This is a genomic window from Paenibacillus sp. 1182 (genome assembly GCF_017833915.1).
GTDB classification, from domain to species: Bacteria; Bacillota; Bacilli; order Paenibacillales; family Paenibacillaceae; genus Paenibacillus; species Paenibacillus polymyxa_D.
The window spans coordinates 1-57,671 of record NZ_JAFICR010000008.1 but is presented as its reverse complement, the minus strand read 5'-3'; the positions used below and the strand labels follow the sequence as shown (position 1 = coordinate 57,671).

50 protein-coding genes, 15 tRNA genes, 1 rRNA gene and 3 pseudogenes are annotated in these 57,671 nt (G+C 42.7%); 10 read left to right on the top strand and 59 right to left on the bottom strand.

Features of this window, described 5'->3' with window-relative positions; genetic code table 11:
- Positions 1 to 4: 4 nt before the first annotated feature.
- From JOD82_RS16850 to JOD82_RS16775, 16 genes and pseudogenes are all read right to left on the bottom strand, one after another.
- Complete coding sequence (locus JOD82_RS16850; protein WP_209949700.1) at positions 5 to 1,495, bottom strand: alanine/glycine:cation symporter family protein; 1,491 nt, start codon at positions 1,493 to 1,495, stop codon at positions 5 to 7.
- 220 nt (positions 1,496 to 1,715) lie between these two features.
- Positions 1,716 to 3,605, bottom strand: coding sequence for a beta-glucoside-specific PTS transporter subunit IIABC (locus tag JOD82_RS16845; protein WP_209949699.1), 1,890 nt, complete (start codon positions 3,603 to 3,605; stop codon positions 1,716 to 1,718).
- A gap of 250 nt (positions 3,606 to 3,855) precedes the next feature.
- Positions 3,856 to 4,686 (bottom strand): BglG family transcription antiterminator LicT, encoded by an 831-nt coding sequence (gene licT / locus JOD82_RS16840; RefSeq protein ID WP_209949698.1) that lies wholly within the window; start codon positions 4,684 to 4,686, stop codon positions 3,856 to 3,858.
- Between the two features lie 277 nt (positions 4,687 to 4,963).
- Positions 4,964 to 6,403 (bottom strand): 6-phospho-beta-glucosidase, encoded by a 1,440-nt coding sequence (locus tag JOD82_RS16835; protein WP_209949697.1) that lies wholly within the window; start codon positions 6,401 to 6,403, stop codon positions 4,964 to 4,966.
- A gap of 839 nt (positions 6,404 to 7,242) precedes the next feature.
- The gene (locus JOD82_RS16830; RefSeq protein ID WP_103050178.1) at positions 7,243 to 7,362 is read right to left on the bottom strand and encodes a transposase; all 120 of its coding nucleotides are present in this window, start codon (positions 7,360 to 7,362) and stop codon (positions 7,243 to 7,245) included.
- A gap of 454 nt (positions 7,363 to 7,816) precedes the next feature.
- A complete protein-coding gene (locus tag JOD82_RS16825) occupies positions 7,817 to 8,365 on the bottom strand; it encodes a DUF1643 domain-containing protein (protein ID WP_209940408.1) in 549 nt (182 codons plus the stop codon).
- Positions 8,366 to 8,960: 595 nt separating this feature from the next.
- Complete coding sequence (locus JOD82_RS16820; protein ID WP_209940409.1) at positions 8,961 to 9,482, bottom strand: hypothetical protein; 522 nt, start codon at positions 9,480 to 9,482, stop codon at positions 8,961 to 8,963.
- Between the two features lie 20 nt (positions 9,483 to 9,502).
- Positions 9,503 to 12,472, bottom strand: coding sequence for a contractile injection system protein, VgrG/Pvc8 family (locus tag JOD82_RS16815; RefSeq protein WP_245249071.1), 2,970 nt, complete (start codon positions 12,470 to 12,472; stop codon positions 9,503 to 9,505).
- A 76-nt stretch (positions 12,473 to 12,548) separates the two neighbouring features.
- Positions 12,549 to 12,964, bottom strand: a pseudogene (locus JOD82_RS16810) (DUF4280 domain-containing protein).
- A gap of 15 nt (positions 12,965 to 12,979) precedes the next feature.
- Positions 12,980 to 13,486, bottom strand: coding sequence for a hypothetical protein (locus tag JOD82_RS16805; RefSeq protein ID WP_209943530.1), 507 nt, complete (start codon positions 13,484 to 13,486; stop codon positions 12,980 to 12,982).
- 14 nt (positions 13,487 to 13,500) lie between these two features.
- Positions 13,501 to 14,793 (bottom strand): pentapeptide repeat-containing protein, encoded by a 1,293-nt coding sequence (locus JOD82_RS16800; protein WP_209940410.1) that lies wholly within the window; start codon positions 14,791 to 14,793, stop codon positions 13,501 to 13,503.
- Positions 14,794 to 14,855: 62 nt separating this feature from the next.
- Positions 14,856 to 16,202 (bottom strand): annotated as a pseudogene (locus JOD82_RS16795) (phage baseplate assembly protein V).
- Positions 16,199 to 16,873 (bottom strand): hypothetical protein, encoded by a 675-nt coding sequence (locus tag JOD82_RS16790; RefSeq protein WP_209949696.1) that lies wholly within the window; start codon positions 16,871 to 16,873, stop codon positions 16,199 to 16,201. Before JOD82_RS16790 ends, JOD82_RS16795 begins: the two are co-directional and overlap by 4 nt.
- 2,044 nt (positions 16,874 to 18,917) lie before the next feature.
- A complete protein-coding gene (locus JOD82_RS16785; protein WP_209940412.1) occupies positions 18,918 to 20,171 on the bottom strand; it encodes an ATP-grasp domain-containing protein in 1,254 nt (417 codons plus the stop codon).
- 22 nt (positions 20,172 to 20,193) lie between these two features.
- Positions 20,194 to 21,405: an ATP-grasp domain-containing protein gene (locus JOD82_RS16780; RefSeq protein WP_209940413.1), complete on the bottom strand. Its 1,212-nt coding sequence runs from the start codon at positions 21,403 to 21,405 to the stop codon at positions 20,194 to 20,196.
- Positions 21,398 to 22,636, bottom strand: coding sequence for an MDR family MFS transporter (locus JOD82_RS16775; RefSeq protein ID WP_209949695.1), 1,239 nt, complete (start codon positions 22,634 to 22,636; stop codon positions 21,398 to 21,400). The genes JOD82_RS16780 and JOD82_RS16775 overlap by 8 nt, the downstream gene beginning before the upstream one ends.
- Positions 22,637 to 22,846: 210 nt before the next feature.
- On the opposite strand from JOD82_RS16775, the gene JOD82_RS16770 reads away from it, so the two are divergent.
- Entirely contained in the window at positions 22,847 to 23,113 is a 267-nt protein-coding gene (locus tag JOD82_RS16770) for a hypothetical protein (protein ID WP_209949694.1), read from the top strand.
- A 101-nt stretch (positions 23,114 to 23,214) separates the two neighbouring features.
- Here JOD82_RS16770 and JOD82_RS16765 read toward each other — a convergent pair whose 3' ends face one another.
- The 4 genes from JOD82_RS16765 to JOD82_RS16750 are packed head-to-tail and all read right to left on the bottom strand — an operon-like array spanning position 23,215 to position 26,412.
- Positions 23,215 to 24,318, bottom strand: a complete 1,104-nt coding sequence (locus JOD82_RS16765) for a threonine aldolase family protein (protein WP_209940416.1) — start codon at positions 24,316 to 24,318, stop codon at positions 23,215 to 23,217.
- Positions 24,319 to 24,361: 43 nt separating this feature from the next.
- Entirely contained in the window at positions 24,362 to 24,637 is a 276-nt protein-coding gene (locus JOD82_RS16760) for a MoaD/ThiS family protein (RefSeq protein ID WP_209940417.1), read from the bottom strand.
- A gap of 25 nt (positions 24,638 to 24,662) precedes the next feature.
- Positions 24,663 to 25,217 carry an MPN domain-containing protein gene (locus tag JOD82_RS16755; protein WP_209949693.1) on the bottom strand — a complete coding sequence of 185 codons (555 nt, stop codon included), beginning with the start codon at positions 25,215 to 25,217 and terminating at the stop codon, positions 24,663 to 24,665.
- Between the two features lie 37 nt (positions 25,218 to 25,254).
- Positions 25,255 to 26,412: an aminotransferase class V-fold PLP-dependent enzyme gene (locus tag JOD82_RS16750; RefSeq protein WP_209940419.1), complete on the bottom strand. Its 1,158-nt coding sequence runs from the start codon at positions 26,410 to 26,412 to the stop codon at positions 25,255 to 25,257.
- A 199-nt stretch (positions 26,413 to 26,611) separates the two neighbouring features.
- Between JOD82_RS16750 and JOD82_RS16745 the strand changes: the two genes are divergently transcribed.
- The 5 genes from JOD82_RS16745 to JOD82_RS16725 are packed head-to-tail and all read left to right on the top strand — an operon-like array spanning position 26,612 to position 31,289.
- Positions 26,612 to 27,631 (top strand): ThiF family adenylyltransferase, encoded by a 1,020-nt coding sequence (locus JOD82_RS16745; protein WP_209940420.1) that lies wholly within the window; start codon positions 26,612 to 26,614, stop codon positions 27,629 to 27,631.
- 52 nt (positions 27,632 to 27,683) lie between these two features.
- Complete coding sequence (locus JOD82_RS16740; protein ID WP_209940421.1) at positions 27,684 to 28,583, top strand: acetaldehyde dehydrogenase (acetylating); 900 nt, start codon at positions 27,684 to 27,686, stop codon at positions 28,581 to 28,583.
- Positions 28,580 to 29,608 (top strand): 4-hydroxy-2-oxovalerate aldolase, encoded by a 1,029-nt coding sequence (gene dmpG, locus JOD82_RS16735; protein ID WP_209940422.1) that lies wholly within the window; start codon positions 28,580 to 28,582, stop codon positions 29,606 to 29,608. The genes JOD82_RS16740 and dmpG overlap by 4 nt, the downstream gene beginning before the upstream one ends.
- Complete coding sequence (locus JOD82_RS16730; protein WP_209943531.1) at positions 29,608 to 30,795, top strand: aminotransferase class I/II-fold pyridoxal phosphate-dependent enzyme; 1,188 nt, start codon at positions 29,608 to 29,610, stop codon at positions 30,793 to 30,795. Before dmpG ends, JOD82_RS16730 begins: the two co-directional genes overlap by 1 nt.
- Before the next feature lie 44 nt (positions 30,796 to 30,839).
- Positions 30,840 to 31,289 carry a GNAT family N-acetyltransferase gene (locus JOD82_RS16725; RefSeq protein WP_209940423.1) on the top strand — a complete coding sequence of 150 codons (450 nt, stop codon included), beginning with the start codon at positions 30,840 to 30,842 and terminating at the stop codon, positions 31,287 to 31,289.
- Positions 31,290 to 31,985: 696 nt separating this feature from the next.
- Here JOD82_RS16725 and JOD82_RS16720 read toward each other — a convergent pair.
- The 6 genes and pseudogenes from JOD82_RS16720 to JOD82_RS16695 form a co-directional block, all read right to left on the bottom strand.
- A complete protein-coding gene (locus JOD82_RS16720) occupies positions 31,986 to 32,837 on the bottom strand; it encodes an SEC-C domain-containing protein (protein ID WP_209940428.1) in 852 nt (283 codons plus the stop codon).
- Positions 32,834 to 33,169 (bottom strand): hypothetical protein, encoded by a 336-nt coding sequence (locus JOD82_RS16715; RefSeq protein ID WP_209940429.1) that lies wholly within the window; start codon positions 33,167 to 33,169, stop codon positions 32,834 to 32,836. The genes JOD82_RS16720 and JOD82_RS16715 overlap by 4 nt, the downstream gene beginning before the upstream one ends.
- A 405-nt stretch (positions 33,170 to 33,574) precedes the next feature.
- Positions 33,575 to 33,910: a hypothetical protein gene (locus JOD82_RS16710; RefSeq protein ID WP_209940430.1), complete on the bottom strand. Its 336-nt coding sequence runs from the start codon at positions 33,908 to 33,910 to the stop codon at positions 33,575 to 33,577.
- A gap of 276 nt (positions 33,911 to 34,186) precedes the next feature.
- Positions 34,187 to 34,480: a hypothetical protein gene (locus JOD82_RS16705; protein ID WP_209940431.1), complete on the bottom strand. Its 294-nt coding sequence runs from the start codon at positions 34,478 to 34,480 to the stop codon at positions 34,187 to 34,189.
- 618 nt (positions 34,481 to 35,098) lie between these two features.
- Positions 35,099 to 35,905 carry a TrmH family RNA methyltransferase gene (locus tag JOD82_RS16700; protein WP_209949692.1) on the bottom strand — a complete coding sequence of 269 codons (807 nt, stop codon included), beginning with the start codon at positions 35,903 to 35,905 and terminating at the stop codon, positions 35,099 to 35,101.
- A gap of 82 nt (positions 35,906 to 35,987) precedes the next feature.
- A pseudogene (locus JOD82_RS16695) lies at positions 35,988 to 36,653 on the bottom strand (potassium channel family protein); the annotation flags it as partial.
- Between the two features lie 160 nt (positions 36,654 to 36,813).
- Between JOD82_RS16695 and JOD82_RS16690 the strand changes: the two are divergent.
- The gene (locus tag JOD82_RS16690) at positions 36,814 to 37,047 is read left to right on the top strand and encodes a small acid-soluble spore protein SspI (protein WP_016819939.1); all 234 of its coding nucleotides are present in this window, start codon (positions 36,814 to 36,816) and stop codon (positions 37,045 to 37,047) included.
- Between the two features lie 151 nt (positions 37,048 to 37,198).
- Here JOD82_RS16690 and JOD82_RS16685 read toward each other — a convergent pair whose 3' ends face one another.
- The 3 genes from JOD82_RS16685 to JOD82_RS16675 form a co-directional block, all read right to left on the bottom strand.
- Complete coding sequence (locus tag JOD82_RS16685; protein WP_209949691.1) at positions 37,199 to 38,779, bottom strand: peptide chain release factor 3; 1,581 nt, start codon at positions 38,777 to 38,779, stop codon at positions 37,199 to 37,201.
- 308 nt (positions 38,780 to 39,087) lie between these two features.
- Positions 39,088 to 40,644, bottom strand: coding sequence for a glucose-6-phosphate dehydrogenase (gene zwf, locus JOD82_RS16680; RefSeq protein WP_209949690.1), 1,557 nt, complete (start codon positions 40,642 to 40,644; stop codon positions 39,088 to 39,090).
- Between the two features lie 187 nt (positions 40,645 to 40,831).
- Entirely contained in the window at positions 40,832 to 41,596 is a 765-nt protein-coding gene (locus JOD82_RS16675; RefSeq protein WP_209949689.1) for a YwmB family TATA-box binding protein, read from the bottom strand.
- A gap of 247 nt (positions 41,597 to 41,843) precedes the next feature.
- On the opposite strand from JOD82_RS16675, the gene JOD82_RS16670 reads away from it, so the two are divergent.
- Positions 41,844 to 42,308: a hypothetical protein gene (locus JOD82_RS16670; RefSeq protein WP_209949688.1), complete on the top strand. Its 465-nt coding sequence runs from the start codon at positions 41,844 to 41,846 to the stop codon at positions 42,306 to 42,308.
- Between the two features lie 75 nt (positions 42,309 to 42,383).
- Here the strand turns inward: JOD82_RS16670 and JOD82_RS16665 are convergent, their stop codons facing one another.
- From JOD82_RS16665 to JOD82_RS16600, 14 genes are all read right to left on the bottom strand, one after another.
- The gene (locus JOD82_RS16665; protein ID WP_013372995.1) at positions 42,384 to 43,034 is read right to left on the bottom strand and encodes a response regulator; all 651 of its coding nucleotides are present in this window, start codon (positions 43,032 to 43,034) and stop codon (positions 42,384 to 42,386) included.
- On the bottom strand, positions 43,012 to 44,091 hold the full coding sequence (locus tag JOD82_RS16660) for a sensor histidine kinase (RefSeq protein ID WP_023990236.1): 1,080 nt from the start codon (positions 44,089 to 44,091) through the stop codon (positions 43,012 to 43,014). The genes JOD82_RS16665 and JOD82_RS16660 overlap by 23 nt, the downstream gene beginning before the upstream one ends.
- Before the next feature lie 16 nt (positions 44,092 to 44,107).
- On the bottom strand, positions 44,108 to 44,755 hold the full coding sequence (gene liaF / locus JOD82_RS16655; RefSeq protein ID WP_061829897.1) for a cell wall-active antibiotics response protein LiaF: 648 nt from the start codon (positions 44,753 to 44,755) through the stop codon (positions 44,108 to 44,110).
- Between the two features lie 149 nt (positions 44,756 to 44,904).
- Entirely contained in the window at positions 44,905 to 45,609 is a 705-nt protein-coding gene (locus tag JOD82_RS16650) for a PspA/IM30 family protein (RefSeq protein WP_061829898.1), read from the bottom strand.
- A complete protein-coding gene (locus JOD82_RS16645; protein ID WP_209949687.1) occupies positions 45,609 to 46,097 on the bottom strand; it encodes a PspC domain-containing protein in 489 nt (162 codons plus the stop codon). The genes JOD82_RS16650 and JOD82_RS16645 overlap by 1 nt, the downstream gene beginning before the upstream one ends.
- A gap of 7 nt (positions 46,098 to 46,104) precedes the next feature.
- Positions 46,105 to 46,776, bottom strand: a complete 672-nt coding sequence (locus JOD82_RS16640) for a PspA/IM30 family protein (RefSeq protein WP_013311897.1) — start codon at positions 46,774 to 46,776, stop codon at positions 46,105 to 46,107.
- A gap of 86 nt (positions 46,777 to 46,862) precedes the next feature.
- Positions 46,863 to 47,174, bottom strand: a complete 312-nt coding sequence (locus JOD82_RS16635) for a LiaF transmembrane domain-containing protein (RefSeq protein WP_134903078.1) — start codon at positions 47,172 to 47,174, stop codon at positions 46,863 to 46,865.
- 133 nt (positions 47,175 to 47,307) lie between these two features.
- Positions 47,308 to 48,528: an MFS transporter gene (locus JOD82_RS16630; protein WP_209949686.1), complete on the bottom strand. Its 1,221-nt coding sequence runs from the start codon at positions 48,526 to 48,528 to the stop codon at positions 47,308 to 47,310.
- Between the two features lie 153 nt (positions 48,529 to 48,681).
- Entirely contained in the window at positions 48,682 to 49,233 is a 552-nt protein-coding gene (locus JOD82_RS16625; RefSeq protein ID WP_029518165.1) for a TetR/AcrR family transcriptional regulator, read from the bottom strand.
- Between the two features lie 383 nt (positions 49,234 to 49,616).
- Positions 49,617 to 49,856, bottom strand: coding sequence for a NifU family protein (locus JOD82_RS16620; protein WP_013373004.1), 240 nt, complete (start codon positions 49,854 to 49,856; stop codon positions 49,617 to 49,619).
- Between the two features lie 314 nt (positions 49,857 to 50,170).
- Entirely contained in the window at positions 50,171 to 51,568 is a 1,398-nt protein-coding gene (sufB, locus tag JOD82_RS16615) for a Fe-S cluster assembly protein SufB (protein ID WP_069012588.1), read from the bottom strand.
- Positions 51,569 to 51,611: 43 nt separating this feature from the next.
- Positions 51,612 to 52,919: a Fe-S cluster assembly protein SufD gene (sufD, locus tag JOD82_RS16610; protein WP_370682683.1), complete on the bottom strand. Its 1,308-nt coding sequence runs from the start codon at positions 52,917 to 52,919 to the stop codon at positions 51,612 to 51,614.
- Positions 52,920 to 52,942: 23 nt separating this feature from the next.
- A complete protein-coding gene (gene sufC, locus JOD82_RS16605) occupies positions 52,943 to 53,719 on the bottom strand; it encodes a Fe-S cluster assembly ATPase SufC (protein WP_069012586.1) in 777 nt (258 codons plus the stop codon).
- Positions 53,700 to 54,221 carry a MarR family transcriptional regulator gene (locus JOD82_RS16600; RefSeq protein ID WP_069012661.1) on the bottom strand — a complete coding sequence of 174 codons (522 nt, stop codon included), beginning with the start codon at positions 54,219 to 54,221 and terminating at the stop codon, positions 53,700 to 53,702. Before JOD82_RS16600 ends, sufC begins: the two co-directional genes overlap by 20 nt.
- 218 nt (positions 54,222 to 54,439) lie before the next feature.
- On the opposite strand from JOD82_RS16600, the gene JOD82_RS16595 reads away from it, so the two are divergent.
- Positions 54,440 to 54,655, top strand: coding sequence for a hypothetical protein (locus JOD82_RS16595; RefSeq protein ID WP_141695532.1), 216 nt, complete (start codon positions 54,440 to 54,442; stop codon positions 54,653 to 54,655).
- Positions 54,656 to 55,342: 687 nt separating this feature from the next.
- Entirely contained in the window at positions 55,343 to 55,471 is a 129-nt protein-coding gene (locus JOD82_RS29525) for a hypothetical protein (protein ID WP_256026129.1), read from the top strand.
- Between the two features lie 45 nt (positions 55,472 to 55,516).
- On the opposite strand, the gene JOD82_RS16590 is transcribed toward JOD82_RS29525, so the two are convergent.
- From JOD82_RS16590 to JOD82_RS16515, 16 genes are all read right to left on the bottom strand, one after another.
- A tRNA-Leu gene (locus tag JOD82_RS16590) sits at positions 55,517 to 55,595 on the bottom strand.
- Positions 55,596 to 55,606: 11 nt separating this feature from the next.
- Positions 55,607 to 55,681, bottom strand: a tRNA-Cys gene (locus JOD82_RS16585).
- A 12-nt stretch (positions 55,682 to 55,693) separates the two neighbouring features.
- Positions 55,694 to 55,765 (bottom strand) — tRNA-Gly (locus JOD82_RS16580).
- A gap of 7 nt (positions 55,766 to 55,772) precedes the next feature.
- A tRNA-Gln gene (locus JOD82_RS16575) sits at positions 55,773 to 55,847 on the bottom strand.
- A 10-nt stretch (positions 55,848 to 55,857) separates the two neighbouring features.
- Positions 55,858 to 55,930 (bottom strand) — tRNA-His (locus JOD82_RS16570).
- 17 nt (positions 55,931 to 55,947) lie between these two features.
- Positions 55,948 to 56,021: transfer RNA gene (locus JOD82_RS16565), tRNA-Trp, on the bottom strand.
- Positions 56,022 to 56,028: 7 nt separating this feature from the next.
- Positions 56,029 to 56,114, bottom strand: a tRNA-Tyr gene (locus tag JOD82_RS16560).
- 5 nt (positions 56,115 to 56,119) lie between these two features.
- A tRNA-Thr gene (locus JOD82_RS16555) sits at positions 56,120 to 56,195 on the bottom strand.
- Positions 56,196 to 56,217: 22 nt separating this feature from the next.
- A tRNA-Phe gene (locus JOD82_RS16550) sits at positions 56,218 to 56,290 on the bottom strand.
- 37 nt (positions 56,291 to 56,327) lie between these two features.
- Positions 56,328 to 56,404, bottom strand: a tRNA-Asp gene (locus tag JOD82_RS16545).
- 15 nt (positions 56,405 to 56,419) lie between these two features.
- A tRNA-Met gene (locus JOD82_RS16540) sits at positions 56,420 to 56,496 on the bottom strand.
- A gap of 26 nt (positions 56,497 to 56,522) precedes the next feature.
- A tRNA-Val gene (locus JOD82_RS16535) sits at positions 56,523 to 56,598 on the bottom strand.
- 68 nt (positions 56,599 to 56,666) lie between these two features.
- Positions 56,667 to 56,738 (bottom strand) — tRNA-Glu (locus JOD82_RS16530).
- A 17-nt stretch (positions 56,739 to 56,755) separates the two neighbouring features.
- A tRNA-Ser gene (locus tag JOD82_RS16525) sits at positions 56,756 to 56,847 on the bottom strand.
- Positions 56,848 to 56,850: 3 nt separating this feature from the next.
- Positions 56,851 to 56,926, bottom strand: a tRNA-Asn gene (locus JOD82_RS16520).
- A gap of 67 nt (positions 56,927 to 56,993) precedes the next feature.
- A 23S ribosomal RNA gene (locus JOD82_RS16515) occupies positions 56,994 to 57,671 on the bottom strand; the annotation flags it as partial.

Genomic DNA, 57,671 nt, shown 5'->3' with positions numbered 1-57,671 from the left:
TTACTTAGGCTTGAAGTTTGCTCGGTTCAGCGGTGATCGTCAACTCATCTGCAGGAGGCTGATATTCCTTTGACCAATACTCCGCATTTGAAATACCTGCTTTCTCCGGGTCGAACACCGGATCTAGCCCTTGCTTTCGCTGCCGTTCGTAATCCTTAAGCACGCGGAAAGCAGGTTTGGCCAGCAGAATCATGGCGATTAGATTCACCCAGAGCATAATACCGACGCCCATATCCCCCAGTGTCCACGCCAGAGCCGATTCCTTGACCGCCGTTCCGTAGAACGTCGAACCCAGAATAACCAGCTTTAGGACGAACATGGGCCATTTTGCTTTATAATCTGCAACCAGATAGGCCATATTTGTTTCTGCGATGTAATAATAAGAGATAATGGTTGTAAACGCGAAAAAGAACAATGTAATTGCCAGCAGACTGGAGCCGAAGCCCGGAAATACTGACTCAATAGCAGCCTGTGTATACTGGGTCCCCTCTTCAACACCGGGAAGATTGTGCACAATAAAGTCGCCACCGGGTCCCTTCACGTTATACATACCTGTGAACAGAACCATAAAAGCCGTAGACGTACAGACCAAAAAGGTATCTACGTACACGGAAAATGCCTGGACCAGCCCCTGCTTCGCCGGATGAGATACTTCCGCAGCGGCTGCCGGATGCGCACCAGAGCCTTGTCCGGCTTCGTTGGAATAAATCCCCCGCTTTACACCCCAAGCAATCGCCGTCCCTGCCATACCGCCGAACACAGAATCCACGCCAAAGGCACTACGAAAGATTAGCGAAAATACATCGGGAAGTGCAGTAATGTTCGTCATCATAATGTAGAAAGAGACGAGGATGTAACCGAGTGCCATAAACGGAATGACAACCTGAGCCACATTGGCAATCCTTTTTACACCACCAAAAATGATAAGCGCCAGCAACACGACTACTAGAATCCCTGAAACCTTCATATCCATGCCAAACGAACTGTGAAAAGCTACAGCAATGGAGTTCGATTGAGTTCCCGGCATCAGTAAACACATCGCGACCAACGCAGCAACCGCAAAAATGACGGCAAACCATTTTAAGCCTGTCCCTTTTTCAATATAAAAGGCTGGACCGCCCCGGTACTGACCATCGCGCTTTACCTTATACACCTGAGCCAGTGTGGATTCTACAAAAGCTGTAGCCGATCCGATAAAGGCCATGACCCACATCCAAAATATCGCCCCAGGTCCACCCATACCAACCGCCAAAGCAATCCCAGCAATATTCCCCGTCCCTACACGCCCCGATAGTGCCATCGTAAAGGCCTGAAAGGAGGATACACCTGCCTCGGAACTTTTCCCTTTAAATACTAGGCGGATCATCTCTTTGAAATACCTGATTTGTAGGAAGCGAGTCATGATCGAAAATAATAGCCCCACACCCAAACAGACATATACCACAGGATTGCTCCAAATGACGCCGTTTACTGCCTCTGCCCACTGCTCTAACATTCCTTGTATTTCCCCCTGATCAATCAATTGATTTTCCAGTCTATGTTTTCAGAAAATTTGCATAATTACAAAAAATTATAGATTAGTTTTTACCCCCGTACAAGTTAATTTAATTGACATATTGTCAATTACAAGTGGGCTTACCAGCTACATAAAATGACGACAAAAAAGCTCTGATGATCCGAGAATATGGATCATCAGAGCCTTGTCCTTAAGACATTTAGGCAATGCTTTCTTTCTCATTCAAAGCACTAGACAGTTTCAACAGTGGGGCCTGCTCCGTTACCTCTCCTTGAGCGATTGGAAGGACTTCAGTATATTCGGAAGAATTCGTAATGATAACTGGCGTAATCGTAGGATAACCCTCTGCCCTGATCTGCTCAACATCAAACTCGAGCAGTAGGTCCCCAGCTTTCACCTGATCGCCTTCTTTGATATGGGACGTAAAATGTTTACCGTCCAGCTTGACCGTATCTACTCCGACGTGAATCAGAACTTCTGCGCCATGATGCGAAACAACTGCAAGCGCATGTTTTTTCTTGAACGCCACGGTGATGGTTCCATCGAACGGGGCCACGACTCTGCCCGTTGTCGGTTGGATGGCGATCCCTTTGCCCATAGCTTCCGAAGCAAATGCAGGATCGGGAACCTCCGACAAAGCGACCACAGTTCCTTCAATTGGGCTGAGTACCTCTTCATTAGAAACAACAACTGTAGAGGTCGATTCTTTAGCCGAATTGTTAGTAGTTTCCTCTTCTTCAACTGGATCTTCAAAACCTAAAATATAAGTCAAGATGGCCGACACCAGGAATGAAACGGTAATCCCTAAAATCAATCCCGGGAATCCTTGTCCACCAGGGCCGTAAAAGATCGGCAAGGTCAGCAACCCAGGTGCGCCAGAGGCAAATGCTTGCGTTCCCGCTTGACCGATAATGGCACCACCGGCGGCGCCGCCGATAATACCTGCAATAAACGGACGTTTCAGTGGCAACGTAACCCCATAAACTGCTGGCTCCGTGATGCCGAATAAAGCGGTAAGTGTAGCGGAACCCGCCAGCGTTTTCAGCTTTTTATTTTTCGTTTTCAGCATAACACCGAACGCTGCGCCGGTTTGAGCAAAGACGGAAGCCGAAGCAGCGGGCTTAATGCCATCCCGGCCGTTGACAGCAATGTTATTAATAAATACAGGTATAAGCCCCCAGTGAACACCAAAAATAACGAGCAGCTGCCAGCAAGCACCAAGGATTGCTCCAGCCAGCAACGGACTAAAGCTGAACGCAGCAACGAGTGCGGTAGCGATTGCATTGCCCACATACACCCCGACTGGACCAAAGACCATCAGGGTCAGAGGAAGCATAATTACAAGTAGAATCAAAGGTGTAATAAAGTTTTTAACGCTCTCGTGGATCACTCGATTGCACCATTTTTCCAGCTTACTCATGACGATGACGGCTAAAATGATCGGAATAACGGTAGATGAATAACTCATCATAACAATAGGAATACCGAAAAAGTCCGTAGGTGTACCTTCCGTTTTTAGCGTGACAATGGTCGGGTAAAGCAACCCTCCGGCAATGGTCAGGGCAACGAAGATATTACCTCCAAATTTCCGTGCCGTTGTAACCGCTAACAAGAGAGGGAGGAAATAAAACAAGCTGTCGGCCGCAGCATACAAAATCATATAGGTAGTGTCTTTCGGTAGCAACCAACCAAGGTTACTCGCAATCAGCAGCAGACCTTTCAAAATACCGGACCCCGCCATAACTCCGAGCAAAGGTGCAAAAATGCTGGAAATTACGTCGATTACGGCACCAAATCCTTTGTTGCCTTTAGCTGAATGATCTTCTTTTCCAGTTTCATTCAAGATATTGGATACATTGCCGATTGCATTATATACCTCTGGTACTTTGTTGCCGACTACAACCTGGAACTGACCACCGCTCTGCTTCACAGTGATAATTCCGTCGGTTTTTTCCAACTTTCCCTTGTCCGCTTTTGCCTCATCTTTTAGCACAAAACGCAGGCGTGTGGCGCAGTGAACGAGCGATACTACATTTTTTTCGCCACCTACCAGGTGTACAATTTCTTTGGCCAGTTTTTCATAACTCATGATGGACACCTCCATGTTCTAAGGGGCTTTTTACATATTTAGGCACACAAAAAACCTAAGCCTTGAAAAATGGTGGGCACTTTAGTCCCGCAATTTTTCATGACTTAGGTTTTGCCTGCATAACCAGTAACAATCCCAGTTAAAACTTATTAAATTCCTGTTACTCTCATAATATAACCAATCTACCATATTTGTCAACAAAAACTTTTAATCGTCTATTCTTGGTCTTTTTTCGTTGAAAACGTTCGACTTATCTGCTCACCACCCGTTCAATATGCACGGTCAGATACAATTTTTCTTCGTTCGTCAATTCGTGGTTGTATTCTTTTTGCACAAAAGCTCCGATTTTCTCTGTACAAGCAGCCGCTTCCTTATGCTTTTCCTTAATCATGTCATACAAATGATCATAGTTATTTTCGTAGTGATTTCCCTTAAATACGCGCTGGGCGAAAAATTTCAGATGCGTAATAAAACGGAAATAGCTCAGAGAGTCCTCGTCGAACTCCACCTTAAAATGATATTTTGCGATATTGATAATTTGCTGGATAAACTTCGTGATACTCATGGTCGTAATGACTTCCTCGTTCATTTCAGCATTCACGATGTGAATCGCAATATAAGCCGCTTCGTCCACAGGCAGTTCAATACCGAGCCTTTGTTTGATTTGTTCCAACGTTTTCAGACCCATCGCGAATTCTTCTTTGTACAACTGCTTGACTTCCCACAATAACGCGTTTTTGATTTCCAATCCTTCCCGGTATCTTTCAACAGCGAAATTGATATGATCAGTCAGCGAAACATAAATATTTTCGTTCAGCTTTCTATTCAGATTATGCTTGGCGTCATTAATGACTTCCTCCACAATCACAATCAAATCAAGCGGTACCTCACGCAACAGCATTTTAAAGTTATCGGACGTCTGCTTGTTTTTCAGAGCAAATACCTTCTGAATTCTGGTTTCGTCTACTTTGTCTCCAGGCTTTTTCTTAAAAGCAATCCCCCGACCCATCACTACGAGTTCGGTGCCGTCCGTCTGGTAGACGCTGATTACATTGTTGTTGATGACCTTTGCTATGTTCATCTTGATCCCCCGTTCCATATGCCAGCAAGAGCCACACTTGCTCCATCCTCTTTATTGTAAACAGAAAAAAAACCGAAGCACGCCAAATAAACAAGACTGTAACATCTTCTTATTTGTGGCTTAGGTTTTGCCTGCTACGCAGTAACAATCCTAAAAATGATGGAATTGCGTCAAGTATAGCCCGAAGAGGAACGATTGTCAACGCTTTCAATGAAGAAACGAAGATCGGGAATCCCCGTGGGCCCGGGACGTCCGATCCTATTTTCTTGTGGTACGATTATTCGCCCAGATTTTCGCCGTCGGAATGAATTACGTTTTTGTACCAGTGGAAGCTTTTCTTTTTAATACGTTTCAACGAACCGCTTCCTTCGTTGTCGCGGTCCACATAAATATAACCGTAGCGTTTTTTCATCTCTCCTGAGGAAGCACTGACAATGTCAATAGGTCCCCAACTTGTGTAACCGATAATTTCAACTCCGTCTTGAAGAGCCTCACCCATTTCGGCAATATGCCGCTTGAGATAGTCGATCCGGTAATCGTCGTTAACTTCTCCTTCAGGCGAAACCACATCATTGGCACCAAAACCGTTTTCCACTACGAACAGAGGCTTTTGGTAACGATCATGCAATTGGTTGGCTGTGATGCGGAATCCTTTTGGATCGATCGTCCAGCCCCATTCGGACTTGTCCAAATATGGATTGGCCACGGAGCCAAATACATTACCACTGGTCATGTTCTTGACGATTTCCGGGTCTGTGCTGGTCGTCCGGCTCGAATAGTAGCTGAATCCGATATAGTCAACGGTATGATCTTTCAGAATAGCTGCGTCGCCTGATTCCATCTCAATGTTTAATCCATGATCCTTGAAGAAGCGCTTCGCATAACCAGGATATTCGCCGCGTGACTGTACATCAATGAAGAAGTAGGACTCGCGGTCTTTTTCCATGCCCTGATACACATCTTCGGGATTACACGTATACGGATAGAAGCTGCCGGCAGCAAGCATACAGCCAATCTGGGCATCCGGGATAATCTCGTGACACGCTTTAACAGCCAGCGCACTTGCGACAAGCTGATGATGTGCAGCCTGGTACTGAATTTGTTTAACGTTTTCACCTTCTTGAAAAACAAGCCCGGCACCGAGAAACGGCAAATGGAGAAGCATGTTAATCTCGTTGAATGTCATCCAGTATTTCACTTTATCCTTATAGCGGGTGAATACTGTTTTGGCATAGGTTTCAAACAGGCCTACCAGCTTCCGGCTCCGCCAGCTTCCATATTTCTCGACCAGATCTACCGGCACGTCAAAATGAGCGAGGGTAACGACTGGCTGAATGCCATGTTTATGTAACTCGTCGAACAAATCATCGTAGAATTGCAAACCTGCTTCATTTGGAGTAGCGTCTTCTCCTGTTGGAAAAATACGAGCCCAGGCAATGGAAACGCGCAGCGCCTTAAATCCCATTTCTGCAAATAGCGCGATATCCTCGCGATAGTGATGATAGAAATCAATGGCTTCGTGGGAAGGATAGAATTCGCTTTCAAGTGGAGTCAGCGAAGGAACATTCCCTTTCATTATGTTTCTTCTCTTCTCTCCGGTAGGCAGCAAATCTACCAGACTCAATCCTTTACCGTCTTCCAAATAAGCACCCTCAGCCTGATTGGCAGCAAGAGCACCGCCCCATAAAAAGTCTTTAGGAAAAATATAACTGGACATAAACATTCTCCTTCCAAATGTGTGATAAAAGGGGTTCCGATGGGTGATAGATAATAAAAAAACCCAAACCAGCCTGTATACACTTACAGTGTAAACAAGCCAATTCAGGTTATGCCCTATCGGTAACATCCCATGAAAAGGTTATACGTATTTGATTGAAACTCTAACAAAGATTTGGGAACCTGTCAAATTCATTTGATATAATAACACGCATTTAACTAACCAACAGCATTACTTCAATCTATTGGGTAATCAATAGAAAGACCCAACCCAAGGTGGCGATAGACATGAAGAACGAAGAAATCGGTGATCTACTCAGTTGCTAATTTAAAATATTTTGTTGCAAGAAATTTAGAAAATCCCTTTGCATAGAGCCAAGAGGAATAATTTTTTTGATTATCTTGAACCTCCAATGCTGTCCTTTACTGTTAAATGACCATATTGCAGAAGAGAGATATATGGAATGATATTTTTGTTCTTGTAAATCAGCTACTTCAAATTCAACTTTTTGTACTACTTTAGTGGAAAATAGATTGAGGAAAAGGATAATAATTTCATCATTATTTAGGAGTAATATAGCCCGACTTGACCAAGCCGAAAGGCTTTGAGGAGTTGAATAGCAGATAAGCATGTTAGGTTCTCTATGCGATTCAGTTAGCTTATTAATAGTTTTTTTGTTAATGAATATCATAACCAAAAACCTTTCTATTTGGATGTTCAAATAAAATAGCTTTTTAAAGAATATCTTTCAAAATATTTAAAATTCTAATTGTTTCCATTGTTTGTTTATTGATTCGTTTCATAAACTCGCCGACATGAAGCTTAATCTTATAAAACCTCTAAAAAAACACGTTATTCGCCACATTGGATTTAAGCCACAGCCATAGCCCCTCGACTGGATTCAGATTGGGACTATAGGGCGGAAGAAAGACCCGGTGCAGGCGTAGATGTTCCTTCAGGAGGAGTTGTAACCCAGTGGCATATAGTTATTAAGTTGTCCTCAGGAGAGTGTTTATCTTACAACATCATATAGAAAATATCCTGCCCTTTTTTACTATAAAAACAAGAAACCTCCATCAATTTATCCCCATTCTTACTGGGTTTACTGGTAGATAGTTTGTCTCATTTAGATGTTATAAGTAGTCTTATTTGATTTTATAAACCACATAGACAGATATCCATCTCTCATAGTTCTATTCCACCTTAATAAAAATTCACCCAGAATGGTACGATTTGTATGTTATATGATTGAGTATAACACTGAATAGTATAAATTAGTTCTAAAAAACCATACTTTATACCCTATTTTTTTCAAACCTATCAAACCAAAGTCTTTTTCCATATCAAAAAAACCAATCATAATAAGCGCTTTCAACCAAATCGATACATTTTTATGTAGTCTTTAACATTAAATTACTTCAACTTAAACGGTTGGGGTATCAACATACTATCTGGCAAGCGTCCTGGATGGACTGGGTGACCGAATTTTGTTTCTCCAAAGCACATAATTTCTTTTTCTTTTTGTTGTTCTAGAAGACGTAAAACCTTATGATTCATATGAAATTTCTCCCCATCTTTACCCCACGCTAAAATTGCATAATCTGATTTAGCTATAGATTTTTCAATTATCTCCATGTTATTCTTATTCCCACCACTAATCTGTTTGTAATTGAGCTTAAATAACTCAGTTGGTTTAGGGGTTATCCAGGGATATAAATTCACAATAATTACAGCTTTGCAATTTAAGTGTCTATGGATAGCATTAATACATTTATCAATTGTCGGATCAACAACATCTTCGTCGGTTTTACTAGGATTGAGCATTATTAAAGTAGTTATTTTATTTAAGGAAGACTCGCTCCAAGCATATTCAAAATAATATCTGTATTTGCGTTTAGACTTTAGTTTAGTGTCAAAAACTACATTAACATTTTCCTTTTCTTCTTCAGACCAAAACCTCACACTGAATTCTCCTTAATTCATATTTATGATTGTATCTTACCATCTTTGGTCTATAAGATGTCTACAGTCTTAATACTAACAATGAAAAAAATCCGCCCTATGAGAGGGCTTTTAGTATGGAGACGAAGGGAGTCGAACCCTGTTAAGGTTTCCCCAAAACCTTATTCTACAAGCCCTTATTTTTTCTGTCCAACTTAGTGTAGCCGATCCATACGTCATAGCAACGTATCATATTCATGCAGAATACAACACAAGATGACCCTTTTTTTTGTTTAAGGACAAATAACCATCCCCTTTTTAATCTCAAAAAGCGACGATACCGACGAAAGCGTCAAACTAAGCCAAAGTCAGTATCGTCGCTTTCTTTCTGTAGAAATGGAGAGAGTCCCGTCATTCTTACTCTTAATGGAAAAAGGAGGCAGAACACGCATCTATCTAGCTTCTCTTTTGCTATTTATCACATGTGTCCATTAGAAACACTAACAAGCTTCGACCTGAATTGGTCAAAACTGGGCCTACTTAAATAACGTACGTTACATAAAAAAGATACCATCATGCGGCTAACTCATATTGATGCAAAACAATTCCACCGTCTTTAATGATTAAATTCAATACAAGTTTCTTTTGGGTAAGCCCCCACTCTTGGCAGGACTCTCTCCACAAAGTTTTCTTCCCAAAAATGCTTCTGTTCTATACCACCTATATTAATCCCGAGAAATGAGGGATCAATAAATAAATCCTGCCCGTTAATCAATTTAATATGCAAAACATCACATATTAACGCATCATGCTCCATCTCCAAATTGAAAAATATCATACAACTCACTTCATTAGTTGCTAATGGGTTCGTGAATATAAAATCACCGATCTTAGCTTTACTAGGAGTCATATCTTCAATATCATTTTCATATTTGAAGGAATCAACTATTGTGATACGAAGTCTACCATAACCATCTATTGCTTCAAGTTCAATAAACTGATCACCAAACTCAAAGTATACAAAATTCGTATTAGCAACAAATTCAGAAACCCCATCCTCTTCCACATGTACAACACCAGTTAAATGGATATCATCTATTGAATTATACCCTATCAGTTCTTTCATTTTTTCTAACATAATATAATACCCTCCAATTTTTATGGGACAAAAACTATATTCAGGTCCATTGCCTTACCTTGTTCAAGAAGCGTGACCCATTCACCATTAGGCTTTGTTACCACTGTCAGCCCCTCTCCCCTATATATGTTAAGTACTCCAGAATCTCTATTTATTGTCCCCTTACCAACAAATTCAAATGTCCCATTATCAATATTTTTTTGAATATCCTGCAAAAATCTAGGCCCATCTGCTTCGAGTTTAGGATATTTTGTACCTAGCTTCTTTTCTAAAAGTGTTTTGTGTTTGAGAAAATGCTTTTTGAAATTATTACCTGCAGTAACTACATTTTTTCCAACTTCACCAGTAGTTTTAGTTTCAGGAAGCTTTTCGTTCGGTTTACTTGGTTTCTCCGAGGAAGGTGTGCCTTCACTCTTGCCTGACTTCGCACTAGAGGGTTTAGACGGCGCTGAGCTACTTGGCCCCTCGCTTTTAAACATTCGATAAAGATCCTTAGTACTTTCCACACTATTGGATGCTCCGGTATACGTTACCGCTGCCCCATGTGCTCCCAAAAGGGCAGATTGTGCCATAGCAAGGACGCCTACAGGTGCCCCTACTCCCGTGGTCGTTACCAAACCACCTAAGAATCCTTCCCCCACAGCACCAGCCATTTCTACGACTCCGGCTACAGTTGTCAAGGCATGTCCGATCACTTCACCTGTTTTACGCGCCTTCGGATGATCTGAAGCATATTCCTTATTCATTATTCCAAACGAGTAATTTGTTACAACCGCTGCTCCTGCTCCTAATACCACTTCTCCACTCACATCTGCCGTATACTCCAACTCGTTCGCCATCTGCTTCGCCATAATGGCTTCATTTTCGGCATTCTGGAGCTGGCCTGCCGTCATAAGATCCCACCATGATTGCTCTTTTTCTTCTTCCTTTGGCTTCGACTGTTGGGCCATGTAATTTTCGGAATTCACCTTCCAGCGTTGTCTCAAATCCGCAGGAATCTGTTGGTATGCCTCCCCCACTTCATTTGCAAGCCGCCGTATATAGGGTACTATATCCTCCATTGATGTGGGTAACCCTAATTCACGTGCACTCGTAAACACCTTCCCCAGTATCCACTTGCTATAATAGGCATCCCTGGCTTTCTCGTGCTCGTACTGACTGATGAGTCCTTCCAGTGCTAAACCAGCCAAATATTTCAGCGGGTGCAACCCACCTTTAGCACCTCCGCCTCCAGCACGACTCGTTCCTGTGCTACGAACAGGAATAGCTGCGGTTGCGAGCAGAATCGAACCCGCTGCTATTCCCATAGGTCCGATTAGCGCTGCTGCTCCCATCGCAACTCCCGCCACTACTCCCATCACCGGAATGGAGCCTAACAGCTTGGACACCGTACCCAGCATCGCATCGGCTTGTTTTTGAGCTGCCGGGCTCGTGATTTTCGCGGTCGGGGGCTTTGCTGTGCTGTTGGATGAAACCTTCGCTGCTTCGGATTGTGCTGCTTCATATGCCTTAATACTCATCAGCGGCGGTTCCGGCACGGGAGGAAGATCCATGACGAACACTGGAGCCTTCACCGTACCCTCTTGATCAATCACTGGGGCTTTAACATCCGTTTCACCATCCAGCACCATACTGCTGGCTCCGCCCTTTAGATACAATGCACTTCCCGCCTCAAGTGACAGCTCCTGACCTGCATCCAGCTTCACATGACCGCCTTGAATCTGCACATTTCCCGGACTGCTGACGGTTATACCACTCCCTTCATGGAGTGTAATGGAAAATGCCCCCGAGGTGGACAGAGTTAGCTCTTGCTCCGACATGTCCACGCCACTTCCTTGCGCATGTCTCCATACTTTGACGTCTGGCTGCCCCGTTGCGTGTCGCTGCTGCCGTAGCGAATCCGTCACATACGCTTCATGTTCCCGGCTCGTCGGCAAGTAAAGCTCCACACGCTCCCCGATCTCCGGCATATCATACCAGCCGCTGTGTTCTTCCGCTACATAACGAGTGACCACCGGAAACCAGCATGCTTTAGCTGGGTCTTGTTTGGGATCGATATCTAGCTGGAGCTGTACAAAGTCTTGCTGTACCTTTAACACACTACCCGTAAGTGTAATGCCCGTAACCTTATCGTTTTCATAACGGGCATAGCGGATATCCTGTTCGGCCTGGAGATCGTAACGAGTGAGCAACAAGCCATCCTCTAACCGTGTCACCGCCCGAACGACAACCAGTTCTTTTCCTGATCCAATCGGTAACGTAATGAGATCTCCTAGCGCATAGTATTGCAGGCTTTCGATCACGTAAGTCACATACGAGCCTGCACGTTTTCCCGGCTTTCCCTCGTCCAACTCATGAAACGTTTTCCGTACCCGGTAAAATACATCCCGTTCCACCCTGTACGGTTTGCCTTCCGGCATCCCGAAAAAAACCTTGGGCGAAGCTGCGGTGATCTCCGGCACCAGCACCGACCCAAAGCGAGAGGCAAGGCGCTTTAAAAACGCCCAATCTGTCTCCTCATATTGTAAAACAAAAGTGTCTAGTTTGGCATAGTTCGTGACGGTATCAATGGCATCTCCATACTGGTATTTTCGAACCATTGTTGTGACCAGATCATCATAGGTACGATGAATATCCTGATAGGATCGCTTTTTCAGCTTGATATCCATCTGATACGAATGTGAAGCTGCCTCCAGTTCAAAGGTATACACCCCTCGCCAGCAATGCACCGACATACGTCTAACAATCCCATGGAACAATCGTCTTATCGACTGTCCCTGCTCATCCAATTGGCGGATGACAATCGGCTCCTCCTCCATGTTCTGCCCAATACACGCGGCTCCCTGTTCTTCCGACAGCATGCCACTTACCATCAAATATGCATGATCGTTGATGGCTCTTGTAATTTGAAGCTTCTCTATATGTTGAGGCTGAAAGGAACCGTAAAAACGCAGGCTTTCATACCCGATTCCGTTTTGTAATACACTCAAGTGAGTTCATGTCTCCTTTCAGGCGGCTTAAAGCCGCGAGGCCGCTTCCGAAACCCAACGGCTTTGAAACAGGCCCTTAATCCAGCTCCTGCCCGTCATTTTCAATTCGGATATGACCACAATACAGACATTGATGGGTACAGTTCTGTGTCAAGGCGGGCTGCCCTCGATCTTCACGTCACTTTTCCCGTTCAGCCACGGCATGGTCAGGACCGGAACACACGGAGCCTTCTTCACGCCATAGATGTCCACCATCTCACTAGCCTGTACGGCTGGATTTAGAAGACTGGAGCAATTCCCAAAAGACTGAATGTTCACTCTAGGCACGTAATCTCCAATGTTCATTTGCGCTTTGTTTTTCACGTAGACCCCAGGGCTAAAAGGTCGTTTCAAACGGGTAGGCTGCGTGCCATAACTACAGCTTAAAATTGCTCCTGCCACGACATAGCTCTTTTTTGCACCCGTTCCTGGTTTCACTTGGGCTTCTCCCACCTTACTCCATCCTCCTTAGTGCTCCATCTCGATTCTTTGTACTCGAATGCCTGTAAAAGATCGACGCAGCAGACTTTCTGCCACAGCCAAATGGATATAGATATGAGGTTCGATCAATCCCACAATCCGAAAAACGGACGATGGGATATCTCCCGGTTTGAGCACTAAATGCTTCAACGTATCATTGGGGTACCATTCCGTTTGTGCGGACAAACAGTCCACCATCGGCGGACGAAGCACCCAGTACACCTCCTGTCTGACCTGCTGGAAATTAGTAAGGACGGCCGCTTTCCATTTCAGTCCCGGCATATATTTTTCCAATAATGCTTTCAGCCGATCCGACACCAGCGGCAGAGGAAATTCCAACAAGTCCGGGTACACTGTTCGTGAATCGGTATGTACAGCCAGAAAAAGAGGATCATCCTGCTGTTTCTGTCCCTGGGTCTCTGTCAAGATGTCTTCTACTTGCAGAGGAGTCAGCGCAGCAGGCTCCACCCGATGTTTTACCCGCTCGTCTACCATCAGTCGAAAATATCTCAATGCAGCCACTCCCTTTTTCTAACGGCATCCCTCGCCTGTGCAGACGCAGACGGCTCTTTGTATGAAAGGGAAGCCTCAAGAGTTGCCCATTCCAATCCAATGGCTCCTCTACGCTGTGCATCGGTAAATATGACTCCTTGTACATTGGCGTCCGTAAAATCAGTTCCGATCAAACAAGCCCCTTTAAAGGAAGCACCTGACACATCCGCTCCAGCAAAGCAGGCATCCGTAAGATCCGCCCCGTTCAAGAACGCCCTTTGTAGTAACGAATTTTGAAATACGGCTCCTCGCAACTGTGCATCTTGAAAACGGGCCCCCTGCAAACTCGCCCCTGTGAAATCTACGCCAGCAAAACCCAATGGCTCCCAATCTAAAGAAGCATCCGAGCCATATCCGGCGTTACCCATAACGACATCCAGTATCGCCCCTTTCATCGAGCATCCGCTAAAATCGGCTCCATGAAGCAAGCTGTACGTTAAGTCGATTCCATCGAGTTGACTTTCCTGCCACATCGTTCCAACCAAGACACAGCCATGCAAGCGACTATGTTCCATCTCGATTTGGCGAAAAGCCGTATAGCGGAAATCCAACTGACTATAATCTCCGTCCGAAAGCTGGATTTTCTCCAACGCCTGATAGCTATAGGCATGCTCTTCTTGTTCCTCCAGCCACGACCGGATTTCGCTCGCCTCCAACGCTCTGCGATCTTCTTTATACACCGATACAGTGTGGTCCATATATTCCCCCACACGAATCTCAAATGTTTCTTCCCGATCCAGCTCCTGAAATTCAGGTAAGTGCACCGCATATTTCATCGCCAGCCGCATTATATTTACAACAAGTACATGAATATGTACCGCTGCCTCCAGCATGACCTGCTCCCATTCAAGCTCCGGTAGAGAAACATGCTGCTTCTCTACCTCCCTTCGCAATTTTTGTTGCAAATCGGTCCAATAGGAATATGTCCAGCTTGTATCCCATTCGAATCGGATCGGTTCAGGATCAAGTACCCATAAAGCGTTCGCTGCCTCCACCAGATAGGTAGGCCGCTCCTCCAACCATGTGGTACGTAGCATGGAGTACGTGATATAACCGATCTTTTCTTTTCTTCCTTGAAGCTGCTCTTGCCGAATGTCCCGGCAATATCCCCGAAACTCCTCGACACAGGCTTGAATCCGCTGATCTTGCTTCGCTTTGAACTTCAGCGCCCAGTCTCTGCGGATCAGGAACCACGCCTGATTTAAGATGACTTGCTGCTGCGGGTTTAGCTCATCTATAGGCTTCTCCATTTGCATTCCTCCACTAGTTGAAGCTCTTCATATGTCATATCATCATACTGCCGCACTACAGCCTAATTCGACTTCACTTCACTGCCCTTCATATCCACTGATCCGCTCAATTGAATATGACTGCCGTTGCAATCCATACGCAGCTCACTGCCTGCGGACAGACTCATCGTTTTCCCAGCAGATAGACTCAAATTTCCACCCGCTGAGATACTTACTTGCTTGCTGCTTACGATATGAATGCCTTCCTTGTCGTCCAGCTTGATAAAATGGGGTGTTCGCCATATTTTCATCTGCGGATTGGAAAACTTGTTGTGTCCGTCCCCTCTGCCTGCACGTCGAACCGCCCTCCCCGCTATCCCATCTTCTTCACGACTGCCCGGAAAATAGAGTGAAACCGGATCACCTTTTTCCGGCATCACATACCAGCCAGTATGGCCCCCAGCACTATACACCGTCGAATAGTTGAACCAGTGTGCCTTATCTACATCCTGCTTCTCATCGCAATCCAGATGGATGCGCACCTGATCCTGGCGGACGTCCACAACCATACCGCTTAAAGAGGCTCCCGCCAGCTTTTCCTGATAGTAGCTTTTTTGCCGTAAGCCTTTGTACGAGGCAAGCACATATTGATGCCGCAGCAGCCCTTTTCGGTATAGGCTTCCACTACATACAAGCTGTGTCCCTGAAAGGCCATCTGAGCTCCCAAATCCAGTACCTCGTCCGTTTCTACCTCATATAAAATAAAGTCATTTTCTGTCACCATCGCCTGCTCATTTTCCTGAAAATAACGGAAAGGCAGCATCTGCTTGCGCACGGTATAACGGGTATGATCCAGCACGACCTGTGCAGGGCTATCCTCAATGCCAAAATAAAATTTAGGACTGTCAAAACGAGCCACAGGCATCAGGCTCGTATGATACCGGGAGGCTATACGTCTCAAGAACGCCCAGTCCGTCTCCTGATACTGGATGGCAAGCCTTCCGATTTGCTCTCCACCTGTCGCTCCATCAATCACATCCAGCCCTTCGTAGTCCTTGCCAATCTGCTCCAGCATCTGAGGAATGGTCATTTTGGTATATTGAAGAGCGAGTACGCTTTAGGATATCCATCCTGTAGGTATGGGAGATTGCCTCCACTTCCAGATAGTACACGTCCCGCACGACCTTAACTTCGACTGATAGAGCCATTCCGCTGAAGAGCGGCTTGCTTTCGCCCGATTCATCCCGTTGGCTCACCTGAATGGCGGTGTTCTTTTCCGTTGTTTCCACATAGCTGTCCTGCATATCCTCGGGGATAATTCCTGTAAAATAGAGCCGGGTATGCTCATTGATTTTTTTCGTGAGGGTAAGCTGCTCCAGCTCAACCAACTCGAAGGGATAGATTTGAATTTGATCGTAACCGAGGCTCATAGGAAAGCCACTCCTTTCTCAAATGTGGAATCCGAAGGTGACGGAACAATATGGAGCGATTGCACTGTATTTTCTGCCACAGGCAACCACGCTTCCATGTCCGATTCCATACAGTTAAACGTACCCATCGTCACCTGTCCCTCATGGACAAACAACAGCATTTCGTTGTACAGATTAACGTCCACACCTGCTGCCACAAAACGAATCAGCCCGATGGCCAGCCCGGAAGGATTCACAATCATTTCCGTACCGATCCAGTTACGAATCGGTTGTACAGACCGCAATACATCTGCCATTTGTTCTACAAACTCGAGAAGCTCGTCCACCTCCAAAGCCGATTCTGTCGGATTAAAGGTGATGTTCACCGTACCGTCCAAAGAGGTATAAATGATCTGCGGACGTTGTTCCGAGGGATATTTAAATCGGGCTTGCTCCAGTGGCATCAGGCTAAAAAATTTGGGGATGCTAACCGCCATTTGTCCATCCAAAATCGTTTTCCATTCCAACGGGATCAGCTCATCACCCATCCGTAGCACCCTGTTTTGTTCAGCAACGGAGTTGTCCTGATCGGGTACATCAGCTTGAGATAGGTTCGTATTTACGTTATTAGATGCTGCATCATGATTAAGCTTATTTTTGAGACTTAGGATATGCTCGTCCATATAGTTCATAGAGGTAGTCCCTTCTTCTTAAAAGGATGAGAGTTTACTTCAAAATACGAAAGTAAGAGGGGATATTTAACAATAGCCCATCTTATGTATGTATCGGCCAGAATAGAGATTATGTTTACAGAAAGAACCATACGAAGCGTTATTTTCAATGTATATTTCTGAAATTAATATAGAAATGAGGATGAATAGGAACGGACTACCGATCAAACTAAATCCGTCTTAGCCAAAAAAAAAGAAATTATCATGAGAGCACACACCAGATGTTCCTTTTCTTTTTTAAGGGCAAATAATCATCCCCATTGAACCTAAAAAAATTGACGGTACCGACGAAAGCGTCATTCTACGCCAACATCGGTACCGTCGCTATTTTTCTTTAAGAAATGGAACAAATTCCCTTTCAAACTGCTTGCCAAGCATTCTTTCTACCTGCTCTTTTCCCTTTCAAATTAAACTTATATAAATGAAAAATCAATACTATTCAGTTATATGCAGTGCATAAAATTTATAATCCAAGTTTGTAGACATGATGTCTACAAGTTCTAGTACAATTTGTCCCTTAATAATTTCATGTGTTTAGTTACATTAAAGTTGGTAACTGAGAAATCCCATACTTACAAGTAATTTCGGGTAATTCATCAATATTTTGAATTACATTAATGTTGGTAACTAATAATACACCCTTATTTCTCAGTTACATTAATGTTGGTAACTAATAATACACCCTTATTTCTCAGTTACATTAATGACAGTAACCACAATCTATACTCTAAAGAGCCTTTACGATCTAGATTGAAATATGAATAGCTACCCGTTACAATATCCCAAAAAAAATCATGTGACTAGCTTTTGATGTCTGCACAAATGAAACAGAGAGGACTATAAATTTCACAGGACAACCATGATAGCTCACTATATGAAGATCAAACTGGCTCTCCCTTTAGTATCCCTATATCAATTTCCTTCCTGCGCTAAGTGCAACTCGAGGCAATCCGGTAACAATTTGAATCTCCTACTGATAGTTTTGCAAAAAAGTGCCTTCTAAAGTAGCTCTGTAATATAGTTGTTGTTTTAGAGGATTATCAAAGTGTAAATAATATATTCTTAAAATATTTCACTATCGAATCGGATTCGAGAATATTAACACGGTTTTTTCCTTGATAAGACTTATTGAATCAAGGTCTCCATGAAAGGAAACGGCTTCATATATCTATTCCAATTAATTGAAAAACTCTTAACTCATCTTCCAGATAAGTTAAGAGTTTCTCTTCAACCTCGGTAATAACTTTTAATAACTGGCCCATGCTAGTTTTAAATTTCCCAAACAATTAATTATAAATCAACTTGTTATGTGCAACGTGGTTCCTGATAAGTATTGAATTTTCCACCGGTCCTCAAAGTGGCAAAAGTCACAAGGGAACCAATTAAAAAATAATATTCCCAAAAATCCTTGTCGAATTCTAATTGGTCGATTAAGAGTGCACATAGCTTAGTCTGAAAACGGATTATACCTTTTTGCATAAATAAATTATTCATGATATCGAAACTGCTTTAATAGTTCCTTTTGTTGTTTATCATTAAAAATCTTATCACTACTAAGCACTCTTTCTGTGCCTTCATAAACCACTCAGAGAGACTTTGTTCGCTTGGAACCGCAATTACGGGCAATTTCCTCGGTCTAACCTAGCTATTCGTAATTCTTCGTGGTGAATAAAATTTAATCTGGTGATTTCACCTATTATGTGTTTAAGAATCCAATGATGTTAAAGAGATTCTGAGACAATTCACGTCTAAAAGTCGATTGTAAATAAGAGATACAATTATGCATGTTTCCCATTACGCATGTATCTTCGAGTTTCATCAAATGATTTATACGTTCAGCATTTTGAAGATTTGGGAAGCTTTCTCTTCTTCCGAGAAATAGCGTGCAATGTAAATAAGAACTTTTCTGTACTTTGTACAATAGACTCGCTCCTATATTGCCCGTACCTATAATCGCAACATTCAAGCACTTTTCCCTTGAATACGCCCATCAACCCTTTCATATTTACCCGTCTGTAAGTCTAAAATGAATATTTTGCGCCATCTCACACACATTTTTTAAGGCCAATTCAACCGTCTCGCCTTTAGCAATAACATGGGCATGCGCTAAGGTTCGCCTTTCTGAAATAATTCGATCGCCTTTTGTTCTATAAATATGTAGCTCTACGAGATTAGGGTTTTGATGAATACGTTCAATACCCACAACATCAACCTCATCCACAATCCCATCTGCATCAATGAAATGTTGATAAAAAGCAATTGGGTCTGGTTGGATTTTTTTGATTTTAGGATTTATCCCTAGAGCGATATCCATAATTTTGTGTATCATATTAATCTTTGTAGAGTTCAGGACGGATAAAAAGATAGGTCCGCCCCCTATTCTCGCCCCTGTTTCTATGATGTACAGTTCATTATCATCGGTAATTCTATATTCCGTATGCGTTGCACCACAATGAATTCCAAGCGCTTTATTGGCTATTTGAGTCGTCTGAATGACTTTTTCTTCAATATTTTGAGGGAAGGAGGTTGGTGTTGAAAACATCACCTCTGGAAAAAAATTGGACTCTTCTGGCATTTGCTTATCGTGTATCGCCAATACCTCAGTCACATCCTCATAAGTTAATGACTCGACACTAATTTCTATCCCTTTTATGTATTCCTCGATAAGTATCTTTCCACCATAAACTGCCCACGCTTTAGGATACACCGCATCCTCCTTAAAAGTCGCCCATACTGAAAGCCTCATACTTTCAAAATGCGCTCTCAATTCCTTTTCATTATTTATTTTAAGAACAGCTAGGCTGCCGCCCCCTATTATTGGCTTAACCACAACAGGATACCCAGATTGCTTAGTAAATGCTCTTGCTTCATCAACGCTATCTACAAGAGCATATTCGGGACACTTTATACCAAACGCTTCATACTGCTGACGCATTTCATATTTATTTCTCGACTTATAGGCAGCTTCTTGAGAAATAAAAGGCAGACCTAGCGCTTCAGCAACTGCCGCTGCAGTAGGCACTGCATGTTCTACAAATGTGACAACCCCATCTATGGCAACTTTTTGCGATAAAGCCTTAGCGCTTTGTACCGCCTCTTCTATTTTTCTAACGTTGGCACATACGACGTGGTCCACATATTCAAGTTCCCATGTTGGGTTTTCCATCATCAAATATAATGTTGCACCATAGACCTTTGCCTGCTGAAAATGCATTTTTCGACTTGGGTTAGGTAGATGAATAATTAAAATATTTTTCATAATAACTCTCCTCTCTTCCCCTTTAAACCGTTTCAATTCTTAAAACGTTAAATACATCATTAAAAATCGATTCAAGAGCCTCCCTAGATGGGGCTTTGGCAACCACACACCCTAATCGATCACGATTCCAACATAATTCATTTACAACATTTCCTACTTGGCAATATAAATCGATAGAATGTACTCCGTCCATCCGTTTAATCGCTTCAACACCTTCTATTTCAACAATCTTTCCTGGCTTTGCAGAAATAAATCTCGCCCCAGAAATCTCTCTCTCTCCCACTGGTACAACTTCAACTACTTCTCCCATAAGCTCTGAAAAAATAGGCGTAATGAGATCATACTTATTCCCTAACTCTGTAATTGTGCTAATTTGATCTCCACCGTAACGTGTGTGTATTTCACCACAATAAAAACCTTTTGGTGTAACAAATCCTTCTATAAACATGGCACCAAAAAAAACACTTGCAGCTTTTACAATGTTTTCAGCGATATTTTGGAAGTCTTCAGCATCTAACACTTCTGATTCATAGGCTGTGGTATGCCCCCTCTCAACGAATGTCCCTGGGAATAATAACTTTTCAGTCACGCCTAAAACGTAAACTTTACCATTACACACGACGACCTCTAATGAAATCTCTTGCCCTTCAATAAACTCTTCTGCTAAGACAACTCCGTCATTGCCTTCTGTTTTGCAACGCTCAAAAAAAAGATGAATTTCTTCTTCTTTGGTAATTTTAAATACCCCTAAGCTTCCTTGCATTTTTAAAGGCTTAATTATGATAGGTGCAGCTATACTTTTAAAAAAGTCCTCTACTTCTTCTAAAGTGCTGCACAATTGATACTTCGCAGATAAAACACCCTGCTTTTCAAAATTAGCCTTTGTTTTAAATTTATCGTTGCAGGCTTCTACAACGTCAAACGGCAAGCCATACAATCCCAACTTTTCAATCACTTTAGCCGTCGGTTCAGAAGAAAATTCTCTAAACGTGTACATCCCATCAATTTTTTTCTCATGATGAAGTTGTTCTGCCACAGAATACAGAGCATTAAAATCATTAATATTAACTTCAATAACTTGATCTGCCGCCTCTACCAGAGCCCTATTCTTCTGCATTTCTGTAGGCGTCTCACCAACTATAACCTCATAATTCATTTGCTTTGCTCTCAAAACAGCTCTTTTTGTTAAATCTGGTGCAATTCCCACTAGAAACAATCGTTTTTTACTATGCATTTTTCCTCAGAGCCTCCATTATCTTCATATCGTTTTCTCTTAAATACAAATTCCTTGATACTAATAGAGCCAAAACTCCAAATAATGTAATTATTGCAAGAATAGAAAATAGAAGGGTTGATTTCCCAAATCCTAAAACACTGATACCAACGCCTCCGAGCATCGGTCCTAGGGCATTACCTAACCTCATAAAACTTATAGCACCAAAATAGGTGCCTTTTAGCGACTCTACAGCGAGCTCATCAATCAGAAAATCTATCATTGCCCCCAACAAAAGCTCACCTACAGTAAATACCACCATGGTCGCAATCAAATAAACAAAATGATGGGATAGTGAAAACATCACTAAACTTAAACTGATTAGTACGTTACCTAATGCAATAGATATGAAGGGTGTAAAGCGCTTCATGAGGTTAACGACAGGATATTGAATTAAAATCACCACAAATCCATTTACAGAGAGCAAAATTGAAAATGTCTCTACACCTTTCGTAAAAATGCTGGGTTCGCTAAAGTATTGAGGGAGTGTTGACGTCAAATGCGAGTAACCAGTAAATGTAAAAATAGTCCCCACTAAAGTCCACATGAACACCTTATCTGTAAAGATAACCTTGAGGGCAGGTACTAGCTTGACTTCACTCTTTTGAGTGCCCTTCTCTACTGTGCCATTTTCCTTCAATGTCAACAAAATCGAAAAGCCATATAGCAGATACATAGTGCCTAATAACACAAATGGCAGGATACTCGAATTTTTGCCAAGAGCAATACCGAGTATTGGACCTATAATGGCGCCCAAGTTCAATGCCGTCAATCGGAAATTAAAAACCATTAGCTTATTTCCTTCACTGGCATAGTCAGATAAAACCTTCCGCGTTGCTGGCTCAAATATGGAATAACAAATACCATTTAAAACATTTATTATAAAAAATTGTAATGCGCTGCTTGCTACCGTAAATGAAAAAAAGACTAAAGCCCAGACCACTGCTGTACTAATTAATATCTTTCTGGCACCATATTGATCGGTCAATACACCGCCCCAAAAGCTTGTGATGACTCCCACCAAAGCACTAGACGCTAAAATTATCCCTGCTACACTTGCTGGAATTCCCTTTATTGACGTGAGATAAATAGCAAGAAATGGCATACACATAAAATATGCAATGCGGCTAAATAGAGTTCCTATCAAGATATTCCAAGTTATTGGTCGTATCGTTAGAAATTTATTAATCACCTTACGCCCCCTTACTCACACTCTCAGTAACTATAATTTTCTGAAGTGCATTTTTCACTAAATTTGCAACACTTACAATATCTTCTCCGTTTACATTAACACTTATAATCTACCTCACAACATATTCTCCATAGGGATATAACCATAAATTTATTTTTTTAAGGACTATACCAACTACATGGCCGTCATTCCTAAGTTTTTGTATGAATCATGACAATTTTTATCTCTGTATCACTAATCTCTAATTTTGAAAATTTAGATTTATTCGCTTTGAAAATAGCTTTGTATTATCATGGTCATCTTTTAGGCGCTCCACATGACAGAATAGGTTCTTCAAATATGAAGATAGCAACATTTTTTTTTGTTCCAGGACTTATAGGAATAGACTTATCAGCAGAAAAACTTACTATTACACCTCCAAGTGAACTTGAGCCTAAAATTAGCCCTGTCATTGGAGGTGATATTCCTTTAATTTGAGTATGATCAATTTAAATAAACAGCATACTCATAAAGAACGCGATCCTACTAATTAGTATGCCAAAAACAATATTCCAAGCAAGTGTGCCGAATATAGGATTTTAAAGTTCAACACCTTGTAATCTTCTTTCTGTTTGGCTATGTTGCATTGCTTGCGAACATAAATTAGCAATTACATTAGATGCCAGTCTGATCTTTTCCGTATTAATATCGAGGTGGGTTACAGCCCGAATAGTGTATGGGGCCCACGGGTAGACCAAAACACCCATTTCTTTACATTTTTCTGCAAAGTTAACTGCTTTAATTCCTAATTTTCTCGTATCCAGCATAATCATGTTCGTCTCTGGAGGCTCTATATCTAACTCACATTCACAATTGGACTGGATCAAAGTTGCCAATAATTTTGCATGATCATGATCTTCTTTCAATCTAGAAATATTATTGGTAATAGCATACAAAGCAGCTCCAGCCATGAATCCCGATTGATGGAGACTACCTCCATACCATCTGCGGTATTTTTTTGCCTTTTCAATAAACTCTGATTTCCCCATAATGATCGATCCAAACGGTGCACCCAATCCCTTCGAAAATGAACAAGAAATACTATCAGAGAATGAGGCATATTCATTTACAGGAATGTTAGTAGCCACACAAGCGTTTAAGAATCGTTCTCCGTCTATATGCACTGGTATCCCTTTGGCCTGGGCATAGCTGTAAACATCCTTTAAAGCCTCTATAGGAAAGATACGTCCACCATGTCCGTTAATTGTATTTTCTAAGGAAATCAAAGCTGGCCTACTAAATAAATTGCCTCGGATTCTTTGCGTGATAGCATTATCAATCTGTTCAACTCCGAGTACTCCATCTTCTGTTTCGCACGTATGTAATAGTATTTTCCCCAGATCAGTTGATGGACCTGCTTGGAAGTAATTAATATGATAGCTCCGGTCAAGTATGACTTCATCTCCTGATTCTGTCCAACATCGAATAGATACCTGATCACTCATTGTACCTGAAGGCATAAAGAGCGCAGCTTCTTTACCAAACAATCTGGCACAATATTGTTCCAGCTCAATGGTCGTTTCATCCTCACCGTATCCGTGGTCCCCAACTCTAGCCATATAGATCTCTTGACGCATTTCTTGAGTTGGAGAAGTAACGGTATCGCTTCTCAGATCAACATACTCGATTTTATGGTTGTTCAACTTTCTCACTCCCTCTAATTTTTTCATTATGCTGGTTCACAAATTAACCACCTGCAATAGGCGACATAATAGTAATCACATCTCCGTCGTTCAAAAACGTTCCCCGCAAATCATTGACAATATTGTTATTCAAAAAAAACAATATTTTTCCATTGCTGTTTAACATATTATCGACATAACCCTTGAATGCTCCATAACTACTACATATTTGATCAAGAAACAAATTTTCCAAATTACAATTTACTGGAGCTTTAAATTTTTCCGAAGAAATTCCTGTTATTTTTTTCACTGCAGTTAAATACTTAACGGTAATTTCCATCGAGTTTTTCTCCCCCATTTTCAAATTACTTAAAGAAAATCTTAATTTCTTCTCCAAGCTTACCTTCATAAAATGCCCGCACCTTTGCTTCTCCAGTATCAGATATATAGACAATAAACATTACCATTTCAGAATCACGAGCCAAGTATTCATCTAACTTCGACGGAAGTTCTTTTGATTGAATTCCATTCCACGAATTTTCATGATGCATGTGATACGAGCCGATTAAAGATAAGTCGTACTTATCAAATAATGCCAACGCCTTCTGCACTTCTTTCGGAGATGCAGTCCATGCACGTTCTTCGACAGCAAGTTCAGCAGGAATTGAATAGTTTATTATCGCCTCATTCATATCATCTCGCATTGATTGGTCATAGCGAAAATTTTCACATAATGGTATAACCATTTGTACCGAAAGCACATTATTGTCTATCCTTCCTCCAACCAATCCAAAAGCTTGCTGTTCCATGGTTTCTTCAGGCATATAATGACAGTTGAGCTTTCGAATGCAGTGTGAGTATATTTCATTTTCCACCATTTTATCCATAAAAATAACATTAGCAACCTTCATCATGTCCAACTTTCTCACCTCCTTTCCAAACTTCTTTTAAACTACTTCATACAATATTGAAGCTTTCAATAATATCTTTTAAGGCAGTCACAAGTGCATATACGTCTTCTTTCGTATTATAAAAACCAAAGCTAGCCCGAAGCGAACCTGTTGAGAACGAACCAGCTGTTTGATGGGCTAATGGGGTACAATGGAAGCCTGTTCTAAGAGCAATTCCAAAATGCTCATCAAGCAATTGCCCTAGCAAAATAGGCTCAATTCCATTCACATTAAAGGAAATAACTCCCGTACGCATTCGTAAATCGTCTGGACCGTATACTTTTATTTGTTTTATGTTTTTCAATTCTCCAATTAGAAGTTTGGCTAATTCCATCTCCTTCTCATATATGTACTCTACCGTATGTTCCATTACAAAATTCACACCCGCTAAAAGTCCACTGATACCTAAAGTATTTTGTGTACCGCTCTCATACCGGAAAGGCAACAATTGTGGCTGATCTGAATCTTCGGAATGATTACCTGTTCCCCCTTGCATTAATGGTTCCAACTTCAATTTCGGATTAAGGTATAACCCCCCAGTTCCCTGTGGGCCATACAAACCTTTGTGTCCAGGAAAGGCAAGCATATCAATATGCATTTTTTGTACATCTATCTTAATAACCCCTGCAGACTGCGAAGCATCCACTAAAAAAGGAATATTAAATTCTTTAGATAGAGAACCAATTTTCTCTATCGGTGTAATGGACCCAGTCAAATTAGAAACATGGGAAACGATAATAAGTGCGGTATCCTTTCTAATTTCAGCTTTAAATTTATCTAAATCCCATGTCCAATCTTTCTCAGGAGAAATATAAGTAATCTCAATCAGTCCGCTTTTTCGCAATTTTTCCAGAGGACGTCTAACAGAATTGTGCTCAAGAGTAGTCGTAATAATATGGGAACCAGCCTTGAGATAACCATGGATTGCCTGATTTAAAGCGTGAGTGGCATTTAAGGTGAATATAATGGAATTATAATTGTTTATATTAAACAATTTTGCTAATTTAATTCTCGTTTCAGACAATAAATCCCCAGTTTTTACCGACATTTTGTAGTTTCCTCTTCCAGGATTAACGCCGTATAAGAGATGTCCATGAACTGCATCAATTACACTCTGGGGTTTAGGCCAGGTCGTAGCTGCATTATCTAAATAAATAATTTCCATATAAATAACCATCCTCTTAAAATATTACACTTATAATTTTTTTAATAATTTAAAATTTTTAACATTTATAGTAGATTGACGTATTTTTTTAGTTAGCTTATCATAGAGAGGGGATTTTTACCATACTAAATTTCCAGAAATTTTTCATTTCTTCTTGTAGAACCATCTTGTCATTTAAAAGATACTAGGAGGTAGCTTTATGGACAGGTATTCAAGACAAACACTATTTTCACCTATTGGGAAATCAGGACAGAGCAAGCTTTTGAGTAGCCGAGTAGCGATTGTAGGCTTGGGGGCGTTAGGCTCGGTGTTAGCCAACCATATGGTTCGATCGGGGGTAGGGTACATTCGAATTATTGACAGGGATTTCGTTGAAACCAGTAATCTGCAACGGCAGATGCTCTATGATGAAACCGATGTTGAGCAGTTTTTGCCAAAGGCAGTTGCAGCATTTAACAAACTAAACTTAATTAACTCCTCTGTCAAAATAGATCCTGTTGTCGCTGACATCAATTCCGGTAATGCCGAATTACTTTTGGATGGATTTGATCTCGTATTGGACGGAACTGATAATTTCTTAACACGGTTTCTCATTAATGATGTATGCGTAAAAAGTAATACGCCATGGATTTATGGCGGTGCAGTTAGCTCAAACGGAATGTTTTCTGTGATCCGCCCTCATATTACACCTTGCTTTTGCTGTCTTTATGAATATTCTTCTGATCTTAACCACGGTGAAACTTGTGATACTTCAGGGGTTTTGGGACCTTTAGTAAACATTGTAGCTTCATATCAAGCCACTGAGGCTCTGAAGATTCTGACAGCTAATGAGCATATGCTTAGCTCTTTTATTCAACATCTTGATATTTGGCATAATGAAGTTGAACATTTCGAGATTGGACCAATAAACCCAGAGTGTCCATGTTGCGGAAAGCATCAATTTAATTTTCTAGACCCAGCGAAAACATATGATAACTTCACCTCTCTTTGCGGTAGAAATACCATTCAAATCACTCCATCAAATCCTAAAAAGGTAAACTTAGAAGCACTATCAAATAAAATTGGACATCTGGGGACTGTTGATTACAATAAGTTTCTTGTAAAGCTTCATGTGGATTCATATCAGTTGATATATTTTGAAGATGGTCGTGTACTAGTTCAGGGTACAAGCGATCTTTCTCAAGCAAAATCGCTTTATTCCAAGTACGTCGGTATGTAATGCTAGACCCGCAGAAACCATTTACAGTTTATTGAAAGGACGTGAGAAACTTATGCTAACTACATTTCCAAAATTAAAATGTGCAATAATTGGTAGTGGGAAAATAGGTACAGATCTACTGAGGAAAATTATAAAGTCGCCATATCTTGAATGCAGTGTCTTTATAGGCAGAAACCCAGAATCCGATGGTCTCAGAACCGCTCAAGAGATTGGTATAAAAACCTCCCATAGGGGGATTCAGGAGATTATTGAGAATCCTTCTTCTTGTAACCTGGTGTTTGATGCAAGCTCGGCAGAAAACCATTTCAAGCATGCCCCGATTTTAAAAGCCCTTAATAAAAAAATAATTGATATTACTCCGTCAAATCTCGGGTTTCCTTGTATTCCTGCCCTAAACACTGCTGAAAGTCTTCTACATAATAATGTGGGACTGATTACGTGTGGGGGACAAGTGTCGATTCCCTTGGCTTATGCAATCAGCGAAACCCACAAAAATACTCAATATATAGAAGTAGTTACAACTATTTCTTCTTTAAGTGCAGGTAATGCTACTCGTTCAAATTTAGATGAATATATCGAAACGACAGAACAGGCGTTAAAATATTTTACGGGCTGCACTAAAGTCAAAGCTATTCTAATTCTTAATCCGGCTTCTCCTGCGATTAATATGCAAACTACAGTTTTTGCTAAAGTTAAAGATTACCATTTGGACAAACTTAATCAGGAAGTCCAAACTATGGTAGCCAAAATCCAAGAGTACGCAAGTGGATACCGTATCATATCTCCTCCTGTAATTGATAATGAGCGAATAGTATTGATGGCCTCGGTTCAAGGTTCGGGAGATTTTCTCCCTTCCTATTCCGGCAATCTAGATATTATTAATTGTGCGGCAATCAAAATAGCTGAAGAATATGTACTCAATTCTTATAGAAGCGAGGTGGTTGGTCAATGAATGTTACTGTCTATGATCCCACATTACGCGACGGCTCACATGCTAACAGTCATCGGTTTAACCCATTTCAAATTGAAGAATACTGCAAAGCTGCAAATTCTATTGGTATTCCTGTAGTTGAAGTAGGGCATGGCTGTGGTATTGGGGCCTCTTCTTTACAATTAGGAGAATCATTAACTTCTGATTATGAAATGCTGACAGCAGCACGCGCTATGCTAACTACTTCTAAACTAGCAGTGCATGTCATACCTGGATTTGCAACTATTCATAAAGATTTGGAACCAGCATTCGAAGCAGGCGTTGATATTTTTCGAATCGCTTCACATTGTACCGAAGCAAATGTTACTCAGAAACATATTGAATTTGTAAGAAAGAGAAATTCCGAAGTTTACGGAGTGCTGATGATGAGCCATATGGCTCAACCGGAAAGACTACTTCAGGAAGCGCATAAGATGGAGTCTTACGGAGCGTATGGGATTGTTCTAATGGATTCAGCGGGTGCTCTGTTACCGGATGAAGTGAAGCAAAGAATTTCACTGCTTTCCTCCCAGCTAAACATTCCTGTTGGCTTTCATGCCCATAACAATCTTGGTTTGGCCATCGCTAACTCTCTTGCAGCAATTGAATCAGGAGCTTCAATCATAGATGGAACACTTCTAGGATATGGTGCTGGTGCAGGCAACACCCAAATAGAGTTATTAGTTATGCTACTGGATAAAATGAAATACACTACAGGTATTAACAGCAATCTGTTGATTGAACGCATTCCCGAATTGCGTAAAATCCTAGAAATTGAGCACCCGCTGATTGCCCCAAATGCTATAATGTGTGGAATTTCCGGTGTCGTATCCACATTCTTAAAACCAATTGAAAGAGCTGCCGAAGAGTATCACGTTAATCCGCTAGAGCTTTTCCTGGAACTTGGCAAAAGGAAAGTCGTCGCTGGTCAGGAAGATACAATTATTGAGGTTGCTCTTCAATTGCAGAGTGCGCCGCTAATTATCAAGGATAAGGTATTACAGTGATGAGGACCAAAAGTGAATTCAAAATAGTACCTTCCAATGCATTCGAAAGACTACCCGTCCATTTTTTTCAGCAGATTATACGAAATGCCACGACTATGAAAGAAAGTGGCGCGGATATAATTAATCTGAGTACGGGAAATCATGACCTCCCAACGCCTACACATATTGTGAGAAAACTCCAGGAAGAAGCTGAATTGAGTGAAAATCATCGGTATCCGCCCTTTGAAGGCTATTTCTTTTTGAAACAAGCTGTTGCAAAACGATATTGGGAAGATTACAAAGTTCATTTAGATCCAGAAAATGAAATAGCAGTGATCCCCGGAGGGAAAACCGGGATCATAGAACTCTGTCAGTGCCTGCTAAATCAAGGAGATGCATGCATAGTTCCAGATCCAGGATATACTGACTATTGGTCAGGAATTGATCTAACAGGTGGAGAAATGATTTCATTGCCACTAGATAAAAATTCAAATTATTTGCCGAATTTAGATCTTATTTCATACGAGCAAGCAAGGCGAAGTAAACTAATGTTTGTGAATTATCCGAATAATCCGACAGGAGCTGTAGCAACTTCAGAATTCTACGACAGGTTGATAGAATTTGCACTCTATCATAATATCGTGATTGCCAGTGATTTTGCCTATGGTCCCATTGTCTTCGACGGACTGAAGCCTGAGAGTTTTCTTAAGCATCCCCGTGCCAAGAAAGTAGGAGTTGAAATATATACACTCTCTAAAATATACAATATGGCTGGCTGGAGAATAGGATTTATAATAGGAAACTCCAAAATTATAAACATGATAAATAAATTTCAGAACCACCAATATTGTGGAATTTTTGGACCTATTCAAAAAGCAGCTTGTGAGGCACTGCTCGGCTCACAAGATTGTGTAAAAGATTTAGTATCCCTTTATCAAACAAGAAGAGATGTATTTTATAATGCTCTTCATAGCATCAATTGTGAAGCAATCCCTTCAAAAGGGTCTTTTTTTTGCTGGATCCCTACACCTAAAGGATTCTCTTCTATGCATTTTAGTGAGATATTGCTAAACCAAGCTCATGTGGTAACTGTTCCGGGTTCTGGTTTTGGCAATTCGGGTGAGGGTTTTGTTCGATTCAGTCTTGTGAGCTCGGACAAACTTCTTGAAGAAGCCGTTCACCGTATTGATAAGCTACACTTATATTAATTGCCTTTTTTTCTTAAGTTAAAATGCTACAAGGAGGTATAGTGATGCTAAAAGTTATTGAAATCAAAATCATACACTGTTTAGTCGATTCAGAAATTCTACCTTTGGTAAAATCAAGTGAATTAGAGGGTTTTTCCTATTTAAGACGGTTAACTGAAGAATACAAACATAACATTAACCGTTTTGATAAAAAAGGCGAACTACTAATCGGTGCATATCATTCAGAAAAGTTGATTGGCATATGTGGGTTGAATCAAGATCCTTTCCTAAATGATAAGTATGTATCGCGTTTACGCAGAGTTTATGTATCACCTGTTTACAGACGCCATGGAGTTGGCCGTAAGTTAGTGGAGTATATTATCACCCACGCCAGACAATATTTTAAAATACTGGTCTTAAGAACATTAACAAATGAAGGAAGAGCTTTTTATCATTCATTAGGCTTTATCTTTGATCCGCAAACAGAACATTACACGCATAAATTACCTCTATAAAAAATATGAATACTTGGTATATACACACCAAAGCAAGCAAAGTGGGAAACAGGTAACCTTCCCCTGTTGTTCTCTTTTCTTTATATACAAGTGCAGCCTGTCAATATCTATCGTTCTGATGAAGGTATGAGTATATAACCATACAAAGATATGTCTGTTCCAAGTCTGGAGTATATTATTGACAAATTACTTTAAATATTTCGATGTGTCATGCCATATTTCTGGTTTCAATACAATTTCAACTGCCCCCCGTCTAGTAGACAGTATAAATAATAAGAGATATTTAAGCGACCTTGGTCCTGAATTCCACGGACTGAGGCCGTTTGGTTTGGCCTGTAATCGTTCGTTATTGTAAAAATGGATGTACTCCGTTGGAGTTCTTCAGAGGTTCGGTAACTATGCAGGTAGTACTTCTCACATTTCAATATCCCCCAGAAGGACTCCATCGGCCCGTTATCAATACAACAGCTCACTCGGGACATGCCTTGTTCCAGCCTCGATTCGTCTAACCTCTCCTTAAATTTCAAAGAAGTATACTGATATCCGGATCGAGTTGCTAGTCTTCCTCAGTTAGCCACCAGGCTGAAACTAGACAACATCACACTAAATTCAATCTTATCTCAGGGTGTACCTAAATTTCATATACGACTACAGAGTCGTCCTGTGATAGATATTACGCAAGTAATGTAAAGGAAATTAATCTTTGTACTCAATTAACTTCAACTCTCCCGGAAAATCTTTATGGAAAGTCACAATACAATGTGGCCTGAGTACTCCTACTTCACTAAGACAGCAATCTTCATACTTCTGTCCTGATTCACAAGGGCAATCACTGCTCTTATTAACATGTGCATACCTAGAGTGAGGGTGTCTTGCTTTAGTCCAATTTACATCCCAACCATGAAAAGGTGAAATAAGTCTACTAATCACATATTTAACCAGATGGTAGTCGTACTGATCTTTTGTTCTCCCGTTTTCCTGATCTGTAGTAAACACCACAGAATATTTTTGCAAAGGGTTGGTTACTAAAGAAATTCCTAACATTTCAGACTTCGTAATAATACGGTTGCATAGTTCACCATTATAGACTTCACCCACCCGATGTCCGCAAGAGTTTCTAATTGATATCGGCCTTTTACATATACTACATATCTTTATTTGTGTAACATACTCAGGACTAAAAAAAATTTTGTAAGGAAACAAGACCTGAAATTTTTCAGTATACATTTTAATATGGCTAAGTTTATACAGATTGAATTCCTTAGAAAAATGACGCTCTAACGATAAAACTATTAACTCTACTTGTTCTAGAGTCCTCCAACCTGCGTAATACTCCTGACGTTTCATCTCCCAGAAGGCAGAAATAAATGCTTCTTGTGCTTTTAAGGTAGCTTCGTAACACCATATTTCTTTAGCTAATAGTTGATCACCATTTGCTACAGCAACTCGCTTTATGTCCAATAATTCATTAAGTATCTGATTACTATCGCGAATATTATAATTACTTTCAGCATCAATCAGTTTTTTCTTGATTTGATGTAGATTCATCTTCTTGCACCTCCACATCTCCTCGAACTAGAGTCTGAACAGTTGGCATGATTTTCTCTTCGAACTCTACTGCTGGCCCTTGATATTGCAAACGAGTTGCTTTCATTTTCACTCTCAGGAAAGGCTCCCCCTATCTCCTGAGCAATTTTTAATGCAGACTGTTCCGTCTTAATGTTCTCATAATCGTATTCTTCCGGATTCAAATAATGATTTAAATAATCCATTACATACTTCAAAACAGCAGACATGTTTTCAGCATGACTTTTAAAATCAAACTCATCAAGCTTATCCTTTTTCTTCATTTTTGTTATGTATTGATCAACCGTAAGCATTATGATTCCCTCACCTTCAATTTAGTTGAAATTGTATTAAAAGACTCCCGAATCCAAAGATTCAAAGGAGTCTTGTTCTTGGATGAGGTACATGGATTCAATCGAAAAATATTGTTTACCATCTTCATATGTTGATTTCCATACAACATTATTCACTACAGATGGTTCTAAACTGAATCCCGATGATCTCCAGAATATATCCATATGCAGAAGACAAGATGCTCATACTCCCCACATATTGATTTCATTTTGAAAAAGTTAGGTTAAGTAAAGTTTAAACTTTTTCATCCTAGGACAAATAAACTTCCGAGTGTAGATTCCTTTGACCTGAACCAGTTCGTGTCTTCATATCAATTTCGATCTTATATTAAAATCAATTGTCTTTAGCTGTGACGGATGGCTCTACTACGAAACACTTTCATCCACGTCGAGCTGTTGTTCCATTTTCGCTTGGCTGATTGCTGAACGAGAATGTAAATACTTTATCTGATATTTCTGTACCTTGCTGGTAATACTGTTCACTCCGTTCTTAGCTTCAATGTCGAGGCTATATACGGTATTAAATTTGCTGGTAAGGTCCAGCTTGATGTTCGGCGGACATAATGTAATCCCTTGAACTTTGAGCAACTCAAGTGCAACGAAGAGTGGTTCAATCAATTCCGGCCCCGACATTTCCCCAAACATGTTATCCGTAATTAATAACCCAGGTGAATCATCCTCATTCTGCTCTTTTAGAAGCATACAGTCTTAGGCAGCAATTCCGCATACTGGTATTGGTAACTTTTATTGTAAATTTTTATAATAGTCCTCATATTCGAACATTATGAAGCTGTAAATTCATTATTTAGTTAGGGTTTACTCGTGAAACAAAAGAAAAATCACACAATCGATCCCAAACTGGGAACTCATCTGTGATCTTGCTTTCTTGAATATTTTCCTTTGGCTTGTCTGTTTATTTCATGTAGAATCACATTTCAATTACGATGAAATGATACCACTCACTGGACTTACCATCTTTCAATCTGTTATTTTTTCAATATCCTTATGTTTTTTTGAATAATAAATCTCTGAGCACCACTTAATTTGAGGCTCTCTATTCTTCTCATAAATTTTTATTAGTTGGTTTAAAACAAAAATCTTTTGTACAATATTTTCACTGAAAAAGTTGAGCTGTCGATTATAAAAATTAATATCCTTTTGATAAGGGTGGCGATCCTTTTGGTTCCTCTCATATACATCAAGAAGCTGAATATGTAAATTATATATATCTTTATAATTAATCTTAATCTCCTCCCTTTTTATTTTCATCATCAGTATACCCGTATATCAAACGAAATAGACAATTTACATCAATATAATATTTCTCAGAAATTAATAAACAAAATGAAATAACAGATGGGTACTTTTTCATCCTAGCTTAACAAATACAATCTAAAAACAGGTTTGCTAATTATCTAAATATCCTCAAAAGCTAAAGACAAACTTTGTCTGAGTATCGACGGATGTATCTTCCAAAAAGCAGAAAGAGATTTGAATGAGGGTAACACTTTCCCAAAAATGGGTTATCATTTCACCTGCCATCCATAACGTAAAAACAGCCCCGAAATAAAGAGCTTTCATCGAGACTGTTTACTTTAGATATTAAATTGTCCTGTAGGTAAGAATGTATATAAATTTTATTATAGCCGAGCAAAGGTAATTTTCCCTTAGATAATGTTTGTCTCACTTCTTGTTATAAAAAATGGCTGTCCTTTTTCACCATAAAATAAGATAATTTAGATCAATCTTAACAGATAATTTTGATTTTACTTAGTCTTTATTCCCGTTTTCACTGGGTTTTCGGGGATATTGACTGTCTCATTTAGATGATATAAACAGTCTCATTTAGTATTATAAATTGTCTCAATTGATGTTAACCCACAACAGGAATTATTTTAGTTTAAAAGTTTCGTTTCGTTGTCTCATCGTCTCAAATAATAGCACCGTAGAAGCCATAGCTGCGTTCAGTGATTCCGCTTGCCCCTGCATCGGAATGAATACCGACTCATCCACCATGCGCGCGGTAGCAGCAGAAATCCCTTGGCCTTCGTTTCCGATTACAAGCCAAGTGGAAGCGCGCAAATCTATGGCATAGCATGACAAGCTCGCATCCAGTGAGGTGCTGAGCAAGCGGGCACCTTTACTTTTAGCCTGCGGTAAAAGCTCCTCCAGGCTGCCTTCAATCACCGGCAGGTGAAACAACGATCCCATCGTGGAGCGGATCGTTTTGGGATTGTACAGGTCGGCGCAGCCATGACCCAATATTACGCCTGCGGCTCCAGCAGCGTCCGCGCTGCGGATGATGGTGCCTACATTGCCGGGGTCCTGCACCCCGTCCAGCACCATCACCAGTGCATCCGGCTGCTCCAGCAATGCCGGGAATGCACTGCGCTCCTCCTTACGCACGATGGCAAAGACCGACTGCGGCGTCTTCGTATCGGTGCATTTTGCAATGACCGCCGCTGACACGGGAACCCATTCCACCGGCTGGTCGGCTGGATCTAGGCCATTCAGCTCAGCGGGAATGCCCTTGTCCAAATCATAGGCGACGGTTTCGACAGCCGCGTCCGAACGCAGCGCTTCCTGCACCAGATGAATACCCTCGACAATATATTTATGCTGCCGTGTGCGATGCTTTTTCTCCAGCAGTTGCGCCCACTCTTTTACACGTGCGTTATTCGGTGAAATGATTTCCATTCGTTTAACCTTCCATTTCTTTGTCCGTTTCTTAAAAATAAATAATGTATCACTTCACTTGTACTTGAACATCAAGCCTTCATTAGGCTGCAAATGCCAACTCCAGCTTGGTCAGATCATCCTTGTGGCCCACAATGACCAGTACATCACCCGGCTCCAGACGATCTTCGGCATAAGGTGAAATGTTCATTTCCTGATTTCTGCGAATCGCCATCACATTACAGCCGAAGCGTGCGCGTATGTCGAGCTCTTTGAGATTTTTTCCAATCATGGAATCGGCGGCTCTCATCTCCAAAATACTGTAGTCCTTGGACAGCTCGATATAATCCAAAATGTTGGGAGATGTCAAATGATGGGCTACCCGCAACCCCATATCCCGTTCAGGATAAACGACTTTATCCGCACCTATTTTTTGCAGCACTTTCCCATGCAGTTCATTTTGTGCCTTGACCACAAGAGCGGGTACGCCCATGTCCTTGAGAATCAATGTCGTCAGAATACTGGCCTGTATATCTTCACCAATCGCAACTACGATTACGTCAAAATTACGGATACCCAGCGCTCGCAGCGCTTCCTCATCCGTCGAGTCGGCAGACACCGCATGCGTCACAATATTCGACATTTCCTGTGTACGCTGCTCGTCCGAGTCAATAGCCAGCACATCAAAACCCATCTCACTCAGCGCACTGGCAACACTGGAACCAAAACGGCCCATACCAATGACCGCATACTGTTTTTTTGCCATTCCTTCTTTACCTCCCGATCACCATACTGTCCGTCATAGTATAGCATATCATGCTACAAACATAAATTTTGACATACTTATGCCAAATGCTTCTCCATGTATACTGGACAACAGCCCAAGCCATAATACATTCGACCACTACTACAACATACGGGAGGTACACATGCCCATTACAATGGATTTACGACAAGCAATTGTTCACAAAGTACACGGCAAATCAGAAGCTGATCTTACGGACATGATTATTGGGTCAGTGGACGGACCGGAGGCCGCTTTGCCTGGGTTGGGTGTCATTCTTGAAATTGCTTGGAAGCATATGAGTCCAAACCAGCAGCACGATTTCGTCCACTTGGCACATGAACAAATCGATAAAATCAAACCCGTACCCTTAACCTAGCTCTAGCTATTTAACATTTGGTTCCGATTTAATTGTGCTCATTATTTTACCCGTATTCGAAAATGAGAATAGTCCACTCGCATTAACATCGAGTGGACTATTCGTGGTATACACTAAATGACCGAGATTAAACTGTTCTGCTTATTCAATCTTATGGAGCCATTTCTAAGAACTTAGCTGTCGGATTTTTCTCCATAGCCGTACGCATCGCATACTCGTTTTCGAACAAGGCGACATAATTGCCTTTCTTATCCTTTACCAGCGTAGAGTTAATACGGAACTTGCTTGGGTCAATCTGTTCATCCACAATCCATCGAGCAAATTGGAACGGCATACGTTGAAGCTGTACATCAACTCCATATTCACCCTTCATGCGATACTCAAATACTTCAAATTGCAGTTGGCCGACGACACCCAGTAGCGTATCGTCAAAGCTTACCGTACGAAACACCTGAATCATACCTTCCTCGGTCAACTGGTCAATACCTTTCAGATACTGCTTGTGCTTCAAAGCATTTTTCACCGTTACCTTGGCAAAAATCTCAGGCGAGAAGGTCGGCAATTCATCAAATATAACCTCGCTACCTTGACTGAGTGAATCACCAATACGGAAAATACCCGGGTCAAATAATCCTATAATATCGCCAGGAAAAGCCTCCTCGACAATATCACGGTCCTGTGCCAGGAACTGCTGTGGCTGAGACAGCTTAATCTCCTTGCCCATCCGTACATGCTTAACACTCATCCCGCGTTGAAACTTACCGGAGACAATACGCAAAAATGCAATACGGTCACGGTGAGCCGGGTTCATGTTCGCTTGAATTTTAAATACATAGCCGGTAAACTTTTCGTTTGTTGGCTCAATTTCCCCAGCTGTACTACGGCGCGGCTCCGGTTTAGGAGCAAGCTGAAGGAAGTTTTCCAAAAATGTTTGTACACCAAAATTATTAATCGCACTGCCGAAGAATACAGGTGTTAATTCTCCGCGCTGTACTTTCTCCATGTCAAAAGGGTCACCCGCGACGTCAAGCAACTCCAAGTCTTGGCATAATTGGTCATGCAAATATTCGCCCGCCATCTCACGAATGATCGGATCATTGTAATCTTCCACTTTCTGTACTTTGATCGTGGAATGGTCATCTCCCTGAAACAGCTCGACCTGATTTTTGACACGGTCATAGACACCGCACAGCTCGCGTCCTGTACCAATCGGCCAATTCATAGGCACCGAACGGATGCCAAGCACCTGCTCCAGCTCCTCCATCAAATCAAAAGGACTGCGTCCCTCACGATCCAGTTTGTTAATGAAGGTGAAAATCGGAATTCCACGCTTCGCACAAACTTGAAACAGCTTAATCGTTTGCGCTTCCACACCTTTCGCTACGTCAATCAGCATGACTGCACTATCTGCTGCTGTTAATGTACGATACGTGTCTTCACTGAAATCCTGGTGACCTGGGGTGTCCAGAATGTTGATGCGGTGACCATTATAATCAAATTGCATTACTGAGGATGTTACAGAAATCCCCCGCTGTTTTTCAATCTCCATCCAGTCACTCGTGGCGTGTTTGCTTGCTTTACGTGCTTTAACTGAACCCGCAAGACGAATCGCGCCCCCAAACAGCAGCAGCTTTTCCGTCAGTGTCGTTTTACCCGCATCCGGGTGAGAAATAATCGCAAACGTACGCCGTTTGTCGACTTCCTGTTGAAGTATATCTGTTGTTTTACTCATTTCACATATCCCTTCATGATCAAATCCATTGCATTACTGCTCAAGCTATTCATAAAAAGGCCATGATGCACGCCTGTTTTCATAAGTTCATCGGCTCTATCGGCTACATTGCCGTTAGCTCCAGTATTCGGCGTACTCCGTTACCATATTCATTATAAATACGATCTATTTACATGTTTTAGCCTGCCTTTAACTTATAATCAGTTGCAAACTGAAAACCTGAGACTAAGCTATTATAGCACACTCCGAACGCAAAGCATCCCCTTACGTCCTGAACAGGACATAGGGGGATGCTGGACAAATCGGGATTACTGAACGCCGCCTACTCGCCAGATGACATTATCTTCATCCTGACCGCTAACCGGCCACCACTTGAAGCCATCCTGCTCCAATAGCTTGTGAGCACCTTCCGGTCCCCATGAGCCTGCAGCATAGGTTTCCAGCGTATCCGGGGTCTGCTGCCATGCTTTGGCGATTCGATCGACGAATCCCCATGCCGTGGCAACCTCATCCCAACGCGTGAAGTACGTCGAATCACCCTCAATCGCATCCATCAACAACCGTTCATAAGCCTCCGGTGAGTTGATACCCACCATACAGCTTTGGCAAAAATCCATAGCTAGTGGCTCAATATCTGATTCCGAACCAGGTTTCTTGGCATTGATTTTAATGTAAATGCCCTCCATGGGATTGACCCGAATCACGAGCAAGTTCGGTTCCAGCTTATGCTTTTGACCGAGGTACACGTTCGTTGGCATGCTCTTAAATTCCACAACAATCTCCGTTGTTTTTACAGGGAGACGTTTGCCCGTACGAATATAGAACGGTACGCCAGACCAACGGAAATTATCAACAAACACGCGTGAAGCAAAATAAGTCTCTGTGTTCGACTGTGGATCAACCTTGTCTTCTTGGCGATACCCCGGCAACTGCTGACCGCGATAACTGCCTTCGGTGTATTGACCACGCACCACATTGGTTTTCACATCCTCAGACGTTTCAAAAGGGCGCAGCGAACGCAGCACTTTTACCTTTTCATCACGGATATCCTCAGGCAACAAGCGACTAGGTGGCTCCATCGCAATCATCGTTAGCATTTGCAACATATGGTTCTGTCCCATATCCCGCAAGGCGCCGGAATGGTCGTAGTAACCTCCTCGTTCCTCCACCCCTACCGTTTCACTAAGCGTAATTTGCACATTGGCAATATGCTTATTATTCCACAGTGGTTCAAAGAAGGCATTCGCAAAGCGAATCACCTCAATATTTTGTACCATTTCCTTGCCAAGATAGTGATCAATCCGATAAATTTCTTCTTCGGCAAATACTTCTCGTATTTCAACGTTCAATTCTTGTGCAGATTCGAGGTTATAACCGAATGGCTTCTCAATTACTAGGCGATTCCAGCCTTTTCCATCCATCATGCCGCCATCTTTCAAGCTCTTCGACACGCTTCCGAATAATTCAGGAGCCAAGGCCAAATAAAACAACCGATTTCCCGGTATGTTAAACTTGCTTTCTATAGACTCCGTCTGCTGTCTCAGCTCATGGAACCCTTCGACATTGTTGATATCCAGCGATTTATATTCAAAATGCTCGGCAAATGCCTGCCATTCTTGATCATTTTCTGCTTTGTAGCGACTAAACTCCTGTATGGAAGCATACAGGTCATTACGGAATTCTTCCTCTGTGCGCGGACGCCTTGCTACACCAATAACGGCAAAATCTTCAGCAAGCTTGCCTTCGCGGTACAAGCTGTAAATAGCAGGAAAAAGCTTGCGACGAGCCAAATCGCCCGTAGCGCCAAAAATAAACAGAACTGCGCCTTGCGTCACAACAGATTCTTTAGCAGGTATGTCAGCCATGAAGTACCTCATTCTTCCCATGTCAAGATTCCGCAATCCACAATCCCCGAAATCCGCATGTAGTATTGTGTATATTTATACAAGATCATACTTGATTTTCGAAAAACATGGAACTAAAGATTTGATGATATTTTATCATATCCTACATGGATAAGCTATCCGATGAATCATAAATTTACCTTATAAGTCAGTATTCAATCGTGATGAGCGGGAAACCGAGCGTTATACGTGTATTCTGCTGCTCCCTATCTTCATGTACAGCCATCTGCATCTGGACCTGATGCTCACCGCTTTGAATCATTAACGGCAGCTCTGGAGCTTCATAGGATATAGCCACAGTAGTCGCATCCGTATATCTTTCTTTGGCCTGCATGGAGATGTTCTCTGCTAAGCTCGCCTCTGTCAGTTTCAACAGTTGATCTTTGGATTCCTTTGTATGCAGCGAACGCTGAAGGGCTGTGTTCCACTGCGCTTGAATCCCCATAGATTTTAATTGCTCAGCACAAAGCTTATGAAGCTGAATCAACCGCTCACGTCCTGCATTATTACTCTCCAGTTGAACAACTACATACCATTGTCCAGTTTGACGTTCCATCACATTTAAGCGGATTCTTAGATCCTCACTATGACGAACAGAACGATAAACCGTGTGTCCATTTTCTACGAGTTTGTTTACTGTGGGTATATTCAGCTGATCGGCTATCTGTGCCGCCACATCTGCCGGCTCTTCATGGTTAGAAATCCAATCGCCTTGCCACTTCACAACCAGCTTATCCAACGTACCCGGGGTCTGATCCGAGATGATTAACAATGAGCGTAAAGCCGTTTCTGCCTCGCGGGAGTCATTTCGGTTTGTCTGAAGGGTTCCGTAACGCCAGCCAGCTAGTACCAGCACCGTTCCTAATACCAAAATTGCAATAATCCCCTTTTTAATCAGCTCTGCTTTTAACATTATCGTTCCCCCCGCTCCACAACCATCCGATTCCCACACCTACGCTCTGGATACTTTCTTTTTCGGCTGGATTGAAATCTATGAATCTATCAATAGCATTCCCATTGTCAGAGGTTTTATACACACAGCACTACGGCCAAGCCCTTCTAAAATATTCATCTGCCTACTGGGTGTTCGACCATACATCGTAGGCACCGTAAGAATAGACTATGATCACAATGCATCATACACCAAAAGAGGTGAAATCATGTTTCCGATTTATCCTGTAAATGAAGCCAATGTGGCACCTCATGGTGGACGTCTGGTCTGTGCCGTTATGCGTGATGGTACACGACACATCGGCATCTTAAGTGGGTGTAGCAAAGGCAAGCTGATGTTGAACGGATATCCACCTTCTTTTCCTGGCAGTCTTTATGCCGGGAGCTACAGTAACAAAGGAAAACAATCCCCCAAAAAGAATTCCTCTAAAAAGAAAAAAAGGAATCCTACAAACAAAGCTCGTAGCTCTGCCAAACTAAATGCCTTAATTAAGCCGCCCAACGCACCTCTGAGTCCATCCTTTCTTTATGACGCAGGCGGCTTTGCTGGAAAGGGCTATAGTAATTATGGAAATGGTAGAACAGGCTATCGCGGTGGGTACGGCGGATATGGATACGGGGCAGGGCTTGCACTTGATCTGGCTTTAATCGCCTTTTTATTCCTCCTGATCTAAACAACTTGTTATGGAACACAAAAAAACCGGAGGACTATTGTCGTCTCCGGTTCTTTGTATTCGTTTATTCTACTTCTACTCTGCTAATCCGTTCTTATAGGCATAGATTGCCGCCTGTGTACGGTCTTCCACTCCTAATTTAGCGAGAAGGTTCGTGACATGGAATTTTACCGTCTTAATCCCGATAATCAGCTCATCTGCGATATCCTGGTTAGACTTCCCTTGTGCCAACAGGCGAAGCACCTCCATCTCACGATCAGTCAGCTCCGTATGCGCGGGTGCCTCAGCCTGTGGCTGGCGGAATCGATTCATCATCTTGGAGGCCACCTGTGACTCTAGTACGGACTGTCCGCGTGCAGCTGCACGGATGGCATCCGCTATCTCGGAAGCACGAGACGTTTTGAGCAAGTAGCTGAATGCCCCTGCCTCAATGACCGGATACATTTTCTCATCGTCCAAATAACTCGTCAGCACAATCACCTTGGTCTCTGGAAGCAGGCGAGTTACTTGGCGTGTCGTTTCGATGCCATCCATGCCATCCATGACTAGATCCATCAAAATCACATTTGGCTTGTATTCAGAAGCCAACCGTATGCCTTCTTCTCCGCTTCCGGCCTCGCCGACCACTTCAATACCTTCTTCCGTCCCCAGCACCGCCGCAAGACCAATCCGTACCATTTCATGGTCGTCTACCAGCAGTACGCTAATCGGTAATTCCGTTTCCATGATCATCGTTCCTTCCGCTTTCATCATTAATAACTGGCACGGACACCTCGATCCGTGTTCCTTTTCCCGGAGCCGTTATATACTGAATAGCTCCCCCAATCTCACTGACCCGCTCCTGCATTGTGGATAATCCATATGAAGTCTGCTTTTTCTCATCCAGTTCAAAACCAATACCGTTGTCCCGAATCGTCAGCCTGATGGAATCTGGACGTTGCACGATACGAATTTCCATACGGGTTGCTTTGGCATGACGCAATGTATTAGACATCGCTTCCTGAACAATACGAAACAAGTGGTTCTCAATGCCTTTAACCAACTGTACTCCGCTTTCAATCTCAAAATCAATCTCCATCGGTACCTTTGCCTGCAACTCTTGTACCAAATCACGCAAACCCTGCTCAAGCCGTTTCCCTTCCAGATAGACAGGCCGCAGATGAAGTAGTAACGCCCGCATTTCGGATTGTGCCACGGAAGACATTTCTTCAATTAGCGCAACTTGACGCTGCGCTTTATCAAAATCCTTATCCAGTGTCCTCCCCACAGCCGTTGCCGTCATTGAAATAGCAAATAATTGCTGTGATACGGCGTCATGCAACTCTCTGGCCAGCCGCTGCCGCTCCTCCACAATCGCAGTCATCCGTGCCTGTTCTGCCAGCTGAGCATTATCCGTAGATAAGCGTTGTAAAGACGTAACTTGTTCCTGCCATTTACGCCCAATCCGTTCCAGCTGCTCACCCAGCCTGCCAAGCTCATCATGCCCTAGGGGCGGCAACTCACGTGCTGGCGTTCCCTTTTCCCACATCAGCAACGTCTCTCTCAACATTTCCAGTCTGCTTTTAAAGCGGTAACTTTCATAAAATCCGTACATTGCCCCTGTACCAATCAACACCAATATAACGGCTCCTGCAACTTTCAATATCATTCCCCAGGTTGGGAACGACTTCACATATCCATATGTATACAGCATATAAAAGACAACTACGCCCACAACAACACACAGGAGGATACCTTCACCCATACTGCGGGTTACCATGTTGGACGTTTTTTTATGATTCATCCCGGCTCCTCCTGATTCAATAAAATCGGACGCGGACATCGCCCGCCAAGTACGAAACGACAAACTTCACTTTATACTCACTCTGCTCAAAATGGGGAGACTTCCAAACCAGTCGATTGAGCATCCCCGCCTCATGATCCCGGTCAAACTGAATCTGTCCGAACAATATGAACATCTCCACCTCTACACCGTAATTATCCGGTAGGGTGATGTCAATGTCACCGAAGATCCCCTGCAAAAATATGACGGGCTCACGTTCCTCTGGGAGAGCCAACGTCAGGTCGGCATCCACGTCCCCAACCACATGCCATATGCTTGTGCTGCGCAGGCTCCAAGGCACTTCATCCCATTTATGATTGGATATAAAATTGTGCTTGAATATGGAGCTTTGACCTTTATGCAGCTTCCTTGAACGTGAATAGAATACAGCTAATGATGCTAGTGTAACTACCACAAACAGGAACAAATGATCCAGTACTAACAGTCCAGCACCAATCGCGAGCATCGTGTAGCCCTTTTTGATTTTGGAATTGCGGATCTTATATATTCCGGCCAACATTAGGATCAGTGCAACCACGGAGAGGAACCCAATCCACTGACCGAATAAAATGATAATCCCGATGCCAATCCCTGCCAGTGCCAAGGCCGATTTTCTTCTCTCCATGCTGCACCCCCTTTTTGTTTATACAGGACGGAAAAGCCATAGTGGCGCAACATTCCGCCATATGGCTTTCCTGAACCATACAGATTAGGCACGATCATCGACCAATGTCCATTCCATACAGCATATCATAATGTCTTGTTTCCGAGTAGTCAGTCCTTCTTCATATCGACTGGTTTAGCACCTGTCTGAATTTTGGACTTAAGCTGTTGAAGCTGCTCATCCACTTTAAACTGTTTTTCAGCCTCAGCCGGATTAACATATGCTTCTCCTGGAGCTTGACGGTAAGGAGCACGCAGTACGTCAGCTTCAGCTTCCATTTGCATGATTTTTTCTTCCATACGGTGGAAGCCCAGTGAAGCAGACCCACTTTCAATCGTGTGCAAACTATTGATTTGAGACATTTGCTTTTTAGCTTTCGCCATTTGAGCACGGGATACCAACTCATTGCGCTTGTTGCGCATTTTATAGAATTCATCTTTCATGTCGTGAAGCTGCTGTACCAATTCTTTTGCTTGAAGCTCAGCTTGTGTATGCAAGTCGCGGTATTCGTCCTGCTTCTGCACAAAATAAATCTTCTCTCCCAACAACTTGCGCGCTACTTCTTCCTGACCATTTCGCAATGCGGATTCAGCTTGTTTCTCACGCTCATTGGATACACGTACCGCTTCCTCCAAACGCTGTTTCATACGTCGTTCATTCGCCATTTGCTTGGCAACCGTTACCTCAGCCTCGTGAATTTCAGCCTCCATATCGCGCAGATATTGATTCAACATAATAATCGGATCTTCCACTTTATCCAACACTTCATTCACCGATGCTCTTGTCATATCCTTCATTCTTTTAAAGATCCCCATTATTTACGATCTCCCTTCTCAAATTGCTCTACTTTTTTGCGTAACTCTGCCAATTCTTTTTTCATTGCCTTTTTCTCGATATCTTCCATCATGGAATCCAGGTCACTGTTCTGACCTGTGTTAAATTTAGATGAGTTGCGGGCATCTTGACCAAAAAACGGGTTCGAATTGCCATATGCACCGCCCTGGTTGTAACCAGTTCCCGGCCCATACTGCGATCTTGTATTGTTACTGCCATAATAGCGTGGATCCTGTTGATTGTAGGGTCCGCTGTCAGGGCCAAATCCTCCATCGAAAGGAGATCTCGGCTCCTTGGAGATAACTAGGGCCGCAATCACATAAATCATAAATGTGGTTCCTGCTGTAATAAAGAAACTGATCACAACCAGAATACGAATCCATGTTGAGTCCATTCCTGTTGCGTCAGAAAGACCGCCACATACACCTGTTATTACTCTATCCCGGCTTGATCTGTAAATTCGGGTCATTATCAAATTACTCCTTCCCGCTGTTGTTCAGCTTGCTTTTCAGTCTCGCCCACTCTTGTTCGAGCAGCGATCCACCGCCTTGGGCATCCTGTGCATGGTCGCCCTCACCCCGACGTAAATCACGCAGACTCATCGTTTCTGCTTCCATATCGGCTACCCGGTCTTCCAAGCGGTTGAACATTCGGGGAACATTCCGTCCACCGTATGTACCAGCCCGTTCGTTCATTTGCTGCTGGAGTCTCAACGTCTGTACACGTGCCGCATAATACTGACGCTTGCTGTGTACCGTTTGATATTCTGTCTTTAATGTATCTAGCTGTTGTTCTAGCTCACGTAGTGATTCACGGCTCTGCTCCCACAGTTCTCTATACTGCTCTTCTTTTTCTGCATATAGCATTTTCTCCTGAAGGGCCAGCTTCGCGATATGTTCTTCATCAGCCTTCAAAGCCAGTAGCGCCTGTTCCTCCCGTTTGGTCTGCATGGACAATGCATGATCCAACTGCTGCTTCATCTGTCTTGTATGCATCGCATACTGTTGATGGAGTTTTTCCGCTTCGGCAATTTCCTGGCGGGTATTATACAAGAACTGGTCAATCAGTTGCACTGGGTCTTGGCTTTGTTCCAAATGCTCATTGAAGGTCGCTACCGTGATATCGCGCATTCTTCGAAAAACACTCATTTGCGTCTACTCCTTTCACAATTCGTATTCCATAATTCAACACTTAGTTACTGAAATCTTTCTTAATTCTTGCTAAACTGCTAAAATCAGTAATGTCTTCTGCGGTCACTCAGCAGGGAAACACCAAATATGATTAACCCGATTGCCAGTAGCGGTCCCAGAAGCCAGGACAGTTTGCCAAGCAAAATCAGTACCCCAAGTACGAGTACGATCCAGCCGAAGAGCGCATTTCCTTTTTTCACACCGTAGTAGCCTAGCATCACCATAGCTATCGGAATTAAGTAACCAATCAGATGTCCTAAAAAGTGACCGAAAAACGGAGTAAACTTACCGAGCAGCATAATCGAACCCAACACGATCAGTACAATGGCTAACCCATTCCCTTTGTTAACTCTCATCATCTCTCACCGCCTTTCACTGTGTCTTGCTTATGTCCTTATTGTACGCTGAACTAGCGTTTGACAAAACGGACCCCAGACGGTTTTTGAACCTAGACCTAAGTCGGGGATGAGTATAGACCTGCGGCTATCCTCATCTACGCTGTTCTGCTGTACGGGCTATCGAGTGTTGCTCACCCGCTTGCTTGGAACGTAGTGAAAGGACGAGACAAGCCAGTAACGCTATAGCTGCAACCATATAAGGCAGATTAATATGAACATCGAACAGCAATCCCGCAACAAGCGGTCCAATCACATTACCCAAGCTGGTATAGGACGAGTTCATGCCTGCCACAAAGCCTTGCTCATCTCCAGCCTGCCGCGATAGAGAAGTGCTTACTGCCGGACGAAGGATATCCATAGCCAGAAAAATGATGAAGGTCGTCAGCATAATCATCACGTACTGTTCAGCAAATAGGGTTAGAAAAATGAACAGGCCCCCAATAGCCAAACAGAGGTGAATTACTTTTTTCTCTCCAAAACGATTAATGATCCATCCAAATATAGTTGCTTGGACAACTGCTCCCAAAATGGAGCCTGTCGTTATGATGATGGCAATATCCATCGGTGTGAAACCATATTTATGGTCAACAAACAGTCCAAACACGGTTTCGAAATTCGCTAACCCAAAAGCAACGACAAATACAATGAGTAAACCCATGAAATATGGAGATTGATATGACTTGGCAAATTGCTGCAAAAGATTTTCTTTTTGACGTGGAAGCTCTCTATTATATTGTTGCTTTTCCTTGCTTAAAGACTCAGGCAGCACTAACACAGACAAGATAGCTGCTATTCCCGCAGCTCCAGCTGCCGCAAAGAAGGGAATGCGTATTCCATATGTGGCAAGCAATCCGCCAATCCCTGGCCCGATTATGAAGCCTGTGTTGATCGCCGCATTGATCATGCCCATTCCCTTGCCTCTTTCCTCAAACGAGGTCACGTCAGCGACATAGGCCATTATAGAAGGAGTCAGCAACGCTGCCCCTGCTCCACCCATGATTCGTGCTATGAACAGGGTAGGAATGGAATGAGCCAGTCCAAAAACAAGCTCTGATAACATGAAGATGAACATCCCAGAAACAATCAATTTTTTACGTCCATAACGATCAGACAACTTTCCTGACAATGGTGATAATAAAAGCTGAGTCAACGCAAAAGCTGCAACCATCAGTCCCATCGAAGAACCATTCATCCCTAGCTCACTTATAAATTTAGGTAATACAGGGACAACTAAGCCAATCCCCATGAACGCCAAAAAAATGTTAAGCATCAATAACAGCATTGCTCCTCGATTTCTTGTGAGTATAGACATATTTCCACCCTTCCTTTTCCGTATCTCTTTATTCGATATCAGGTAAACTTCATTATCCCTTTTCAAAAAACAATTGAAACTAAAAATGTTTTCTTAGTTTTCATATAAAAAAGTGGCCTCTTCAAATATGCAGCATATTGTTGAGGCTATTTTTTAATTCTCGACCAAACCGAACAACAAAATATCTACAATAGAATAAGTAGCTTCCTCTACCGTCACACTGTTATCCAGAAAGAAACGCTGATCAAGCGTTAAATTTACAGATTCAATAATAAGCTTCATGATCAGAGCCTCATTTTTGTTCACAATAATTCCTTCTCGGATGCCTTCCTGAATTAATGTTCTAATCGGAGACCAATCATTTAAATCGGCATGTACCCTTTTCCATTGTTCAGGATAATACTTTTTCATCTGGTCCAATATCCTTAAATCGTAAAACTTATAATACAGAGGCATGACCCTAATCGACTGCTTAATCTTGTCTAACAAAGATAACTCATTATTTTGGATAATCTGCTCAGTTTTTCGAATCATATCATCATTTGTACGCTCAATAAGTGTTTCTAAAATAAGCGTCTTAGACGAAAAGTTTTCATACAACGTACGCTTGCTAATAGCGAGTCTTTTCGCAAGATCATCCATCGTAAATTTCAATCCATTTTCATGAACTTCATCTACAAAAGCCTCCAAAATTCTTTCCTGCATATTCTTCCTCATTTCTTTCGCGCTCGGTAAACTAGAAAAGTTTTTTCAGTACCATCATCTTACGATAAGATCAAAGCGCTGGTCAAATCCATGTTAACCTTGTTGCCAAAATCATGAATATATAATAAAAAGGATGATAAAATGCCTTTAAGCATTTTATCACCCTTTTGTGTATGAGCGAGAGGACTAGAACCTCCACGGTTTCCCACTCGATACCGAATATAATATTGATAATACCTTGTTTAATGAAGGGAGATAAGCGCTGCTCGTCGATTTCGACCCGCAAGGTAATCTGTCAATGTACTTTGGTATTGAGCAGCGGGATCAACTTCCGTAGCTATGGTCTGCGACAGGACTAACTCAGTTGCTCAGTATCAAGGAATTTAGAACACTTGTACAACTTCTTTAATATCATCAATTTCCTCAAGAATTGCGCGCTCAATAGCAACCTTTAACGTAATCGTAGCACTTGGGCAACCATTGCAAGCTCCCAAAAATCTTAATTTTGCTATACCGTTCTCAACTTCGACCAGTTCAGCATCTCCACCGTCACGCAGTAAGAAAGGACGTAGTTTGAGAAGAACTTCCGATACTTCATCGAATAAAACTCCATTTTCATCCATTATGTCAATTCCTCCCATTTTCTTTACCAACCGTCATTCATACCTTTTTTCACCCTAGATCGTCTGAGTGATCCTTTGCTTTTTGCCGAAGAGTGACCTCTTGATCCGAAAGTTCCCTTATAAGCGTAAGAATAGAGTCTAAAGGTATCATCACACCACAACTTGCGCTCAATCCTGACAGCATATTGAAGCAGAACTGAAGTTTTCGTATCTCTCGGGTAATTTGAGCTAGTTCTGAATCGTCCGAATTATTTTTCTTCATTACTAGCACCTCTTTAAAGAATGATAAAGGTTTGATCTATTAAATTAATGAATCAACCGATGCTTCCTTCCATCTCAAATTGAATCAACCGATTCATTTCAACGGCATATTCCATTGGCAATTCTTTGGTAAACGGTTCAATAAAGCCCATTACAATCATTTGTGTAGCATCTTGTTCTGTAAGCCCGCGGCTCATTAAGTAAAACAATTGTTCCTCGGACACTTTGGATACTGTTGCCTCGTGCTCCAAAGTAATCTGATCGTTTTTAATTTCATTGTACGGAATCGTATCTGATGTTGACATGTTGTCCAATATCAACGTATCGCACTTAATATTGGACTTGGACCCTGCGGAATCGCGGCTGAAGCTGGACAACCCTCGGTAGTTTACTTTTCCGCCCTGCTTGCTGATGGATTTGGATATAATCGTAGATGTTGTCTCGGGAGCAAGGTGAATTACCTTCGCGCCAGCATCTTGATGCTGATCTTTACCGGCTACGGCAATAGACAGGATGGACCCCTTGGCTCCCCGTCCTTTCAATAATACTGCCGGATACTTCATTGTTACCTTGGAGCCGATGTTGCCGTCCACCCATTCCATTGTGGCATTTTCTTCTGCCACAGCCCTTTGGGTTACCAAGTTGTAGATATTAGGAGCCCAATTCTGAATGGTCGTGTAACGGACACGGGAATCTTTCTGGCAAATAATTTCAATAACTCCACTATGCAGAGAACTGGTACTATAAATAGGTGCTGTACATCCTTCAACATAATGGACAAAGCTGCCCTCTTCGGCAATAATTAATGTCCGCTCGAATTGACCCATATTTTCAGAATTAATACGGAAATAACCTTGTATAGGAACCTCGCACTGAACCCCCTTCGGAATGTATACAAAGCTACCGCCTGACCAAACCGCACTATTAAGCGCCGCAAATTTATTGTCGGCGGGAGGGATGATCGTCCCAAAATGTTGCTTAAACACTTCGGGGTATTGCTTTAATGCACTATCCGTATCAAGGAAAATAACGCCCTGATCCTCCAGTTCTTTCCGCATGCTGTGATAAACTACTTCCGACTCATATTGAGCGGATACGCCCGCCAGGAACTTTTGCTCCGCTTCAGGGATTCCCAGCTTGTCAAAGGTTGCTTTGATCTCGGAAGGAACCTCCTCCCAGGTCTTTCCCTGTTTTTCAGAAGGGCGAACGTAATACTGGATGTCATCAAGATTTAGCCCGGTCAAATCCGCTCCCCATTCAGGCATCGGCATTTTGTAGAATTGATTCAAAGCTTTCAACCGAAAATTGAGCATCCACTCCGGCTCTTCCTTGATCCGGGAAATTTCCCGGACAATCTCTTCCGTCAGACCTTTTCCAGATTGAAAAATAGACTGGTGCTTGTCGCGAAACCCATATTTATATTCGCCCATATCTGGTGCTTTTTTAGCCATTGGTATCACTCCTTTTTAACCTTTCAAGATTCATTTTGATTTGCTATGATCTGCCGAGCTTGCTTTCCACTAAATCTTTTAGGCGACTGCGAACACCTTCCAGCGGGATCTCCGAAATGACAGGAGCGAGAAATCCGAAAATAACAAGATGTTCGGCTTCACTCCGTGATATCCCGCGCGACATCAGATAATAGATTTGCTCTGCATTTACTTGCCCCACGGATGCAGCATGACCCGCGGTTACATCATCCTCATCTATCAGCAGGATCGGATTGGCATCGCCGCGAGCTTTAGGACTTAACATAAGCACGCGTTCTGTTTGCTGACCATCACAATGGGTTGCACCTTTTTCAATCTTTGTAATGCCGTTGATAATGGCCGTAGCTTCTTCAAGCATGACTGCACGCGTAATCATCTGGCTTACCGAGCTTCTGCCAAAATGCTGAGCTTGAGTTGTATAGCTCGATTTTTGATTGCCCGTGCCAATAGCAATCACCTTATTGTCGGAGACCGCCCCGTTGCCTTGTAGCAAAGTCTTGGTATCGCTCACGGTATAACCATTGTTCATCTCACCGATAATCCATTCCACACCCCCATCAGCAAGAACGACCGCCCGTCGCTGGGTGAAATCTGTTGTAGTTACAGCAAGCTGATGAACCGAAGCTACTTGCACCTTTGAGCCCGCCCCCGCGAAGACCTCCGTCACACCGTTATGCAATACCTTGACATCATCACCACTCGATACACAATTATCCACATAAGTGATCTTGCTGTTGCTCCCTGCCACAATTAAGACGTGAGGAGCAAAACACACACCGCTTGTATCGTTAAGAAAGATCGCTTGAATAGGTGCTTCAACCTCTACACCGTCTGGGACATATAGAAAAACGCCACCACTCCATAAGGCACTGTGTGCAGCAGATAAACGATGTTCTTCTGGCTTTACTGCCTGAAAGAGATAACGTTGAACCAGCTCCTCATGCTCTTTTGCCGCAGTATGCAGATCCGTTAAAATGACTCCCTGGGCGGCTAAGCTCTCGGACAATTTCGTATACACTACATCCGAGTTGAACTGAACGATTAGTCCGCCTTTCACCGGAGAAGCAACCAAACCTCGAACAACCTCCGGCGCTTCCTCCAAACTAGACCACGCATTCTCAGCTTTGTAATCTCCACTTTCGTAGATATCCCATTTTTCAAGATTGATTTTCTCCACTTTAGGCAACTCCAGCGTCCCTTCCAGTTCGAGTGCATGAACGCGGCGTTCAATCAGCCAACGAGGTTCATCCTTAGCGCTTGACCATGCGCGTAAATCGTCCACATTCATTGAAACTCTAGCTTGTATATCCACGTGCTGTTCCTCCTCTCCGGCTTTTAAGCATCCCTTACCGTCTCATCCGTAATCCCAAGTTCCTCCTTCACCCAATCGTACCCTTCAGCCTCCAAACGGTGGGCAAGCTCCGGACCGCCAGATTTAACTATCCGGCCTTGCATCATGACATGCACAAAATCCGGGGTAATATAATTCAACAGTCGTTGATAATGGGTGATGATTAAAAAGCCTCTATCCGGGCTGCGCATCTCATTTACGCCATTGGCCACAATACGCAGTGCATCAATATCAAGCCCTGAGTCCACTTCATCCAGGATCACAAACTTGGGTTCAAGTAGCATCATTTGCAAAATCTCATTCCGCTTTTTTTCACCGCCAGAGAATCCCTCATTCAAATAACGATGCATAAATTCCGGGTTCATCTCCAGCCCCTTCATTTTGCTCTCCATTTCACGGATAAAACGGATTAAGGATATCTCATCGCCTTCTTCACGCCGTGCATTGATGGCACTTCTGAGAAAATCCGAGTTGGTCACGCCAGCAATTTCACTTGGGTATTGCATTGCGAGGAACAAGCCTGCCTGGGCACGCTCATCCACCTCCATCTCCAGAAGGTCTTCATTGTCCAATGTCACCTTACCGCCAGTAACCTCATATTTGGGATGGCCCATTAAAGCTGAAGCCAATGTACTTTTTCCCGTCCCATTAGGCCCCATAATCGCATGAATCTCTCCGCCATGAATCTCCAGTGTGAGCCCTTTTAAAATTTCTTTCCCTTCAATCTTGGATCTTAATTCCTCAATCTTTAATGTCGTCATTTATCGTAAACTTCCCTTCGGAGTATTCTTCGGCACGCGCCACCAAATCACTCATAAATTTTCCAATAGTCTGCAGCTCAACCTCTGAATAGGATTCAATGAATTGGTAAAACCTTTCTTCTTTTTCTTTGTGCATTTCTTTATGCAAATGATAAACGTGTCTTCCCTTATCCGTTAAACTAAAGTAAATCTCCTTACGATTGCTGTTCAGTTGACTTCTCATAATGAAGCCCATTTCCAGCAGCTTTGCACTAATTTTAGTAATGCTAGCTTTGGACAACCCCATCTTCTCCACAATCCCGGTATGATTTATCGGTTCATAATCACCAATGCAATCAATAACGTGCACACTAGTAATATTGTTGGAGAGCATGTCAATCTGGTACTTTTTGGCCTGTTGCCGAAACGAGTTAAATTCTTGTTCAGTATACAGCTCATTCAGATGTAGCATTTTAATATATTGCTCGTAAAGATGACCTTTAAAATGATTTTGAAACTCCAATTTCCCAATCTCCCCTCTCTTGTAGTAGTTGCAGACCAAGTTCAGTGTCCCCATTAGATTTTTTTGTTCACTAGTAAACAAAATTATATTAACACAATTGATATTGATAATCAATATCAATTGTGTTAAATGTGGCGCAATTTTGGAGGCGCTTTTCATGGGTTTGTTGTCATTGTCATAGGCCTCATGCTGTGTTTTGACTAGGGCACGTCCCGGAAATGGTTTTGAATACCGCTGATCAATCCTGCTTTGCGGGGGTTGAACAATGGAACCAATTCGGCAGCATCCGGATGGATCTGGTAACCGAAGCCAAGTCCAATACCGTTGCCTATGAACGTCATGGTACACCTGCCACAGACTGGGGTCGCTACCGTAAAAAGAGGACGAAGGTGGTGCTTGGCCGAGCTGTTTTAAAGCCGTATCGCCGCGTTTGAGTACGCTATCGTGAGCATGTATGGCAATGAATAATCCGTCAGTTACCTGTGGTGGATATGTTATGGGGCCAAAGAGTAACCAAAAACTGTGGTTATTGCTGGTGAATCCGAACAGGCGATGCTCCATTCTAGCCAGCACCGATCTAACACTGGAGGCGACCTAGATCATCGAACTTTATACCGCCCGGTTCAAAAACAAATGTACCTTCTGGGCGCTAAAGCAATCCATCGGCGGATTCAGCTACCACTTTTGTAGCAAATCCATTCCGAAGCTCAACCGGTATTTGAAAAAGGATCGGGTTCACCCTCTGGAGTTGTTGGAAGAGGAGAAAGCGTAACGGGACATCCGCCTAACTGTAAAGATGAGAATGGTAAACGATAACCGAAATGGATCCCTACGGAGCTTAAATAAAAGGAACCAAGAAAAGAGCCGAAATCTTGCTTCAGGAAGCCAGGAAGAATTATCATATGGAAGGACAAGCACTCGCGGTTGAAAACGAAGATATGCTGTAAGAGTAAAAGCGGCTACTCTATCCGGTAATCTGCCACTGGTGGACACGTTCTATGAGCTTCTGATTCGTATGAAGGAATAACAGGAATCCTATCGCTTATCTTCTGACAATTCTTATTGTCTTGAATACCTGGAGTATATTTATGTATATTTATGTAGATGTATTAGGGGTAAGCATGAAAGAAGTTCAGGAATGGTTAGGCCACAGCGATTATGCAACAACGGCAAATATTTATTCGCATCTGGAATACAACTCAAAGGTGTCTTCAACTCAAGCAATGAGTGGGGTACTAAAGCTCAAATAAAAAAAAGCTCACTAGAGAATGTCTCTAATGAACTCTTTTAGTTAATACCGGCGAGAGGACTCGAACCTCCACGGTTTCCCACTCGATTTTGAGTCGAGCGCGTCTGCCATTCCGCCACGCCGGCGTATTCAATTATGGAGGCGCCACCCAGATTTGAACTGGGGAATAAAGCTTTTGCAGAGCTTTGCCTTACCACTTGGCTATGGCGCCAGAGTATAACAAAGCGGACGACGGGAATCGAACCCGCGACCCTCGCCTTGGCAAGGCGATGCTCTACCGCTGAGCCACGTCCGCATAAAGATGGCTGGGGATATAGGATTTGAACCTATGCATGACGGAGTCAAAGTCCGTTGCCTTACCGCTTGGCTAATCCCCAATAAGTAAAGGGCGGCCGATGGGGCTTGAACCCACGAATGCCGGAGTCACAGTCCGGTGCGTTAACCACTTCGCCACGACCGCCGCAAGTAATGAATAATTGGCAGGGGCAGCAGGAATTGAACCCACACCAACGGTTTTGGAGACCGTTGTTCTACCTTTAAACTATGCCCCTATAAAACTGGTGGAGGATGATGGATTCGAACCACCGAACCCGTAAGGGAGCAGATTTACAGTCTGATGCGTTTGGCCACTTCGCTAATCCTCCAAAAATGGTGCCGGCGAGAGGACTTGAACCCCCAACCTACTGATTACAAGTCAGTTGCTCTACCAGTTGAGCTACACCGGCACATAAAATATTCAATTAAAAGTGGCTCGGGACGGAATCGAACCGCCGACACGAGGATTTTCAGTCCTCTGCTCTACCGACTGAGCTACCGAGCCTTAGAATAAGGCTCTTCATTACACGTTATAATACTAATGGCGGAACTGACGGGATTCGAACCCGCGATCTCCTGCGTGACAGGCAGGCATGTTAGGCCTCTACACCACAGTTCCATAATAATTTTTAATTGGTTGCGGGGGCAGGATTTGAACCTGCGACCTTCGGGTTATGAGCCCGACGAGCTACCGAACTGCTCCACCCCGCGACAATAATAAATATAAAATTTTCAAATGGTGGAGGCTGAGGGGCTCGAACCCCCGACCCTCTGCTTGTAAGGCAGATGCTCTCCCAGCTGAGCTAAGCCTCCACACCGAAACACTTTTCATATTATACCATAATAAACTTTTTATTGCAAGTTTTTTTATGATATTTTTATGACCCGTAGGGGATTCGAACCCCTGTTACCTCCGTGAAAGGGAGGTGTCTTAACCCCTTGACCAACGGGCCATACAATAAAATAATTATGGCGGAGAGAGAGGGATTCGAACCCTCGAGACGCTTTTGGCGCCTACACGATTTCCAATCGTGCTCCTTCGGCCAACTCGGACACCTCTCCATATGGCTCCCCGAACAGGACTCGAACCTGTGACAACTCGATTAACAGTCGAGTGCTCTACCAACTGAGCTATCAGGGAATATTAAGCATTTGTTTCAAGGTTACACCCTGAAAACTGGATCCGAAACTCATTTGCGTCTTATCTTTAGGATAAGCCCTCGACCGATTAGTATTGGTCAGCTCCATGCATTACTGCACTTCCACCCCCAACCTATCTACCTCGTCGTCTTCAAGGGGTCTTACATACTGGGAAATCTCATCTTGAGGGGGGCTTCACGCTTAGATGCTTTCAGCGCTTATCCCTTCCGTACATAGCTACCCAGCGGTGCTCCTGGCGGAACAACTGGTACACCAGCGGTACGTCCATCCCGGTCCTCTCGTACTAAGGACAGCTCCTCTCAAATTTCCTACGCCCACGACAGATAGGGACCGAACTGTCTCACGACGTTCTGAACCCAGCTCGCGTACCGCTTTAATGGGCGAACAGCCCAACCCTTGGGACCTACTTCAGCCCCAGGATGCGATGAGCCGACATCGAGGTGCCAAACCTCCCCGTCGATGTGGACTCTTGGGGGAGATAAGCCTGTTATCCCCAGGGTAGCTTTTATCCGTTGAGCGATGGCCCTTCCATGCGGTACCACCGGATCACTAAGCCCGACTTTCGTCCCTGCTCGACTTGTAGGTCTCGCAGTCAAGCTCCCTTCTGCCTTTGCACTCTTCGAATGATTTCCAACCATTCTGAGGGAACCTTGGGGCGCCTCCGTTACTCTTTAGGAGGCGACCGCCCCAGTCAAACTGCCCACCTGACACTGTCCTCGCACCGG

Bases quoted from the DNA above. Each gene is read 5' to 3' on its own strand.
- JOD82_RS16850 (WP_209949700.1), bottom strand. From the start codon at position 1,495: ATGTTAGAGCAGTGGGCAGAGGCAGTAAACGGCGTCATTTGGAGCAAT.
- JOD82_RS16845 (WP_209949699.1), bottom strand. From the start codon at position 3,605: ATGAGTTATGAAAAACTGGCCAAAGAAATTGTACACCTGGTAGGTGGC.
- licT (WP_209949698.1), bottom strand. From the start codon at position 4,686: ATGAACATAGCAAAGGTCATCAACAACAATGTAATCAGCGTCTACCAG.
- JOD82_RS16835 (WP_209949697.1), bottom strand. From the start codon at position 6,403: ATGTCCAGTTATATTTTTCCTAAAGACTTTTTATGGGGCGGTGCTCTT.
- JOD82_RS16820 (WP_209940409.1), bottom strand. From the start codon at position 9,482: ATGTTAGAAAAAATGAAAGAACTGATAGGGTATAATTCAATAGATGAT.
- JOD82_RS16805 (WP_209943530.1), bottom strand. From the start codon at position 13,486: ATGGTAGACGAGCGGGTAAAACATCGGGTGGAGCCTGCTGCGCTGACT.
- JOD82_RS16800 (WP_209940410.1), bottom strand. From the start codon at position 14,793: ATGGAGAAGCCTATAGATGAGCTAAACCCGCAGCAGCAAGTCATCTTA.
- JOD82_RS16790 (WP_209949696.1), bottom strand. From the start codon at position 16,873: ATGAACTATATGGACGAGCATATCCTAAGTCTCAAAAATAAGCTTAAT.
- JOD82_RS16785 (WP_209940412.1), bottom strand. From the start codon at position 20,171: ATGAAAAATATTTTAATTATTCATCTACCTAACCCAAGTCGAAAAATG.
- JOD82_RS16780 (WP_209940413.1), bottom strand. From the start codon at position 21,405: ATGCATAGTAAAAAACGATTGTTTCTAGTGGGAATTGCACCAGATTTA.
- JOD82_RS16770 (WP_209949694.1), top strand. From the start codon at position 22,847: ATGACAATTTTTATCTCTGTATCACTAATCTCTAATTTTGAAAATTTA.
- JOD82_RS16760 (WP_209940417.1), bottom strand. From the start codon at position 24,637: ATGGAAATTACCGTTAAGTATTTAACTGCAGTGAAAAAAATAACAGGA.
- JOD82_RS16750 (WP_209940419.1), bottom strand. From the start codon at position 26,412: ATGGAAATTATTTATTTAGATAATGCAGCTACGACCTGGCCTAAACCC.
- JOD82_RS16745 (WP_209940420.1), top strand. From the start codon at position 26,612: ATGGACAGGTATTCAAGACAAACACTATTTTCACCTATTGGGAAATCA.
- JOD82_RS16740 (WP_209940421.1), top strand. From the start codon at position 27,684: ATGCTAACTACATTTCCAAAATTAAAATGTGCAATAATTGGTAGTGGG.
- dmpG (WP_209940422.1), top strand. From the start codon at position 28,580: ATGAATGTTACTGTCTATGATCCCACATTACGCGACGGCTCACATGCT.
- JOD82_RS16730 (WP_209943531.1), top strand. From the start codon at position 29,608: ATGAGGACCAAAAGTGAATTCAAAATAGTACCTTCCAATGCATTCGAA.
- JOD82_RS16725 (WP_209940423.1), top strand. From the start codon at position 30,840: ATGCTAAAAGTTATTGAAATCAAAATCATACACTGTTTAGTCGATTCA.
- JOD82_RS16720 (WP_209940428.1), bottom strand. From the start codon at position 32,837: ATGAATCTACATCAAATCAAGAAAAAACTGATTGATGCTGAAAGTAAT.
- JOD82_RS16715 (WP_209940429.1), bottom strand. From the start codon at position 33,169: ATGCTTACGGTTGATCAATACATAACAAAAATGAAGAAAAAGGATAAG.
- JOD82_RS16710 (WP_209940430.1), bottom strand. From the start codon at position 33,910: ATGCTTCTAAAAGAGCAGAATGAGGATGATTCACCTGGGTTATTAATT.
- JOD82_RS16705 (WP_209940431.1), bottom strand. From the start codon at position 34,480: ATGATGAAAATAAAAAGGGAGGAGATTAAGATTAATTATAAAGATATA.
- JOD82_RS16700 (WP_209949692.1), bottom strand. From the start codon at position 35,905: ATGGAAATCATTTCACCGAATAACGCACGTGTAAAAGAGTGGGCGCAA.
- JOD82_RS16690 (WP_016819939.1), top strand. From the start codon at position 36,814: ATGCCCATTACAATGGATTTACGACAAGCAATTGTTCACAAAGTACAC.
- JOD82_RS16685 (WP_209949691.1), bottom strand. From the start codon at position 38,779: ATGAGTAAAACAACAGATATACTTCAACAGGAAGTCGACAAACGGCGT.
- zwf (WP_209949690.1), bottom strand. From the start codon at position 40,644: ATGGCTGACATACCTGCTAAAGAATCTGTTGTGACGCAAGGCGCAGTT.
- JOD82_RS16675 (WP_209949689.1), bottom strand. From the start codon at position 41,596: ATGTTAAAAGCAGAGCTGATTAAAAAGGGGATTATTGCAATTTTGGTA.
- JOD82_RS16670 (WP_209949688.1), top strand. From the start codon at position 41,844: ATGTTTCCGATTTATCCTGTAAATGAAGCCAATGTGGCACCTCATGGT.
- JOD82_RS16665 (WP_013372995.1), bottom strand. From the start codon at position 43,034: ATGGAAACGGAATTACCGATTAGCGTACTGCTGGTAGACGACCATGAA.
- JOD82_RS16660 (WP_023990236.1), bottom strand. From the start codon at position 44,091: ATGAATCATAAAAAAACGTCCAACATGGTAACCCGCAGTATGGGTGAA.
- liaF (WP_061829897.1), bottom strand. From the start codon at position 44,755: ATGGAGAGAAGAAAATCGGCCTTGGCACTGGCAGGGATTGGCATCGGG.
- JOD82_RS16650 (WP_061829898.1), bottom strand. From the start codon at position 45,609: ATGGGGATCTTTAAAAGAATGAAGGATATGACAAGAGCATCGGTGAAT.
- JOD82_RS16645 (WP_209949687.1), bottom strand. From the start codon at position 46,097: ATGACCCGAATTTACAGATCAAGCCGGGATAGAGTAATAACAGGTGTA.
- JOD82_RS16640 (WP_013311897.1), bottom strand. From the start codon at position 46,776: ATGAGTGTTTTTCGAAGAATGCGCGATATCACGGTAGCGACCTTCAAT.
- JOD82_RS16635 (WP_134903078.1), bottom strand. From the start codon at position 47,174: ATGAGAGTTAACAAAGGGAATGGGTTAGCCATTGTACTGATCGTGTTG.
- JOD82_RS16630 (WP_209949686.1), bottom strand. From the start codon at position 48,528: ATGTCTATACTCACAAGAAATCGAGGAGCAATGCTGTTATTGATGCTT.
- JOD82_RS16625 (WP_029518165.1), bottom strand. From the start codon at position 49,233: ATGCAGGAAAGAATTTTGGAGGCTTTTGTAGATGAAGTTCATGAAAAT.
- JOD82_RS16620 (WP_013373004.1), bottom strand. From the start codon at position 49,856: ATGGATGAAAATGGAGTTTTATTCGATGAAGTATCGGAAGTTCTTCTC.
- sufB (WP_069012588.1), bottom strand. From the start codon at position 51,568: ATGGCTAAAAAAGCACCAGATATGGGCGAATATAAATATGGGTTTCGC.
- sufC (WP_069012586.1), bottom strand. From the start codon at position 53,719: ATGACGACATTAAAGATTGAGGAATTAAGATCCAAGATTGAAGGGAAA.
- JOD82_RS16595 (WP_141695532.1), top strand. From the start codon at position 54,440: ATGGTTTTGAATACCGCTGATCAATCCTGCTTTGCGGGGGTTGAACAA.
- JOD82_RS29525 (WP_256026129.1), top strand. From the start codon at position 55,343: ATGAAAGAAGTTCAGGAATGGTTAGGCCACAGCGATTATGCAACAACG.